The sequence below is a fragment of the Janthinobacterium sp. PLB04 genome (assembly GCF_021165895.1).
Classification (GTDB): domain Bacteria; phylum Pseudomonadota; class Gammaproteobacteria; order Burkholderiales; family Burkholderiaceae_D; genus Janthinobacterium; species Janthinobacterium lividum.
The window spans coordinates 1,025,972-1,080,353 of record NZ_CP088968.1; the positions used below are offsets into that span (position 1 = coordinate 1,025,972).

General features: G+C 56.4%; 58 protein-coding genes, 1 rRNA gene and 3 pseudogenes (1 of these 62 only partly in view). 34 read left to right on the forward strand and 28 right to left on the reverse strand.

The features are described from left to right. The first annotated feature begins 7 nt into the window (after positions 1 to 7). Positions 8 to 120: ribosomal RNA gene (gene rrf / locus LSO07_RS04430) — 5S ribosomal RNA — on the forward strand. 60 nt (positions 121 to 180) lie between these two features. Here the strand turns inward: rrf and LSO07_RS04435 are convergent. From LSO07_RS04435 to LSO07_RS04445, 3 genes and pseudogenes are all read right to left on the reverse strand, one after another. Then, positions 181 to 525 carry a DUF1840 domain-containing protein gene (locus LSO07_RS04435; RefSeq protein ID WP_034749443.1) on the reverse strand — a complete coding sequence of 115 codons (345 nt, stop codon included), beginning with the start codon at positions 523 to 525 and terminating at the stop codon, positions 181 to 183. A gap of 180 nt (positions 526 to 705) precedes the next feature. After that, a complete protein-coding gene (locus LSO07_RS04440; protein ID WP_151092491.1) occupies positions 706 to 1,251 on the reverse strand; it encodes a hypothetical protein in 546 nt (181 codons plus the stop codon). A gap of 64 nt (positions 1,252 to 1,315) precedes the next feature. Further along, positions 1,316 to 1,912: pseudogene (locus tag LSO07_RS04445) on the reverse strand (ATP-binding protein); the annotation flags it as partial. 686 nt (positions 1,913 to 2,598) lie between these two features. Between LSO07_RS04445 and LSO07_RS28450 the strand changes: the two are divergent. From LSO07_RS28450 to LSO07_RS04460, 4 genes are all read left to right on the forward strand, one after another. Beyond that, on the forward strand, positions 2,599 to 3,144 hold the full coding sequence (locus LSO07_RS28450; protein ID WP_423221736.1) for a tyrosine-type recombinase/integrase: 546 nt from the start codon (positions 2,599 to 2,601) through the stop codon (positions 3,142 to 3,144). Further along, the gene (locus tag LSO07_RS04450) at positions 3,141 to 4,838 is read left to right on the forward strand and encodes a hypothetical protein (protein ID WP_151092495.1); all 1,698 of its coding nucleotides are present in this window, start codon (positions 3,141 to 3,143) and stop codon (positions 4,836 to 4,838) included. The genes LSO07_RS28450 and LSO07_RS04450 overlap by 4 nt, the downstream gene beginning before the upstream one ends. A 263-nt stretch (positions 4,839 to 5,101) precedes the next feature. Beyond that, positions 5,102 to 6,658 (forward strand): site-specific integrase, encoded by a 1,557-nt coding sequence (locus LSO07_RS04455; RefSeq protein WP_191909578.1) that lies wholly within the window; start codon positions 5,102 to 5,104, stop codon positions 6,656 to 6,658. Next, entirely contained in the window at positions 6,615 to 7,016 is a 402-nt protein-coding gene (locus LSO07_RS04460) for a hypothetical protein (protein WP_151092499.1), read from the forward strand. The genes LSO07_RS04455 and LSO07_RS04460 overlap by 44 nt, the downstream gene beginning before the upstream one ends. Positions 7,017 to 7,054: 38 nt before the next feature. Here LSO07_RS04460 and LSO07_RS04465 read toward each other — a convergent pair whose 3' ends face one another. The 3 genes and pseudogenes from LSO07_RS04465 to LSO07_RS04480 all read right to left on the reverse strand — a co-directional run bounded on the left by LSO07_RS04465 (position 7,055) and on the right by LSO07_RS04480 (position 8,175). After that, positions 7,055 to 7,297: a helix-turn-helix domain-containing protein gene (locus tag LSO07_RS04465; RefSeq protein WP_151092501.1), complete on the reverse strand. Its 243-nt coding sequence runs from the start codon at positions 7,295 to 7,297 to the stop codon at positions 7,055 to 7,057. A gap of 309 nt (positions 7,298 to 7,606) precedes the next feature. After that, positions 7,607 to 7,782 (reverse strand): annotated as a pseudogene (locus tag LSO07_RS04470) (IS66 family transposase); the annotation flags it as partial. Between the two features lie 171 nt (positions 7,783 to 7,953). Beyond that, positions 7,954 to 8,175 (reverse strand): hypothetical protein, encoded by a 222-nt coding sequence (locus LSO07_RS04480; protein ID WP_151092503.1) that lies wholly within the window; start codon positions 8,173 to 8,175, stop codon positions 7,954 to 7,956. Positions 8,176 to 8,269: 94 nt separating this feature from the next. Between LSO07_RS04480 and LSO07_RS04485 the strand changes: the two genes are divergently transcribed. Further along, entirely contained in the window at positions 8,270 to 8,761 is a 492-nt protein-coding gene (locus tag LSO07_RS04485) for a helix-turn-helix domain-containing protein (RefSeq protein ID WP_151092505.1), read from the forward strand. A 253-nt stretch (positions 8,762 to 9,014) separates the two neighbouring features. Here LSO07_RS04485 and LSO07_RS04490 read toward each other — a convergent pair whose 3' ends face one another. Next, positions 9,015 to 10,139 (reverse strand): hypothetical protein, encoded by a 1,125-nt coding sequence (locus LSO07_RS04490; RefSeq protein WP_151092507.1) that lies wholly within the window; start codon positions 10,137 to 10,139, stop codon positions 9,015 to 9,017. A 176-nt stretch (positions 10,140 to 10,315) separates the two neighbouring features. Continuing rightward, a complete protein-coding gene (locus tag LSO07_RS04495) occupies positions 10,316 to 10,969 on the reverse strand; it encodes a hypothetical protein (protein WP_151092508.1) in 654 nt (217 codons plus the stop codon). A 553-nt stretch (positions 10,970 to 11,522) separates the two neighbouring features. Between LSO07_RS04495 and LSO07_RS04500 the strand changes: the two genes are divergently transcribed. Further along, a complete protein-coding gene (locus LSO07_RS04500; RefSeq protein ID WP_151092510.1) occupies positions 11,523 to 12,206 on the forward strand; it encodes a hypothetical protein in 684 nt (227 codons plus the stop codon). Positions 12,207 to 12,273: 67 nt separating this feature from the next. Here the strand turns inward: LSO07_RS04500 and LSO07_RS04505 are convergent, their stop codons facing one another. Together LSO07_RS04505 and LSO07_RS04510 are read right to left on the reverse strand one after the other, a co-directional pair. Then, entirely contained in the window at positions 12,274 to 12,903 is a 630-nt protein-coding gene (locus tag LSO07_RS04505) for a hypothetical protein (protein ID WP_151092512.1), read from the reverse strand. A gap of 611 nt (positions 12,904 to 13,514) precedes the next feature. Continuing rightward, a complete protein-coding gene (locus tag LSO07_RS04510; RefSeq protein ID WP_151092514.1) occupies positions 13,515 to 14,324 on the reverse strand; it encodes a hypothetical protein in 810 nt (269 codons plus the stop codon). Between the two features lie 806 nt (positions 14,325 to 15,130). On the opposite strand from LSO07_RS04510, the gene LSO07_RS04515 reads away from it, so the two are divergent. Together LSO07_RS04515 and LSO07_RS04520 are read left to right on the forward strand one after the other, a co-directional pair. Then, the gene (locus tag LSO07_RS04515; protein ID WP_151092516.1) at positions 15,131 to 15,538 is read left to right on the forward strand and encodes a hypothetical protein; all 408 of its coding nucleotides are present in this window, start codon (positions 15,131 to 15,133) and stop codon (positions 15,536 to 15,538) included. A gap of 10 nt (positions 15,539 to 15,548) precedes the next feature. After that, the gene (locus tag LSO07_RS04520) at positions 15,549 to 16,160 is read left to right on the forward strand and encodes an alpha/beta hydrolase (RefSeq protein ID WP_208672449.1); all 612 of its coding nucleotides are present in this window, start codon (positions 15,549 to 15,551) and stop codon (positions 16,158 to 16,160) included. 476 nt (positions 16,161 to 16,636) lie between these two features. Here LSO07_RS04520 and LSO07_RS04525 read toward each other — a convergent pair whose 3' ends face one another. From LSO07_RS04525 to LSO07_RS04550, 6 genes are all read right to left on the reverse strand, one after another. After that, positions 16,637 to 17,176: a GNAT family N-acetyltransferase gene (locus LSO07_RS04525; protein WP_151092550.1), complete on the reverse strand. Its 540-nt coding sequence runs from the start codon at positions 17,174 to 17,176 to the stop codon at positions 16,637 to 16,639. Positions 17,177 to 17,188: 12 nt separating this feature from the next. Beyond that, positions 17,189 to 17,749, reverse strand: a complete 561-nt coding sequence (locus tag LSO07_RS04530) for an AAA family ATPase (RefSeq protein WP_151092552.1) — start codon at positions 17,747 to 17,749, stop codon at positions 17,189 to 17,191. Positions 17,750 to 17,791: 42 nt separating this feature from the next. Next, on the reverse strand, positions 17,792 to 19,063 hold the full coding sequence (locus LSO07_RS04535; protein ID WP_099420387.1) for an amidase family protein: 1,272 nt from the start codon (positions 19,061 to 19,063) through the stop codon (positions 17,792 to 17,794). Between the two features lie 153 nt (positions 19,064 to 19,216). Continuing rightward, a complete protein-coding gene (locus LSO07_RS04540) occupies positions 19,217 to 20,563 on the reverse strand; it encodes a flavin monoamine oxidase family protein (RefSeq protein WP_191909584.1) in 1,347 nt (448 codons plus the stop codon). A gap of 288 nt (positions 20,564 to 20,851) precedes the next feature. Continuing rightward, on the reverse strand, positions 20,852 to 21,580 hold the full coding sequence (locus LSO07_RS04545; protein WP_151092556.1) for a hypothetical protein: 729 nt from the start codon (positions 21,578 to 21,580) through the stop codon (positions 20,852 to 20,854). Next, entirely contained in the window at positions 21,577 to 22,275 is a 699-nt protein-coding gene (locus tag LSO07_RS04550; RefSeq protein WP_151092558.1) for an aspartate/glutamate racemase family protein, read from the reverse strand. Before LSO07_RS04550 ends, LSO07_RS04545 begins: the two co-directional genes overlap by 4 nt. Positions 22,276 to 22,403: 128 nt before the next feature. On the opposite strand from LSO07_RS04550, the gene LSO07_RS04555 reads away from it, so the two are divergent. Next, the gene (locus LSO07_RS04555) at positions 22,404 to 23,183 is read left to right on the forward strand and encodes a helix-turn-helix transcriptional regulator (RefSeq protein ID WP_151092560.1); all 780 of its coding nucleotides are present in this window, start codon (positions 22,404 to 22,406) and stop codon (positions 23,181 to 23,183) included. 308 nt (positions 23,184 to 23,491) lie between these two features. Here LSO07_RS04555 and LSO07_RS04560 read toward each other — a convergent pair whose 3' ends face one another. The 3 genes from LSO07_RS04560 to LSO07_RS04570 form a co-directional block, all read right to left on the reverse strand. Continuing rightward, on the reverse strand, positions 23,492 to 23,914 hold the full coding sequence (locus LSO07_RS04560; protein WP_151092562.1) for a hypothetical protein: 423 nt from the start codon (positions 23,912 to 23,914) through the stop codon (positions 23,492 to 23,494). Positions 23,915 to 24,032: 118 nt separating this feature from the next. Next, entirely contained in the window at positions 24,033 to 25,040 is a 1,008-nt protein-coding gene (locus LSO07_RS04565; protein WP_070221768.1) for a 2-hydroxyacid dehydrogenase, read from the reverse strand. A gap of 172 nt (positions 25,041 to 25,212) precedes the next feature. Continuing rightward, positions 25,213 to 25,425: a hypothetical protein gene (locus tag LSO07_RS04570; protein ID WP_139143666.1), complete on the reverse strand. Its 213-nt coding sequence runs from the start codon at positions 25,423 to 25,425 to the stop codon at positions 25,213 to 25,215. A 110-nt stretch (positions 25,426 to 25,535) separates the two neighbouring features. On the opposite strand from LSO07_RS04570, the gene LSO07_RS04575 reads away from it, so the two are divergent. Continuing rightward, positions 25,536 to 27,095 carry a recombinase family protein gene (locus LSO07_RS04575; protein ID WP_151092564.1) on the forward strand — a complete coding sequence of 520 codons (1,560 nt, stop codon included), beginning with the start codon at positions 25,536 to 25,538 and terminating at the stop codon, positions 27,093 to 27,095. A gap of 29 nt (positions 27,096 to 27,124) precedes the next feature. On the opposite strand, the gene LSO07_RS04580 is transcribed toward LSO07_RS04575, so the two are convergent. Both LSO07_RS04580 and LSO07_RS04585 read right to left on the reverse strand, forming a co-directional pair. After that, positions 27,125 to 27,586 (reverse strand): MepB family protein, encoded by a 462-nt coding sequence (locus LSO07_RS04580; protein ID WP_151092566.1) that lies wholly within the window; start codon positions 27,584 to 27,586, stop codon positions 27,125 to 27,127. Continuing rightward, positions 27,583 to 27,816, reverse strand: coding sequence for a hypothetical protein (locus LSO07_RS04585; RefSeq protein WP_070221771.1), 234 nt, complete (start codon positions 27,814 to 27,816; stop codon positions 27,583 to 27,585). Before LSO07_RS04585 ends, LSO07_RS04580 begins: the two co-directional genes overlap by 4 nt. Before the next feature lie 98 nt (positions 27,817 to 27,914). Between LSO07_RS04585 and LSO07_RS04590 the strand changes: the two genes are divergently transcribed. From LSO07_RS04590 to LSO07_RS04605, 4 genes are all read left to right on the forward strand, one after another. Next, positions 27,915 to 28,271: a TfoX/Sxy family protein gene (locus LSO07_RS04590; protein ID WP_151092568.1), complete on the forward strand. Its 357-nt coding sequence runs from the start codon at positions 27,915 to 27,917 to the stop codon at positions 28,269 to 28,271. 835 nt (positions 28,272 to 29,106) lie between these two features. After that, on the forward strand, positions 29,107 to 30,708 hold the full coding sequence (locus tag LSO07_RS04595; RefSeq protein WP_151092570.1) for a hypothetical protein: 1,602 nt from the start codon (positions 29,107 to 29,109) through the stop codon (positions 30,706 to 30,708). A gap of 9 nt (positions 30,709 to 30,717) precedes the next feature. Beyond that, a complete protein-coding gene (locus LSO07_RS04600; RefSeq protein WP_151092572.1) occupies positions 30,718 to 31,317 on the forward strand; it encodes a hypothetical protein in 600 nt (199 codons plus the stop codon). Beyond that, on the forward strand, positions 31,314 to 31,790 hold the full coding sequence (locus LSO07_RS04605; protein WP_151092574.1) for a hypothetical protein: 477 nt from the start codon (positions 31,314 to 31,316) through the stop codon (positions 31,788 to 31,790). Before LSO07_RS04600 ends, LSO07_RS04605 begins: the two co-directional genes overlap by 4 nt. A gap of 459 nt (positions 31,791 to 32,249) precedes the next feature. Here the strand turns inward: LSO07_RS04605 and LSO07_RS04615 are convergent. Next, positions 32,250 to 33,179 (reverse strand): annotated as a pseudogene (locus tag LSO07_RS04615) (YifB family Mg chelatase-like AAA ATPase); the annotation flags it as partial. A gap of 110 nt (positions 33,180 to 33,289) precedes the next feature. Continuing rightward, the gene (locus LSO07_RS04620; protein ID WP_034749434.1) at positions 33,290 to 33,538 is read right to left on the reverse strand and encodes an accessory factor UbiK family protein; all 249 of its coding nucleotides are present in this window, start codon (positions 33,536 to 33,538) and stop codon (positions 33,290 to 33,292) included. A gap of 270 nt (positions 33,539 to 33,808) precedes the next feature. On the opposite strand from LSO07_RS04620, the gene LSO07_RS04625 reads away from it, so the two are divergent. The 13 genes from LSO07_RS04625 (at position 33,809) to LSO07_RS04685 (ending at position 46,588) form a co-directional block, all read left to right on the forward strand. Then, a complete protein-coding gene (locus LSO07_RS04625) occupies positions 33,809 to 34,576 on the forward strand; it encodes a TorF family putative porin (RefSeq protein ID WP_151092576.1) in 768 nt (255 codons plus the stop codon). An 11-nt stretch (positions 34,577 to 34,587) separates the two neighbouring features. Then, positions 34,588 to 34,926, forward strand: coding sequence for a P-II family nitrogen regulator (locus LSO07_RS04630; RefSeq protein ID WP_010393464.1), 339 nt, complete (start codon positions 34,588 to 34,590; stop codon positions 34,924 to 34,926). 11 nt (positions 34,927 to 34,937) lie between these two features. Continuing rightward, a complete protein-coding gene (locus LSO07_RS04635) occupies positions 34,938 to 36,473 on the forward strand; it encodes an ammonium transporter (protein WP_034784678.1) in 1,536 nt (511 codons plus the stop codon). Positions 36,474 to 36,677: 204 nt separating this feature from the next. Beyond that, on the forward strand, positions 36,678 to 37,976 hold the full coding sequence (gene gshA, locus LSO07_RS04640; RefSeq protein WP_070254361.1) for a glutamate--cysteine ligase: 1,299 nt from the start codon (positions 36,678 to 36,680) through the stop codon (positions 37,974 to 37,976). A gap of 98 nt (positions 37,977 to 38,074) precedes the next feature. Further along, positions 38,075 to 39,031, forward strand: coding sequence for a glutathione synthase (gene gshB, locus LSO07_RS04645; protein ID WP_092612705.1), 957 nt, complete (start codon positions 38,075 to 38,077; stop codon positions 39,029 to 39,031). A gap of 14 nt (positions 39,032 to 39,045) precedes the next feature. After that, a complete protein-coding gene (locus LSO07_RS04650) occupies positions 39,046 to 39,450 on the forward strand; it encodes a PTS sugar transporter subunit IIA (RefSeq protein WP_035824452.1) in 405 nt (134 codons plus the stop codon). 92 nt (positions 39,451 to 39,542) lie between these two features. After that, entirely contained in the window at positions 39,543 to 39,812 is a 270-nt protein-coding gene (locus tag LSO07_RS04655) for an HPr family phosphocarrier protein (RefSeq protein WP_070254359.1), read from the forward strand. 44 nt (positions 39,813 to 39,856) lie between these two features. Continuing rightward, positions 39,857 to 41,599 carry a phosphoenolpyruvate--protein phosphotransferase gene (ptsP, locus tag LSO07_RS04660; protein ID WP_034785303.1) on the forward strand — a complete coding sequence of 581 codons (1,743 nt, stop codon included), beginning with the start codon at positions 39,857 to 39,859 and terminating at the stop codon, positions 41,597 to 41,599. Between the two features lie 168 nt (positions 41,600 to 41,767). After that, complete coding sequence (metX, locus tag LSO07_RS04665) at positions 41,768 to 42,934, forward strand: homoserine O-succinyltransferase MetX (RefSeq protein WP_034784682.1); 1,167 nt, start codon at positions 41,768 to 41,770, stop codon at positions 42,932 to 42,934. Next, positions 42,931 to 43,542 (forward strand): methionine biosynthesis protein MetW, encoded by a 612-nt coding sequence (metW, locus tag LSO07_RS04670; RefSeq protein WP_034784683.1) that lies wholly within the window; start codon positions 42,931 to 42,933, stop codon positions 43,540 to 43,542. Before metX ends, metW begins: the two co-directional genes overlap by 4 nt. After that, on the forward strand, positions 43,542 to 44,801 hold the full coding sequence (locus tag LSO07_RS04675; protein ID WP_151092578.1) for an AmpG family muropeptide MFS transporter: 1,260 nt from the start codon (positions 43,542 to 43,544) through the stop codon (positions 44,799 to 44,801). The genes metW and LSO07_RS04675 overlap by 1 nt, the downstream gene beginning before the upstream one ends. Further along, a complete protein-coding gene (locus LSO07_RS04680) occupies positions 44,782 to 45,684 on the forward strand; it encodes a M48 family metallopeptidase (RefSeq protein ID WP_070278329.1) in 903 nt (300 codons plus the stop codon). Before LSO07_RS04675 ends, LSO07_RS04680 begins: the two co-directional genes overlap by 20 nt. A 1-nt stretch (position 45,685) precedes the next feature. Further along, positions 45,686 to 46,588, forward strand: coding sequence for a pseudouridine synthase (locus tag LSO07_RS04685; RefSeq protein ID WP_151092580.1), 903 nt, complete (start codon positions 45,686 to 45,688; stop codon positions 46,586 to 46,588). A gap of 112 nt (positions 46,589 to 46,700) precedes the next feature. Here the strand turns inward: LSO07_RS04685 and LSO07_RS04690 are convergent, their stop codons facing one another. After that, positions 46,701 to 47,477 (reverse strand): exodeoxyribonuclease III, encoded by a 777-nt coding sequence (locus LSO07_RS04690; protein ID WP_151092582.1) that lies wholly within the window; start codon positions 47,475 to 47,477, stop codon positions 46,701 to 46,703. A gap of 109 nt (positions 47,478 to 47,586) precedes the next feature. On the opposite strand from LSO07_RS04690, the gene pyrE reads away from it, so the two are divergent. Beyond that, the gene (gene pyrE / locus LSO07_RS04695) at positions 47,587 to 48,249 is read left to right on the forward strand and encodes an orotate phosphoribosyltransferase (RefSeq protein WP_035824465.1); all 663 of its coding nucleotides are present in this window, start codon (positions 47,587 to 47,589) and stop codon (positions 48,247 to 48,249) included. Here the strand turns inward: pyrE and LSO07_RS04700 are convergent. Together LSO07_RS04700 and LSO07_RS04705 are read right to left on the reverse strand one after the other, a co-directional pair. Beyond that, positions 48,246 to 48,500 carry a GNAT family N-acetyltransferase gene (locus LSO07_RS04700; RefSeq protein WP_070278325.1) on the reverse strand — a complete coding sequence of 85 codons (255 nt, stop codon included), beginning with the start codon at positions 48,498 to 48,500 and terminating at the stop codon, positions 48,246 to 48,248. The two genes, pyrE and LSO07_RS04700, sit on opposite strands and share 4 nt — an antisense overlap. Next, the gene (locus LSO07_RS04705; protein ID WP_151092584.1) at positions 48,488 to 49,231 is read right to left on the reverse strand and encodes a sulfite exporter TauE/SafE family protein; all 744 of its coding nucleotides are present in this window, start codon (positions 49,229 to 49,231) and stop codon (positions 48,488 to 48,490) included. The genes LSO07_RS04700 and LSO07_RS04705 overlap by 13 nt, the downstream gene beginning before the upstream one ends. A gap of 125 nt (positions 49,232 to 49,356) precedes the next feature. Here LSO07_RS04705 and LSO07_RS04710 point away from each other — a divergent pair, with 125 nt between their 5' ends. The 5 genes from LSO07_RS04710 (at position 49,357) to LSO07_RS04730 (ending at position 52,284) form a co-directional block, all read left to right on the forward strand. Beyond that, entirely contained in the window at positions 49,357 to 50,250 is an 894-nt protein-coding gene (locus tag LSO07_RS04710) for a LysR substrate-binding domain-containing protein (protein WP_034749390.1), read from the forward strand. Between the two features lie 21 nt (positions 50,251 to 50,271). Beyond that, positions 50,272 to 51,144 carry an alpha/beta fold hydrolase gene (locus tag LSO07_RS04715; protein WP_151092586.1) on the forward strand — a complete coding sequence of 291 codons (873 nt, stop codon included), beginning with the start codon at positions 50,272 to 50,274 and terminating at the stop codon, positions 51,142 to 51,144. A 95-nt stretch (positions 51,145 to 51,239) separates the two neighbouring features. Further along, positions 51,240 to 51,431, forward strand: a complete 192-nt coding sequence (locus LSO07_RS04720) for a YqaE/Pmp3 family membrane protein (RefSeq protein WP_034749384.1) — start codon at positions 51,240 to 51,242, stop codon at positions 51,429 to 51,431. Positions 51,432 to 51,490: 59 nt separating this feature from the next. Beyond that, positions 51,491 to 51,955: a carboxypeptidase-like regulatory domain-containing protein gene (locus tag LSO07_RS04725; protein WP_151092588.1), complete on the forward strand. Its 465-nt coding sequence runs from the start codon at positions 51,491 to 51,493 to the stop codon at positions 51,953 to 51,955. Continuing rightward, a complete protein-coding gene (locus tag LSO07_RS04730) occupies positions 51,955 to 52,284 on the forward strand; it encodes a hypothetical protein (protein WP_052140357.1) in 330 nt (109 codons plus the stop codon). Before LSO07_RS04725 ends, LSO07_RS04730 begins: the two co-directional genes overlap by 1 nt. A gap of 6 nt (positions 52,285 to 52,290) precedes the next feature. On the opposite strand, the gene LSO07_RS04735 is transcribed toward LSO07_RS04730, so the two are convergent. After that, positions 52,291 to 53,328: an oxidoreductase gene (locus tag LSO07_RS04735; protein WP_151092590.1), complete on the reverse strand. Its 1,038-nt coding sequence runs from the start codon at positions 53,326 to 53,328 to the stop codon at positions 52,291 to 52,293. A gap of 95 nt (positions 53,329 to 53,423) precedes the next feature. Further along, positions 53,424 to 54,382, reverse strand: partial view of a M56 family metallopeptidase gene (locus LSO07_RS04740; RefSeq protein WP_151092592.1) — the 3' portion only. Its footprint extends 289 nt past the window's final position; 959 of the gene's 1,248 nt are visible here — the last part of the coding sequence; the start codon falls outside the window, past its right edge; the stop codon is at positions 53,424 to 53,426.

Here is a 54,382-nt window from a genome sequence, read left to right on the forward strand (position 1 = left end):
AGTTATGCCTGATGACCATAGCAAGTTGGTCCCACCCCTTCCCATCCCGAACAGGACCGTGAAACAACTTTGCGCCGATGATAGTGCTGCAACCAGTGTGAAAGTAGGTTATCGTCAGGCTTGTTATATAAAAAAACCCCGCGTGTGCGGGGTTTTTTTTCGTCTGCAGCATTCATCGGATCAGATGCCCCAGGTGATGCTTTCATTTTCCGCCTTGGCCGAGCGCAGCATTTCCATCAATGGATAGGCGCGCTGCGAAAAATGCACTTTTTGCGCGCGCGCATGAGCGCCCGTTTCGCCATCTTCCAGGGTTTCCGGGGTATGTGCATCGTGTTCGATGTCGTTTTCCGGATGCAATTTGCTTTCCGCGACTTCTTTTTCCAGCAGGGCCAGGGCATCGCCCGCTTCAGCTGGCGTGATGACGCCGCGCGTGGGGTTCTTGTGCAGGATGTCGAGGATGCGTTGGGCATGTTCCTGGTACATCAGCACTTCTGGGGATGATTTGGATTTGAATGAGATCAACATAAGCGCTTTCTGAAACTTGTTGTTAGTGTCGAAACAATATCACGACTTGAAATGTCGCACAGGCCGTCCGATTGCCCGGATTGCACATTTGCAAGCCGGATAGGGCCATCTGTTGGACACCGCACGTATTTACAAGAGCTTGTTTATCGTGAAAACACCCATTTAAGCGATCGTTAAGTCTCAATCCAGTTTCACGGAGTCCATGAAGGTGTCGATGGTGTCACGCGACAGCTTGCTTTCTTCACCGAGAATGATGACCTGGAAGATGCGTTTGTCCTGCGCCACAAAACGGCCGACCAGCAGGACGGGCTTGCCCTGCTGCGTTCCCGTCGCTTCGATGCTCAGCGAACTGCGTTGATGGTTGCCGGCCGCCATGCTGCTGGCCGCCGACGCCGATTTTTCGCTGCGCACGGTACCGTTGATATTTTTCAACAGGGCCGTCTGCATGGCTGGCAGGGCCGCTTGCGCCTGTTCCACACTGTCGAGCACGGCGCTGCCGATGGCGAAGGTATTGCCATCGACCTCGCTGGCCGTCATGGTCAGGCTGACTTTCTTGCCATCGAGATCGATCTCGCGCGTCAGCACGGCCGGCTTGCCTGGAAACAGGGCCGTGAACTGGGCATCGGGGCTGCGATAGTCGCGCCAGTCGAATTTCGGACTACAGGCAGACAGGACGCCGGCGGCCGCGAGCGTCGCCAGAAAGAGGGCAATTGATGTTTTTTTCATCAGCAGATGGTAGCAGCGCCGTCCATCACGTGCAATCGCGCACGCGTGGGGCTCATTGGCCGCCTTATATTTCACGCAGTACGCGCCGGTACTGGATCGCTTCGGCAACATGCGCCTGCGTGATGGCCGGGCTGTCCGCCAGGTCCGCGATGCTGCGCGCCACGCGCAGTACCCGGTGATAGGTGCGCGCGGACCAGTGCAGGCGCGTCATGGCGCCATGCAGCAACTGTTCGCCATGCGTTTCAAGGCGACAATGCTGCTCGATTTCCATGTTGCTCAGCCGCTGGTTTGATTTTCCCTGTCGCGCCAGCTGCAAGGCATAGGCTGCCGCTACCCGCGTGGCGATCCGCTGCGTGCATTCTCCGGCACCGGCCTGCCGGCCCAGCGCGGCCGGCGGCATGGCGGCCACTTCAATCTGCAGGTCGATACGGTCGAGCAGCGGGCCGGACAGGCGATTGTGATAGCGCAGCACGGCGTCTGGCGTACAGCGGCAACGGCCGGAAGCGTGGCCCAGATAGCCGCACGGGCAGGGATTCATGGCGGCGATCAGTTGAAAGCGGGCAGGAAACTCGGCCTGGCGGGCCGCGCGTGAAATGCTGATCACGCCCGATTCCATGGGCTGTCGCAGCACATCGAGTACCCGCCGCTGGAATTCGGCAATTAGGTGTCGCGAATTGTCTGTCTGTTGAATCGCCATAAGAGTTGAGGTACTGTATTCCTAATAATGAAATTGTAGAGGCCAACATGGTAGCTACGGTTCAACTCAGCTATAAACTAGTAGCAACCAATCCTGATGCTCATTCGTTTGAGTCACTGTGCAAATCTGCGGGGATTGCAAACGTAGTCAACGTAGACCTATCTCGTCGCTTCGCAGATCTAAAGGCGGTGGTCACAATCGTCGACGAGTTTGGGCATCCAGTCTACGTGCCGACAATGTTTCTCCTTGAACATGCTGTCAAAAGCAGGGGAATAACTATCTCAACGGCTAGAACTTACGCAGAAAGCCTCCTTGACTGGCTGCGATTTCTCTCGACGCGAAATGTGCCCATGGAGCAGGCCAGTGAAGAAGACCTCATGCTATATCGAGCGCACTTGGTGCATTGTGAATTACGCGGAAGCGGTGAATGCTACGCGACAGCGACTGTGAATTTACGGGTGACCGTCGCCGCACTTTATCATGAATGGGCATGGCGTATGCAAGTTCTACCAACCCCACTCGGAGAATACTTGGTATCAGGTGACCATCGCTGCTCTCCGCTAGTCCGAGTCATTCGGAGAATCCCTCAGGTCTTAACTACAGAGCAAATTGGTTCCGTGTTTTCTTTAGCCCGAGAACCCTATAAACTAATGTTCCAATGGGGGCTATGCAGTGGGGCGCGTCGAGTCGAAGTCTGTGAGCTTAAGCTATCGAGCCTTCCGACCATAGAGCAGCTTTCCCTGTCTAGCGAAGGTCTGGTAACAATTAGAGCGCAGCGCAAAGGGGGGAAAGAATTACCTATCGTAGTTCCCACCCACCTAGTAGAAAAGACGCACTGGTACTGTTTAACTGATAGAGAGAGCGCGCGACCGGGATCGGAACGGTACGTATTTCTAAATCGAAATGGTGACAAGGTAGGGCAATCTAGTCTCTCAACGGAATTTCGACGTTGTGCGGACTTGGTGGGATTGCGGCACTTCGCTTTGCATTCGCTCAGGCACACATACGCCACCAACGTTCTCGCTGTATTACAAAGCTCCGCTGATCCAATTATCGCCCATAACGCTCCTAAAATTTTGCAGGTTCTGATGGGGCATGCACGTCTGGAGACCACTGAGCTCTACGTGCACCTAGCTCAAACTCAAAATTCAGACGTCGTTGAGGCACTTTCTTATCTTTATGGTGCATCGCAATGAGATCGCCAATTGTTCACACATGGGCCGGCCTACGATTGATCCTGGTTAGCGAAACTGAGACTACGCTCTCAAGTTTTGATTTTTTGAACCTCGGGTTGCATCCTTCAATATCAGAATCTCTTGCAAGATGTTTTATTCCTGTTGCTGGGCACACATCGCTTGAATCACAACGCCAGTCCTGGCGGTCACTTAAAAAGTTCGTAAAACATCGCATAGAGGTTGGTAAGGCGAATGACGCCTATTTTGATAAAGCCGCATTGCAAGATTTCGCTTCCTGGCTCGAAGACTCTAATTTGGCGGGTAGCACGTCTCAATCGCACTACAATTTTATCGAAAGAGCTATCAAATGGTGTTTTAGAAATATACCTGAAGAATTTCCGATGGGGCTGTGTTTGAAAAGCGCACGGTTTAAGCGTGAGATGCCGAAAATTCGATCAGTACTCACAGGTGAAGAGCAAAAGAAAGTGTTAAGCATTTGTTATAGTGAGATAAAAAAGATCGAAGAGCTTTTAATGAAAGGGCAGCGAATATTAAATGGTGAGGCGCTGGATGAGAGCGAGAAAATGCAGAAGAAAGTGTTGCACCAGCTGTTGTGTTCGGAAGATGGGTTTTTTATTCGCCAAAGAGATTGGCGTGGACAACGCGCACATATCGGTAGAGCATTGGCTCAAGTTGGTAGTATTGCCGATCTTTGGAGCATGATCTGGCCAACTCCAAAAAGCGTATTTCCATTTTATCTTGCAATTCAGATTCAAACTAGTGGAAACCCAATGTCAATAGCCGAGCTCTCCGTAGACTGCATTCGTGATCACCCGATCAGAGAAGACTTGGAACGTTTGGTTTGGTATAAGCCAAGGTCTCACGCTGAGCAAAAGGTTGATTTTCCTAAAAGATTTGAAAATTCGGCACCAAATCTTGTGCGTCGATATGCAGAACTTTCGGCGGGCATAAGGAACAGAGCTACATCAAGCTACAAAAACGATCTATTTATCTGTAGTTCGCCTAAGACTCGTAAGGTTCGTGTACCAAGTGTGCAGTCTTTTCACAATTTTTTGAAGGAATTCATAGATAAACATGAGCTTCGTGATTTTGATTTCAAGGATAACCGAATTACTGGTGCAAAGTCACATCACCTGATGGCTCGGAAAATGGAGGCTGCCCGAATTCTTTTAAACCATAAGCGGTTGATGACAACCCAAGGAAGTTACACCTCACTAGAGGATAGAGCATCTGAACATGCTGAAGTTATTCGAAAGTTTCAGGGGATGCTTATTGCGGAAAGTCGAGCTTTTGGAACTGCGTTATCGGTGCGTACGCAACTTAAAAAAACCCCTTCTTCGTGCGATAGTTCGAGTTCGGTATTTGGTTTTAAGTGCAAAGATCCATTCGCTGGAATAGCTCCTACAAGTGCTAAAGGGAAGATGTGTTTGAACTTTACTGGTTGTTCCACTTGTCCCGGGGCGATAATCGTACTCGATGACATTGATAATGTGGCGCATCTGCTTGCCGCTAGAAAAGCACTTTTAGAAACAAAAGCCCAATCGGTTCGATCTGGTTGGCTGAATCGATTTGTTTTGTTATATGCTCCGACCCTTGAAATATTGGAAAAAGAAATACTTCCAGCTATACATCCCGATATTTATATTTTGGCAGAGAAAAGGATAAGTCTCTTTGCCATACCCGTATTGGAGTGACAATGTCTCATCCGTTACTGGTTTCCAACGCGTCGGATAAGGTTTGGACGCTACAGTCATCGCAGTTGTATGAAGGAAAGCCCTTTGTGATTCGATGGGCAAAGCTTTTGCCTGTTGGTTTAGGTAGTAAGCATCAGCGAGCGTACCTAACAAAGAGTGTTAAACAATTTATGCTTTGTACAATCGATGACTCGATCCATGGTCGATACGACGCGTCGACATATTCGTTCAGATTCACTATGCTCTCAACGTTAGTGAAGTGGATGACGATAAATAAAATTTGGCGGATTTCGTCGCTGACTCCTGACGATTTACTGGAATTTTTAAAAAGTCGAAAAGGCCGGCTGCCAGGCGAGCCGCCAGCGGAAAGTACCTTGCGGCACTGGTTATGCCTCTTTGAACAAATGTGGAGAAATCGAGGTGAATACATTGCTAGTCTTAATTTTGATCCTGCTCCTTTTCATTCTGAAGTCGTTGTTAAGTGTAAACCTTTGGCGTTTAAGCGGTTCAAGGCAATTCCAGAGAAAGCTGCACTAGCATTAATTCATGACGCATTGAATTGGTTAGAGAACGAAGCCGAATTTATCTATCGAACTATATCTCGATACTGGAAAATTTCTCATGAAGTAGGGCTATCAAGGAGGCAACGCGGTAAGCGTGTTAGGCCTCTTTTTGATGAATTACGAGGTGATCAAGAATTCACAAAAATTTGGAAAAAACTAGGAAAAAATCTAAGAGCGCATGAAGCGCTATCGAGAGCGGTCTCCCATACCATGGCAGCCGTAATGATATTGCTGCTTTTTACTGTTGGCATGCGGAACCGTGAGCTATGCCGCCTAGATGTGAATTGTGTTAGGACGAAGATTTCTGAAGATGGTTCAATAGTACAATATTTGAGCGGCATTGCAGCGAAGAAAGGAGGGGCTTTGCGCGAGTGGGCTATTTCCGAACCTCTATCTGAGGGAGTTCGCTTTATCGAGAAAATGTTTTCTTCTATCCGGCAAAGTGAAAATTCCAGACCGCTCTTCGTAAATGGGGCGCCCCTTCGACTTAAACGCGGAACTTTGCGATTCGTTCCCACCAACCTACCTAACCGCATTCGACAGTTTGCTAACGCTCCGTATCGCCAATGGCAGCCGAAGATACAAAGGCTGCACCCTCATGCGTGTCGGAAGACATTCGCGGTATTCGTAACGAAGCGTGATAAGAGTGCGCTAGAACCGCTCGCTTGGCAGTTTGGGCACGCCTATTCAGAGTTTACTGATGGAGTGTATGTTGGATCTGATATCGAATTGACGGAAATGCTGGCCGAGGCTGATCAGGAAGAATTGGTCCGCGCCCTCGAATGCCTTTTGTCAAGCGATCACCTAGCTGGAAAGGCCGGTGCCGCTTTGATTGAGCGACGTGCAGAGTTGATCGGGGCATCAAAGTTTAAAGGCAAGAATGCGATTAAAGCGCTGGTCGGAAAACTGATCGCCCAAGGAGTCGTCATAGCACCGTGTGATTGGGGTTATTGCGTCTATTCGAAGTCGCATTCGGCCTGTGATGGAACAGATAGTGGTCCCAATCCATTGTTACGAGCCCCAGATGTTTGCGCCCGGTGTTCCAACTTTGCTGTAACCACTGAGTATCGAAGGTGGTGGGATGAGAGGGCAAAGCGTGACCAAGCATTTTTGAAAAATTCGTCGTTACCTGAGCAAACAGTGAGCCTTGTGACCAAAAGATTGAGCGTCACGATGAAAGTGCTTCGAGGTTTGCAAACTGGTGCAACTTCACATGCAGCTCTTGATGGAGGTCAAAGTGACGAACGAAGCGAGTGACCGATTAAGTATTGCGCTGCGCGTAAAGGCGGCATTGCATTTGTTAAGAGCGAGTAACCCTTCGGTTCCTGTAAGCGTGAGTGCAGTTTGTCGCTCAGCCGATGTGAGCAGGGCAAACCTTTACGCGAACTATCCTGGGCTTGTTGCTGAAATTCGTCAAACGAAAGCGACGGATTTACCAGGTGAACGAGCGGAAGGAAATTTGCAAGCAAGACTCTCCGATTCGATTGCCGCCAGGAAGGTTCTACAGTCAAAATATGATTCTCTCGTCATGGTTTGCCTGGAGCTGCAAGCGGAAATCCGGAAACTTAGAGCAGCTAATGACTCCAAGGTGAAGGCACGACGTAAATCGATTTGATCTCGGGCGTTTTGCAATTCCAGAACAGACAAAAAACTCTATAGACCAGCTCGATGCAAGACTGCGGAAGGAGTGCAACCTAAGCCGCGTGCGACTCGAATAAGGTTGAGAATGGAGAGATTGCGTTCGCCACGCTCAATCCGCCCTAAGTGACTGCGGTCCAACATCGAGATATGTGCAAGTTCTTCTTGGGATATGTGTTTCTCAAGCCTCATAGCTCGTATTGCCTGTCCTATGGCACTTAAGCTTTCGGTATCCACCTCTGACGACGCATTTCTCATTGCGCCATCGTGTAATCTTCGTGCAAAATAGGCCACGGCATCTACGGCCCATTTTCACTTCATTCACCTGCTGAGATACGCAAAAAAATTGAGTCTAGTCTAATGAGTAATCAAAATTCGACGCACGAAAAAAAGCCTGTCCTCATCCGTATACCTCAACCAATGTACGAACATCTCTTGAATCTTTCTGCTGCTGCTACGCTACTCAATCGACGAAGTATCAGCGTTCCTGCGATAATTCTTACGCTGCTTGAAGAAACGACTAAGAGTAAATCAGTTGGTATTCCCCTCGTCGAAAAAATGTAAGGTTGTCAGTGGAGTCTCGCGCGCGGCGTGCAGATCGTGAATTTGAGCCGCTCATGCGTCCAACAGGCAGCTTCACAGATCGTACCGTCCTCGAACAAGGAATCGAAGCCAGCATAGGCATCCGCTTGTAGCACGCTCTCAAAGTCAGCAAGGTGGGTCTGCGGATGGATGGACGATTGCGTCGCAGTAGCACGCCAGCTCGGTGCATAGATGGCGGATCACATGGAAGCTGGCCGTTGAATGGATCTTCATCTAGCGCCGTTTGCACTTTGGCAGCCAGGCCGTTGAAGCCGGAGCACATGCCAGTGTTGCCGGCAGCGAGCCAGACACGGGGCCGGCTAGCAGGCCGATCATCTTAGAACCCGATCGAGCACCTGCACCAGTGCGGCTGTGTTGGGCTGGCCTTCGATTCGCCCACGGACGTGGCCCAGCTCAAGCACGATCGTGCCGTCGGCAGCTTTGCGCGCGTCAGCTCCTTCAACCGAGTCGACTGTCTCGGTTCCTGAAAATGCGCAGCGCAGCTCGCTCCAACCTAGGAAATACACTACTTCCCAGCGGGCTAATACCATCATTTAGCGATCCGGCCCCGAGCTCAAGACGGCAGGCCATTTATGCCATTTAATAAATAAATGTAAAATATTATGTACATTCATAGAACGGTAGCTCATGAACATCTACGAAGTCGGCAAAGTAGTTCGCGTCCGCCGTCTGGCAGTCGGTTTGACGCAGCAACGTTTAGCGAAGTTGGCCGGTCTGTCGCGCCAGACCGTACAGCAGCTGGAGGCTGGAACCATTAGTGACTTGAGTTTCGGGCGTTTGGTTAATCTGCTGAGGGTGCTTGGACTCAATTTTTCTCCGCCATCGATCGAGGCCAGAGATACAAAGCGAGGCTTGTGGATGGCTGCAAAGAACGCTAGCGTCAGTTATAGGGGCGAGTTCCATAGTGACCAGTTACAGCATGCTTTGGCTACCGGCCGAGTACCGGCTAACCATAAATCCTATTTACTACACTTCCTAGACGAAACGCCCCTACAGGTGGTCGTGATGGCGGTTGAGGAAACCGCCCATCTAGAAGCCGTCTCACCTGCGCGCATTTGGGCATACGTCGCCCAATTGGCCAGTCACCTCGGAAGTGCGCGCAGCGATCTTTGGCTATAGCCGTAGCTGCGGCGACTCGTATTCTAAAACGGGCCTGCTCGTACCTGGTATGTGCGAGTTGTCATCGCGCGGTCCATAAAAAGTTACAAGAAAGCGATGCAACGTCAGAATCAAGGTAAGCATCTCCCTACCCATTCAAAATACTGACGAATAGTTGTTCCGCTAAAGGTAAGAGGCAGCATGAAGGCAAATCGTGCTGCATTGTTCCCCCCCGGGGGAAACTCCATCCGCCTCTTTGAGTCGAATCAACAGCTTATGATCGGTCAACAGCTCCTCGACGTCGGAGTTCGACGTCGAGCGGATGGCCGATCAACGAGTGAATCGCGTTCTTGTTCCACACAAAACTCGCATCCACGTTGATCTGTGCCGGATCCTTGGCGGTGATGGACTTGTCATCCAAGAAGATCACGCCCGAGAGATGCTTCGTAACGTCTCCGGCGGAGATGTTCGATTTGACCTCCTGATTGAATTTGCGAGCGAGATCGACGGAGCCGATGTAGTTGTTGAAGAATTGCCTTCCGAGTTCAGTCTGGAACGTCTCCTTGCCAAACCCAAGGAAGACGCCTTCTCCCGACCATGGAAACATCACATAAGTGATCACCGTCGGCTCGACGCGCGAGAATTTCTTGATGTGGCCGAAAAGAAGCGTGTGGTGCTTCGTCGCGTGTTCTAAGGGCGAATACGAGCTCGCGCTGACGTAGGCCCCTGCGTCCCAGGCGAACTCGTAAGACAGCCCCGGGATAACTTGGCTCCTTAGCTGCGGCGTCCTTGCCTTAGCGTCTACGCCGCTCACGAGCTCTGCCAACAGCTTGGGACGATTCTCACGATATAGCGTGAAGTCGTCGTCGTGATCGTAAGTCGGCACGATTGCCATGCGCGCGATGCCCTTGGCTTGCAGGAACTCGCGAAAGATGCCGTCGAGAATTTGGCCGGTCTTATCCGAGAGATTTTTCGTATCCATCGACACGCCCAGAGCTTTCAAACGCATATCGTGGTTCGTGTTCTGCTTGCCCATTTCCGAGGCGAGCGTGTCCGATGCCGGCAATGTTCGATCCAGCTCAATGTTGCCGGGTCCAGTCTGTGGGACGGCCAGAAAGTAGTCTAGCGCGCACAGCTCTGCATACGCGCCATCCCACTCGTTCCCGGCGACTAGATTCACGGTATGGAGCACGTCTTTGCGAAGGGTCGGATCAGCTTTAGTGGCCGCTTCGATACGCCGCAGTCGGTCTTCGTAGTTGGCTATGAATGCGGCAAACTGATTCGGATTTGCAAGCGCGCCGATTACGTTGTTCGATTCGGTCTTCGTGACATCGAACGTCGCGGATTCCGCTCCGAAAATTGCATCGACAAACGCGGCGTAATTGGATCTGTGTGTCATATGTCCTCTATTGTGGGTGGCAGGCCGCGTCTTAACGCGGCGCGTCGGGCTTGCCGGGCTACCAGATAGCCGCGGTTCGTGGATGGTGCCTCATGGTTGCGGCCTCTCAGAACTCTAGCTCATCTGACAGCACATGACAGGTTAAGTTTGAACTAGCACAAGTAATTGATGCTTATTTAGTTTTTGAGCAGATGAGGCTTTAGGAAATTTTCAATTACCGATATTTCTGCTTTCACTGCAGCATTGAACTTATCGGGATTACCTTCAGAATAGTTGCGATAAAGAATATCCGACTTCTTATCATACAACTCATTGTTAATTTTCCTCGCCTCCTGGGTCGCATCCGGATCGCAAGCAGCAAGGTAAGCATATACCGTAGAAAAAAGATCATGCTGCAGTTCAAACAATCGCTTGAACTTTGTAAGTATCTCCTCTCCCCAAAGAGCTTCCGCTTCTAGGAGCTCCGTGCGGAGATCGTTACGGACGTCAAAAACTTTCTGCCAGCGATTTTGATATGCTCTAGATCGTCCGTAGTGACGTATTTGCGAATCATTCATTTTACCAGCGTCCTCCTCTGGCGGAAAGGGCATCTCAGTGCTGAACATCGCGGAATTTCGCACGCCATCAAACGCCTCACGCAATCTATACGTGCACTTTAAAATTCGACGTGCAAGGTCGTATTCCGCACCACCTTTAAGCTGACGGTTCCAAGTAGTAAGACCTTTACTCGCAATTCTCGCGGCATAGAAAGCTATCCCCGCCATTGCTAAATCCTTACCAATTGTAAAATAAGGTACAACAGACGATATATTTAGTGTAACCCATTCCATCAGTTTCTCCCCATCACTCTAGCGTACGGTTGGCCAGACGGTATATCTTTGCCACTCCAAGGATCTAGTGTACGCCAGAGACTGCCAACGGTCATATGGAAATTATTAACTCAGCTATTCTGAATATCGTCAGAATCTTTCAACGTCTAGTTGGCAGGCTGCATAGGCTGGTAGGTTAAAATTATTCAATATTGGAAATTATTTTTTTAAGTAATTGATTTTAAAGATGAATTCAGTATTGGGCATTAGGTTTGTGATTCCTGTTGTCGTGGGTTCGAGCCCCATCAGCCACCCCACAGAATGAGTAGGAAAATCAAAGGGTTACATGCTTCGGCTTGTAACCCTTTTTTTGCATTTTCCAACGGTTTTTCTTATTTTCCAACACGATCAAATTTCAGCGCTCCCACTGCGCAGGGCCAGTTCGGTCGGCGGCCGCTTTTTCCAGGTCCGCTTGAGAGGTGATCACTGAAACCTCTGTTTCTCCGTCAAGTGGCACAAGTACTCGTCCAGGACGCTGATCTGCCACAATCTCCGCGCCCCAAGCCATCGCCACATGAGCCTTGGTCATGGGGTTGATTTCAAATCCACGGACCCGCAGGTGGTGCGTTTTTACCTGTGGTCGCTGCGTCAGACCGCCACCTATCGCAACCTGGGCTGCGCTGCCATGTTTACCTACTTGACCGGGTTTCGAGCTGCAGAAGTTCGGCCGTTCCATATCTCCGGCAAGACAAAGGAAGGCGTGCTTGTCACCAGCGCCAAGCGCAAGAAAGGCCAGGCCGAGGTGATGAAGTTGCGGGAATGGTCAACTAGGTTGCGCGTAGTAGTAGCGCGCGCCGAGCAAACACACTCGGTTCCGCGCCAGTACCTATTCGCCAATTCCAAAGGCCAGGCGTACACGCGGTCAGGAATGGGATCGGTGTGGCAGGATGCCATGTTCGAGTGGATCGCTTCGTTCGACGCCGAGGCAGCAGCCGCACTCGCTCGCAAACGGGCTGCCGAACTGGAATACATCCTGGCGTATAAGAAGGGACTGAAAGTAGCGAAGTACGAGGCGGACTACCGGCTGGCAGACCACGCGCAGTATTTTTCACTGCAGGACATCCGGCCAGCTGCGATAACGACCAAACTCAGCAATCGCAATGCCGATGCATACGATTTTGCGGCCCATGCAAATCCAAGCACAACACACAAGCACTACGATCGGAGGAAAATAAAGAAGGCTGGCGCTACCGAGTGAACGTTCTCATCAAGCTCGAGAATCGCCTCCCTCTCCAGCCGCACACCTAATGATCCCAACTCGCTTTTTATCTTAGTTTTCCTTGTTTCAGTTCGGAGCTGGTACAAACAAAGTACAGCCCCTTTAACCCAGAAATAGAGTCGTTAAGTTCGCCTATACCGTAATCGGCTAGACTATCGTAGTAATCCTCATCCGTCGACGGGAAGTGTTTTTCAGGGCCGTGAACAAGAGACTGATACACATTGTCTGCCTCGGATAAGCCATCAAGCGCAATCACGCATTTCGAATAAAGACTCTCATCTAGCCCTGCAATCTCTACTAAGTACTTCAATAAGGTTTCCCTCTGGATACCAAGTAACACTCCCCCCTGGTAAGAACCTTTGAAATCTGTAAGAGTAAACGAGTAACCGCCAGCTTCCCTTTTTGATAGTGAAAGACGAGCAGCGTCCACGGCAACACCAACCTCCTTCATTTCTATCATGGCATCGCGCAACATGTCTATCGCATGGTAATTAAGCTGACAATCCCGTGCCAAAACTTTCTTCAGCGCAAGAACCTTCCGTGCATCGGTTGACTTACGGCGCCTCCCTTCAACATACTCCCTCACTAAAAATATTAGGATCGCGACTAAAGCAGTGGCCGGCAAAAAATTATCGAAGCTGGGAAAGCCAGCAAGAATATTACTTAAAAAATTCATATTGGAAGAAGTGTAAGCTCACAGCAATCTCGCGAGTTGAAGTGTTTCTAGGACTTGGTTCGGCATCGCTCTCCAATGAACAGACTCCGGCGTGGCCATCAGGATGGCATCTTACCAATGTTAGATGTATGCAAAATTTAATGTCTTTGAGATACGTCGCATTTCAATAGACTGGCAGCGATTCACATCAAGCCGCTTGCCGTTTCCTTAATCTTGCATCGACTCATCATTTGGCCTTGTCTGCATTTGTTGTTTCAGATCACGCCTCAACGTCGCAGTACTGAGTTTTGACTGCAGTATGCACGTACCGATAGCTATGCATTGGGCAAAAATGTACATCCCAGCTGTTAGAATCACAAGTGTCCTCGCGACGCCATCAAAAGAGTATGTTTTAAACGGCAGTCCATGCGTTGCTGTCCAGTAAATACTAAGTAAGCTGGTACAGATCCCGACAATTGATCCAAAGGCATCTGCCCGAATCTTCTTCAGTCGTTTGCTGTGCTCCGCATGTAGAGAATCAGTGTGCCCATGTTTTAGGCATCCGTATAGGGTTCTGGCAGTTAGTAGAATCTTGGCTTGAGCTAAATCAACTGCATTCATCGTGGGTACTTTCATGGGGTTCCGCTGGTGCACGGAATGTGAAAAAGGCTTAGTCTAAACACGTTCAGACCATTGCACTTCTGACACTTCCAATGGCTATCCTTTTCAATCTCTCGTCGCTGAACAAACGCGATGTGGCCACATTGTTTATTTGCACAATGTATCTCTTCCTCGTGAGGCTCTATCTGGACTCGACCGTCTGAGAGGCGAGTTAACGTATAGCTTGCTTTACAGTCGAAACAATTACAGTCCAAAGTGTCTATCTTTCCAGGCATCCTCTTGCGGATTGGTTTTTTGCACACCCCGCAATCAAACCTAGCAAAATTACCAAGAGTGATATTAAAAACAGGTGATGCCAGAACTTCGCCCAGAGCGGTTGCGATCACTTCACAACGTTTGCGCATCTTAACGTAATCGATTGGGGAACCCATATGCTTCATCGACGAAACATGTAGAAAGCTGCCTAACGCGTCATAGTGAATTTTAATCGTTCTGAGGTTGAAAACGCTCTCCGAACCCATGCTTGTCATGGTCACCGGTCGTTCTCCAAGCTCCGGCTCCGAACCAAAACTTAGTGTGCTATCTATGTCTGCCGTTGGATCAAGCTCCAAGAGTACTAGCATAATCTTCTTCGGCTGCCATGTTGCATACTCCTGTGGGGGGAATTCATCTTTGTATGCTAATGCTCTGTCGTAAGTTACAGATTCAATGGTCATACGTAATTCAAGTGCCGCATACTTAAGGCGCTGATCATCATTACTCGATAGCTCGGCGAGAGCTGATTTCAACGAAATCCTCGCCATAGATCTGTAAATACTCATGAAATCCTGCTTTGGTAGAGGTGTGACTGCCTAGTTTGTATCGGTAAGTATTGTAAGAAAAAATGGAGCTAAGTCCGGAATACCATAATACTGGAGTTCGCTACCCGACAAGAAGTAATCCGTGGACTGGTGGCTACTCTGCTCTTAGTCCAATTCCGTCAGGAGCTGTAGCGGCTTGCACACGTCCACCTACGTCAAAAAACCAAGAAAATTTCCAACGGCCCGGCTGCAGCCCGCATAGGCTGGTGAGTTAGATTTACAATCCATTGGAAGAATTAATTGTTAAGCATCTGATTTTAAAGGAAAAATCAATGTTAAACGCTAGGTTTGTGATTCCTGTTGTCATGGGTTCGAGCCCCATTAGCCCCCCCCACAGAATAAGCAGAAAAATCAAAGGGTTAGGTGCTTCGGCTTGCAACTTTTTTCTTTTCTATAAGACTCAAGCCTCCTATTAACCGCGGTGTAACCCAATTCGATAAATACTTGCGGCCTTATTGTGCGGTCGCCACGAACGCTGACATGAGCAGGCTACGGCATTCTTGTGGGCCAATGCGGCATTGATTTTCTGCAAGATGTGCGTAGATACACTATCGAGCTGCGTGACTTGCGTATGCGTATGGGCACGTCCAACTCGGCCGCCCTCTATGGGAGAGCGTAGATTTCATCTTCTGTCGAGTGACGAAACGTTAGATGAACGCCAAGTCATTGGAAATTAGCAGTGATGAGCTTGGGGCTATTTGTACCTCCCGACAGGCTGCTATTATTGCAACCTCTCAATTCCGATGCAAATGCTGAGCAAGCCTCCTATGCCTTTCACCTACTCACCAGAGAATCCCGCGCAGATAGACCGACGTGTTCGAATCATTGAAGGCCACGGCCGGGGTAGCGAAGTGCTGATCGGCAGTTTGCGAGAGCGCCAGTGCTACGTCTTGCTTGGCGAACCAGGCAGTGGAAAGTCAACCGTGTTGATGCAGGAAGCGTACGCGACCGCTGGAGTATGCATGACGGTGCGTGATTTTCTTGTTACTCCGCCGACATTTCCCGACACTGCGGTCTACCTGGATGCATTGGACGAATATCGCTCGGACGGCAGCAGCACTGATCGTGTTTGCACTTTGGCAGCAGCTATGGTCAGCGCAAAGATCGCGCGCTGGCGTCTAAGCTGTCGCGCCGAAGATTGGCGTTTACCAGGACGCGACCTTCGTTGGTCATGACTGGGGTGCAATGGTCGTTTGGGGGCTGACCCTGCTCTATCCGGACCGCGTAAACAAAGTGATAAATCTGAGCCTGCCTTACCAGGAGCGTGGCGCAAGACCCTGGATCGAGGTCCTTGAGCAAATCTTGGGCAGCGACTATTACTTTGTCCATTTCAATCGAAAGCCGGGTGTCGCGGACGCCATATTGGACGACAATACCTTCCGGTTCCTGCGCAACCTGTACCGGAAAAACGTGCCACTTAAAGAACCCGAGCCGGGCATGGCAATGATCAATCTGGCCAGAGCAGAAACTCCACTCGGCGAGCCTTTGATGAGCGACAGCGACTTAGCCGTTTTCGTCTCGGCCTTCGAAAAAACTGGGTTCACGGGCAGTATTAACTGGTACAGGAATCTCGACCGCAACTGGCACCTATTGGCGGAAGTGGACCCAGTCATCCATCAACCTACGCTCATGATTTATGGGGACCGTGATGTGGTTCTCAAATCAGAAAGACTGGCAGAGTTCGTGCCCAATGTGGACGTGATAAGTTTGGATTGCGGTCACTGGATCCAGCAGGAAAAGCCGGAAGAAATCAACCAGGCGATATTGAATTGGCTGGCACGGCAGAGTTCAACCTGATCGTAGGGCCGGTTCAAGGGCATGTACGCTCTCCGGCCCGGCCGGAGGGCAGGATGGCACGCCGAAAGCTATCAGTGAGCGGTACGCCTTTAAGCGCACGAATTCTATCTCTGAGGAAATCTACGAACGCAGCACGAGTCAAACTGCCTGCGGCGTAAGCCTCTAGCGAGTTCTCCAGTCGCTCAAGAATCGAAAGATTCGACACGAAATGTCCTTCAATCGCCTGTTGGCGTAAATTACGTTTGACCGTCCGCTTTTGGCCGGTTGCCGTCGTTGGCAGGTACCGCCCCAAAGCAGACACTTTCCAGAGTCAACAGAATAGCTCGGGACATGGGAGCCCTAGCAACCAATTTCATCTGGCCGACGAATTCGAATACGTGTCCCTGCGCAAGCCTGTGGCTGCAGATCTGCGGGATGATTGCATGACAAAGTAATACTAACGACTCTTCAGTTACTCTGAAATACTTCCGGGAAAATCACAGCGCCGGTTTCATTGCCGTAAACAGCTTGACCGTCGCGTTGTAATACGCTGAACTCAATCCTTCGTAGCGCATGCCGATTCGTTCACATACGCCGATAGACGCAATATTTTCAGGATAGGTGACGGCGACCACTCGTTCAAGACCTTCACCGAATGCATGCTGTAGTAGTGCTGCCGCACTTTCGGATGCAAAGCCCTTGCCCCATGCTTTTGGGTGAAGATGCCATCCAATTTCTGTGTCGTCGGGTGAGCATGATGCATTGTTTTCGAATGAAAATGGAATCGGCTTTAAAAATACGGTACCAAGCAAGGCTCCTGATTCTTTGGATGTGATGGCCCAGAAACCGTTGATCTCATGCCGCAGACTTTGCCACTGAAGGATTTTTTCCTCAGCCTCTGCTCGGCGTGCCAGAACTCGAGGGGAGAATCCGATGAAGCGTTGGACCTCCCATCGAGAGTACATGTCGAAAACGAACTCTACATCATCTAGCGTCCATGGACGTAGTATGAGCCGATCGGTGGTATGTGATTTCATAAGGTATTTCTTCTAACTGAAGCGTATCTGATTGTTGGCTGGTAGTGCTGTGCCTGTTGCACAGCCAACAACGGAAAAAACCGTCTCTGCTATTTCATGTGGCGAGCTCCCGGCGCATTCAATCACCGTGTCATCCACATTTGCATCGCGAAGAATTAAATCGAGCTCAAGGCTTCGTTGCAGATGCCATTGAAGCGCTTTCGAGTCGTTCTGATGCCGTACCTGCAAGCGCCGCAGTATCACTTCGGATGGGGCCATGAGCCGACAGATGAAGAGCGACTTGCCTCGCAGGGCTGCACGGTAACGCGCCGCGCTATTTACGCTCTCAATGACCCCGGCTATCACCAGGTATTGCGCCCCTGCACGTTCAAAGTTAGCGGCAAGTGCTGCCAAGTTCAATAGCTCAATTTCCAGGTTGAACGGATCGCGTGCCGACGCGGGCCAGTACTGCCGAATACTGTCTAAATCAATGACTGCATGGGGCGTGCTGCGCGCGGCAAGGCATGCCCCCAAGTGTTCGGCAATGGTTGATTTCCCCACACCAACGGTACCGTTGAGGAAAATTGATTTCATATTTTCTTTTCTAAAAATTAATACGTGACTGATGCCTAACCATTAGGACGCCAAGCGCGCGCCCCATAAGTGCTGACTAGCATCAAGAAGAAACTCATCTTGATAGTGGCCTGCAGTTAAAGATAGACCGATTGGAACTCCATCGACCTGGGCCAGCGGGAGGGTTATTTCTGGCAATCTGGCAATACCCGCGAAGGACGTAACGGCCATGGTCCGGTCGTAATAGTCGAGAACGGCGGGAAGGTTGTCGCCAGTTAATGTGCCCTTCTTCGGTGCCAATACTGGTACGGTGGGGTAACAGAAAACATCGCCCGGCTTAGTGAAAGCAGCGATTCGGGTAAAGAGGTTCTCGCACAGGTTCAAGCCGTCACTCAGGGTACTGCGATCATAGTCTTCGACATTCCGATATCCAGCCTGGAAATTTGGTCCTAGTTCGGGTTGATTTGCACGAATCCAGCCACCTATCGCATTGCCCACCTCTACCGTCTGCAGAACGCGTAGCGCTTTCTTGTTGCATGACATCAAGTCCAGGTCCAGCCCTGTTATGTCGCGCAGCGTAATCGAAGAAACGGTGATGTCAGTGCGGTTGCGTAGGTAAGCAAGATGTTCAGATAGCGCAGCTTGGATAGCAGGATCGGCCAGCTTAAAGGCATCTTCCAATAGATACACATTTTTAACAGTTGGGGATATTGCATTTTGGCTGCGAAGAAGCACGCGCATTGCTTTGCGCAGAATGGGTAGACTTCGAGCCATTACACCGACGGTACTTACACTCGGTGCAAAAGGAAGCACGCCGGCTTCGGAAATGCGGTGTAAACTTGGACGCATCCCAAATACTCCGCAAAGGCTGGCTGGAACTCGAATAGATCCACCGCAGTCAGTACCAAGTGCAAAATCCACCAGCTCGCAGGCGACCGCTGATGCCGAACCACTAGATGAGCCCCCAGGAATTCGATCAGGTGCACGCGGATTCAATGGGGTGCCAAAGAAGTGGCTCTCCCCATCCAGGCTGTAGGTGAATTCATCGGCCACGGTTTTTCCGACGCAGTGAGCGCCGACCGCCAACAACTGTTCAACACAAACCGCGTGAAATGCTGAAGGCGGATGTACATCACGCCACGGTTTACTGCCATATGAGGTCAGGCGGTCACAGATGTCGATGTTATCTTTGACCGCGAATCGCAAGCCGTCCAAAGTGCCAGGCGCATAGGGCTTAAGTTCAAATTCTTCCACAAAGGCGCCGCTGGCTTGAAACTGACTTTTGTCATAGCCGTCCTGAACACACGAAAATGCGGCGGGTACACGTTGATTCATAGGGTGTTTTTAGTCTGAGAAAAGTCTACGAAAACAGGCGCTGTCAATTGGAGCGTGACGACGTCTAGCAAGGGTACTGATCACCGAGAACAAGGTGGTAGTAGGCACCGGATTCCCAACGCTTGTCACCGATAGTCCGTTTTTTGCATTGCACTATCCCTGGGGATCGTAGTTAATTGCTGATAATTGCCCCCGAGGAGCGCTGACCAACCTCTGTGCCTCGCGAAGACCCGAGATGTAGGCCCCGTCAACATAGCCGAAACGTTGCATAGAAGTTGCCTCGCCGGCGAAGAGAACACGACCTACGGGTTCGCTTAGCGACCGCAAATCCTCAATTGTAGAAACGGGAGACAAATGTGTATACGCGCCGCGACTACAAGGATCTCCAGACCAATTGGTCTGATGGACGGCCGTAGGTTTCGGTACTTCACAAGCAAAGGCGGTAGCGAGTGCCGCTAAAGCCATCGCGAGCGTTGCATCGGGGCTGAAGTTAGCTAATGCAAGGGCTGGCGGCCCTGCGATGTGCGCGACCAAGGTCGGTCGACCGGCGGTGGAGGTTACATCAATCCAGTACGGGAAAACTGGGTGATCCCGAATGAATACACCACTGGGACTAGCATTTCCAATTTTCCAAAATGCCTGCTCGAATTGGAGAATAAGTTTTTCGAATGCCCCAAAACCCAGCTGCTCGATAGCTCTCTTTTTTGCCACTGGCAATTCCGGCGAAAAACGGATGCAACCAGCCTTCAGGACTCCCAGCGGCACGCTGATCACCACATGCGATCCCCGTTCTACGCGCCCGTCGGTACAGCGTACTGTAACGCCCTCAGTGGTTTGCTGCACCTCACTTACGAGCGCGTCGCAGTATATTTCCAAACCATCGGCAAGACGGGAAAGCATTTTTCCATAACCGCCCACGATACAGTTATCTTCCCCGCTGAACCCTGCATCCAAGGCGTAATTGGCAATGGAAATATCTTCTGCATGACAAGCTAAATCAGCCTGAAACCCCGTGTATACAACAAAGCGCACCCACGCCTGTAGAGATGGATCGGTGATTGAGCGTAGTCGCAATTCGAGTAGTTCGGCGACGTTTTGTGTGGGCACATATTTAAACGCCAACTGCGTCAGTTCCGTCTCAATCTCATCGGCAAGCTGCATAACACGATCACGCTCCAGCGTATCTAACACTTCCCCGTGCAAGCCTGCCAGCCGCATCTCCGAAAAGATGTCGCTCAGGGCAAACCGGCGTTGTTCGATAGAAAGAAACTTGGCCAGGTCGGTCAAAGGATTACCGATCGGTGCATGAATCCAGGCGCCCCCCGCCTCTACACTTGCACCCAGGGCGGGCAGCGTGCGCGTACGCCCACCGATCTGCGAGCGCCCTTCCAACACCACCACTTCCACACCGCAAGTTTGCAGTGAATTAGCGGCAGCAATACCCGAAAACCCTGCTCCCACGATAATCACCCGAGTGACGGGATCTTGAACTTTCGCCACAAATTCTTGTCCAATTGGCTCAAAAATGCGTCTATTAATGTCTAAATTTAAATAGTTGATAATAGTATTCCCATTTCAAAAGTACCATTAAAATTAATTGCTTTCTTACAGTTCTGCTCCAGTCGTGGCGCACAGTGTCTTTATCGCGTTCCTTGCTGGCGTTGCAGCTGGCCAGGCTGGCAAGTCGATGCGGATGCTGTGCTCCACAGCCAATGCCAATGTTATGGCGCTGGTGTCAGTCACGCCGCTATCCCGCGGCTGATCTGGACTTGACCACACCGAATATTGCTATTGTTTCCATAAAATCAGATAGCTTGCCGCTGCTTGTGCGGCGCTGCTGCGTTGCTCAACGAGTACGTAGCGTGGCGCGCCGTCAACGGACAAGCGGAATGCCTGAAGCCGGGTAGTGATGCCTATTTCCGTCAATCCGTCCCTCCCCAGCATGCGGTCCACTTCGGTGGCAGTGTAGGCAGTTGTCACGCCCGAGCCACCAGGCTGATGCGTGGTGCGCCACAGCAAGTTGCCCGCGCTGTCGAAGCGCAGACTTTCGCTGGCCGTGTCGTCTGCACAGTCGTCGAAACTGCTGCCGAATCGTTGCTCCGCCAAAGCAGCTGCTGTACTCACTACTTCGGCGACGGCGGCCACCAGTATATGAGTGGCTTTGCGGTTATCCTTTCCTCCTAAGCCAGACATGCACAACATGGCTGCATAAGGCAAATGCTTCGCCTGCGGATGGTGGTACGCAGTAACTCCCCCGTTTAGGCCAGCCCCCCAACTTGCCCGGCCATCGGCCGCTATCGTCAGGCTGCCACGCGGCGAAATCGTTGCTGGTGTACCTGTTGGTGCAATGCTAATACTGCCCGTGCCAGGTAGCAGCTTGGGCGCGTCATGTGTGTACACCAGGTAAGGAATGGTGGATGGGGGCATGGTTGCATCGACGCTGCCGCCGCAGGCGGACAACAGGGCGACGAGTGACGCTGGGAGCATGGCCCATGCGGCGCGGCGAGGCGGCATCATGCCTCGCCTTCCAGGATGAAATCGACTGCAGCGAGTGCATGTAGTTGGGTGCTGTCGAGCAGGGGCAGGTCGCTGTGTTCCTGCTGTAGCAGCAAGCTGATTTCCGTGCAGCCGAGGACGACGGCTTGTGCGCCGCGCGCGGCTAGCGCATCGATAGCGCGCAGGAAGACGGCACGTGAGCAAGTTCGCACAATGCCGGCGCACAGTTCGGTATAAATGATGTCGTGCAAGGCAGTTTGCTGTGCCTCGGATGGTACGAGCACTTCCAGGCCATGCCGTTCCAGCCGATCGCGCAGAAAGCGTTCCTGCATGGTGAACGAGGTGCCGAGCAGGCCGACCGTACACAATCCTAGCGCCTGTGCCGCGCTGCCAACGGGATCGGCAATGTGCAGGAATGGCAATGGCGATGCCGAAGCGATTTCGTCGGCGAGCACATGCATTGTGTTGGTGCACAGCACGATGCCGTCGGCGCCCCCCGCATGCAGACATAACGTCGCATCGCGCAGGATGGTACTGGCATCTTGCCAGCGGCCTGCATGCTGTGCTTGCGCGACTGGGCCGAAATCAACGCTGTATAGCAATACGGGCGCAGAGCGAAGCGGCCCCAGGCGGGCGCGTACGCCCTGGTTAATGATGCGGTAATATTCTGCACTGGATTCCCAGCTCATGCCGCCGATCAATCCGATTGTTCGCATATGCTTTCCTGTCGCGTGTGGTAGATGTACTGCTGTGAGCCCGGCTAGTATCTCCATTACCAACATTTTGATCTATCAGGAAATTTCACATGGCACGGCCACTTATCAAGGAGAGTACAGGCGGAGCAATGCCTGTCGTCACACACGCAGCAGGCGGACTGTGCCTGCAGCTTTTGCCGGGCGCACCTTACAGCGCGCGCGACCCCGTGCAGTCACAAAGCATGGGCGTGTCGCTGCAGCGTCAGCGGGGCGTGCATGCGATAGGTTCCGACAGGCGCGTCGATTTCGATACATGGCCTGGCGTGCTCGCTTGCACACCAGCCGGGATTGATGTTTTTTCCGAATCTGCGCAGGGTGGCGAATATTTGGTCCTACGCTGGCGTGGCGCCGTGTTGACCGACGTGCCGGAGGCAGATGCGAAAGGGGGGCGCGTGGAAATGGCCGGGCATCGGCAGGCCCTCACTCTGGCGCTACGCCTGCGGCGGCTAATGCTGGCTACAGAGGCTGATCCACTGGCACTGGAACACGAGGCGTTGGCATTTCTGTCGCTGCGGCAGGTATACCGAGACGCACCCCGACGCACGGCGCGGGCCGACATGACGCGGGTACTGGAGCGGATCGCTTGCCAGTTCGGGCAGGGACTGACCCTAGAACAGCTGGCTGCTGATGAAGGCTTGCCGGTCCTGCGCTTCCTGCGCGACTTTAGTCGGGCGACAGGCATGACGCCGCATGCCTACATTGTGGAAACGCGCATGCAGGCGGTGCGGAGCATGCTACAAGAGGTGGATCGGCCGCTGGCGGACATTGCCTGCGCCAGTGGCTTTGCACATCAGTCGCACATGGGTAGTGCAATGCGCGCCGCCCTGGGCATGACACCAAGCCAGTATCGCCATATGTTAGGGACTTAAATATCTGGAAGTTGTTCGCACACCGCCTATAGCGCGAACTCGTCCCGATACTGTGTAGCCACGACTGACAGAGTGAAGGGATCGCTCGCCATGTCAGACATGGGCAGCGAGATATCAAACTGGTAGACCGCACCCGGAAATGAAGAGCTGGCCGGAGGCCTATTCGCATCAAACCCGTCAGTGATTAGACCTTTGAACCACCACAGCGATCTTCACTCGGTAGCGGTAGGTAAGAACAAGGGCGATGTCAGCTATCGCCCCGAAGCAGACATAGATCTGACGCATTCGACATATGCCACCGCAGCCGATTAAGCGTCGTGATAAACAACGCCGTATGTGTCGAACATAGCTCCAGCTAGCTCGACCATGCTTAAGCCGCTGCGCTCCCAAAAAAACAGAAAGTATTCCAACTTGTCGTAAGGTGCTTCAGCGTCCATGCCGTGCAGCGCACAAATCGTGGTTCTGATACGCAACACCTCAGGGTCATCCGACATATCGCGTCCTCGGATGGTCTCCCAAAGCCTCACCCGGACAGCTAAGGCCTCGCTATCCGTTGCCGCGCCCTCAAGATATCGTTTAGCAGCCAAAACAGAAGACTGCGCGGTAACGGGTAGACATTCGATCACCCGAGCCAGGGCGTTAACCATAAAGCATTGAGCATCACCGTGCTCTACCGGATCATCCAGATCAACGGTGGATGAAATAACATCAAAAGGATCACGGTGAGACATGCTGACTTTCTGAGTAAAGCTTAATTGGTCAATTGCCGACTGTCCGCTTCTGGCAGGTTGCCGTCGTTGGCAGGTTCCGCCCCAAAGCGGACGGAAAACACAGGCCAGGTAACAGCCATTAATGTGTTCCAGGCACGAGATTCGAGCATTCGGCACCAAGCTGATATGCCGACAAGTTTTCAAATGTTGTCGATGCAATCTCACGCATGGCTTCAATGGTAAAGAAACCTTGATGTCCGGTAACAAGAACGTTCGGGAACGTCATTAGGCGCTGAAAAACATCATCCGTAATGATGTCGTCGGAGCGATCTTCGAAGAAGAGATTGCTTTCTTGTTCGTACACGTCAATCGCCAAAGCCCCCAATTGGCGCGACTTTAGCGCATCGATTACTGCCTGCGTATCGATGAGAGCACCACGCGACGTATTGATCAACATGGCCCCCTCTTTCATCAGATCTAGCGTATCTGCATTTATCAAGTGATGGGTATCAAGAGTGAGTGGACAGTGCAGTGAGACCATGTCCGATTCAGCAAGAAGGTCAGATAATGCGACCATCTCACCAATGGCCTCAAACTCTGGAGACGGATAGGGATCAAATCCCAGTAAACGGCAGCCAAAACCATTAAAAATCTTGGCTGTCGCCAAGCCAATTTTTCCTGTACCGATGATGCCAACGGTCTTCCCATGCAGATTGCTCCCAAGGAGACCATCAAGTGCAAAATTGCCTTCGCGTACCCGCGCATATGCGCGGTGAGTTCGGCGATTCAATGTAAGAGTGAGTGCCAAAGCATGCTCAGCCACTGCCTCCGGAGAATATGCCGGTACGCGCGCGACGAAAAAGTCCAAATGCCGTGCGGCTTCCGTGTCGAGATTATTGAAACCTGCACAACGCAGCAATATCGCGCGCACGCCAATGTGAGCAAGAGCATGCAATACTTCCGCGTCAAGCACATCGTTTACAAAAACGCAGATTGCCTTGCAACCTTGAGCAAGAGCCACTGACTGCAGTGACAAGGATTCAGTGTGAAAACGCATCTCCACGGCATCACGAGCATCACGTTGATCTGCTTTCTCATTGAGAAAACGGCGATCATATGGTTGGGAGCTGAATACAGCGATTTTCATCTTAAATATCCTTTGCACGAACGCACTTTGTAAATGGTAAAAATGACTACACAGAAGATTACTCCTTTCCCAACTGTATGACCACGCAATTGGGCACCTTACGGCGAAGACCACCGGCTAGAGAAAAAGGAACCTGCTGCTTGAATCGTGCGACACTACAATAGGTTTTATTTCATTCCGGGTGAATATCGTCACTTTGGAAATATTTCAACTCCAAGGCCGTACCTAAGCAAACCCGTTCATCTTGTAAAGCAGCTCTTGCGACGCCCTCACGAAGCCCCGCATCTATCAGTACAAGAAGTGCGAACTCCAGTCCATGCATTTTTTTCAAATGCACCCCAGCGGCAATTAGTCGTAACGTTTTTTCAGTGGCATTATCGAACATAGCAGCCTCCCCATAGCGCTAGAATGCAATAGGAGAGGGTCCAGGTATTGATCCGTATCAAGCAAGGGCCAAAAGCTCGCTTTACTTGGCACCGCCTATAGAGGAATTACATGCGACGCAAAGCTGCAGTACACGTTCCAAAGGCACTGTTAACTGGTGCAAAGCCAACAGCTGCGGTGTACGTCCGCATGTCTACAGACAATCAAAATCATTCTGTCTCACATCAGCTACATTGCATTTCCGACTACGCGGAGCGCCATGGCATAGATATCATTAGGACATATGCCGACGAGGGCAGGAGTGGGCTCGATTTTTCTTCACGCCCGGGCCTGCGTTGCCTGATCGAGGACGTACAGAGTGGCGTAGCGCCATTTCAATCGATTCTTGCCTATGACATTAGCCGCTGGGGACGGTTCCAAGACCTAGACGAAAGCGCCTACTACGAATACATATGCCGGCGCGCAGGGGTCGCCATCGTCTATTGTGCGGAAGATTTCGAGAATAACGGATCTTCGATTTCGTCCATAATTAAGAGCGTAAAGCGTGCCATGGCTGCCGAGTACAGCAGAGAACTCTCGTCCAAGGTTTTTGCAGCGCAATGTCGGTTTGTAGAAATGGGGTTTAAACAAGGTGGGCGAGCGGGATTTGGATTGCGCCGAATTCCAATCAGCGCAAGCGGCAAAGCCAAGCCGGCACTGGGATTTGGCGAGAGAAAGAGCCATCCTACAGACCGTGTACTCCTCGTCCCTGGCCCAAGCGATGAACTTGAGATTCTTCGAGGGGTCTACGACTGGTACGTACTGGAGAAGCTGAGTGAAAGCGAAATTGCTTTCTTACTGAATGCAATGGAGGCGCCTCGCGAATGTGGGCGCGCTTGGACTCGCGACTGCGTTCGGGACGTGCTTACAAATGAAAAATACATAGGCAACATCATCTACAACAGAGCATCATTTAAGCTCCGAAAGCGACACATCGAAAATCCAACGTCGATGTGGATACAAAGAATCGGTGTCTTCCCTCCCCTCATTCCAGTTACCCTTTTCCGTAAAGCGCAGCAAGAGCGCAAACGTCGTCTCGCTCCGATTCCAAAAGAAGAGCTCTTGGCAATGCTACGCAAGTTATATGAGAAACATGGAAAGGTGACAACCACGCTAATAGATCAGGACGATACACTTCCCGGCGCGCAGATGTTCGCTTATTACTTTGGCACCATGCTAGAGGCCTACACCCTCGCAGGGCTTCCCCCGACCAACATTTGCAAGTTTATAGCTACGCGCGCGGTTGTCAGCAATGTTCGGGCAGCTACGCATGAGCAAATCAAGGCATTGATAATCGGTGCGGGCGTCGGGTTGGAGAAAGGCCCGTCCCGAAATACCTTTTTGCTGAACGGGGAAACATTACTAAAAATAGCTATCGCGCGTTGTCTTTATGAGAAAACGGCCCTCCCCCGCTGGCGCGTGCGCATGGATGAAGAGTCAAGGTGTGACTTCGTGCTCGCAGTACTTCTTGATCTTCAAAACCAGAAGGCAGATTCATACTACCTATTTCCAAAGGCAGACTTCTTGAAGGTGCAAATTACATTGACAGAAGCAAACATGTCCACGTTAAGGCAGTACAAGCATGCCTCCCTTGATGCGATGTTTGGAGCTGGGCATAAAACTACTCGCTGAACAACTGCTAGGAAACTTCGCGTACGGCATTAAGTTTCGAGGATACGAATGAGGCTTAGCTGATCACCAACGTCCACAAACCATACTGCCTGCCAGCGCTGCGTGCGCTGCGCCTGCACCGATTCTGGCACGCACCAGGGTGGATACACGCGCAGCGCGCGCTTGCCGCCCTGGCCGGTACGCGACATCACGCCGCGCTCGATCAGCACGGCGCGAGAAAAGATAAAAAAGCCGTGCCGCGCGCCGTTGCTGACGGCGATGATGACGACATCAACGGGGTCCGCTTCGTCCAGCGGGGCGATCTCGGCGTCGGGATGGGGGCGCTTCCAGACGGTGACGAACTGGCCGGTTTTCGTCGGCGTGGTTTTCGCTACGCGCAAGACTAGGCGCTTGCCCTCCAGTTCGGCGCGGCAGGCACCGTACTCCGCACTTTCAGCTTCCGGCACGGGCGCTTTCGGCAAGCCCAGGAAGGCCCAGGGGCTGACCTTCATTGCGTGCTGAACTCGGCTGCGGCCTTGGCCGCCCAAAGCGCTTCGGCGTGGCTGGCGAACGGGCTGTCGTAGCCGTCGACCTTGCCGTCTTCATCGACAAAATACAGCCACCAGCCGTCGGCCTGTTCGCGGATGGCCGTGTGGCCAGGTGCGCAATGAATTTCGACGGACTGGCCGGCGGCCAGGGTGGCGATGCAGATGCCGCGGTGAATAATATGCTCACGTGTCATGGGAAAATACTTCATACAAAAAAATTAATGACCATAGTTTAGCCGCGCCGGCCGCTCCTGGCCAGTGCGCTACACTGTTCTTTCAAACGGAGGACAACATGGCATCACAACAAGGTACGGTGGATTTTCTGCTTGACCAGATGGCGCGCGCGGGTAGCCTCAGCGCGAAAAAGATGTTTGGCGAGTACGGTGTGTATTGCGATGGCAAAATGTTCGCCATCGTCGCAGACGACCGTCTTTTCATCAAGCCAACGGAGGCTGGCCGGGCTTGGATCAGCAAACTCGGCACCCTACAGGAGGCGCCTCCCTACCCGCAGGCCAAGCCGTACTATTTAATCAGCGGTGAACTATGGGATGAACGAGAATGGCTAGTACAGCTTGCACAGCGCACCACGGCGGAACTGCCACTACCAAAACCCAAATCTCAGCGAAAGCCAAAGTTAGACTCTCGTTAGCGTCAATGTCCGCTTTTGGCCGAAAGCGGAAGTTCATCCCGACTAGTGTAGCGCAGCAAGAATCGGTGGTCTCTGCTACTTACGGCTAGTCGTCGCAGCAATTTCCAAAACGTCGCACCTATTTCGGGAAGTCACAGCAGGACTTGAGCGTAGGACCGAAGGGCAGGTACGTCTTCAATTTTTAGCGGCTAAGGAAAGACGCTAGGCGTTGGCTTGGGCCAGCACCGTTTTCAGCATTTCCATCACAAAGCGCTGTTTCTGCTTGGGCAGCTCGCTGATGCGCTCCAACTGCGACATGGGACCACGCTTGCCGCGAGCGGTGTGGCTGCAAGCCATCGGCCTGTTGCGCGAGTCCGGCCATGAACACTTCAATGGCTCGCTGGTGGTGCCGGTGACCTATACTTAATTGTAAATCCTTTCGTGGTGGCAGCTGCGTGCTGGCTGGCGTCGAGTTCATACACATGATCTGTAAGGATCAATTCACGATCGCGGGATCGGCGATCATGTTGGCTGCCGATCGAATTTACGCTCTCGCGCCATAAGTCCGTCCAATGTAATGGCCGGCTGCCGCTCCTGCGCTCGATCCGTCTCGCTACCGAACCTTCAAACCTTTTACTGTAGTACCTTTCAATATGCCTGAGCCACTGACTCTGGCATTTTTTGTTCTTTTAACTCGTCTGTTGCGTAATTGTCGAAGTGGTAATTTGAGAGAATGTCAGTTTGTCATCAAGGGTATATTGAACAAATGCACTCATAAGTGCAGCGGTGCGGATGGTGCCACTCCAGTCGTGCCAGGTATTTCCTTCTCCTAACCACAAAACTATTGGAGGAATGAATGCGTCTCGCTATTCGAGGAATAGGTTCGATAGTTTTGCTCACTAGTCTTACCGGATGCGCAGCCTTTTATAACGTAAAGGACGATAAAACAGCACAGGGCGCTAGCAAAGCGTTCAATGATGCGGAAATTGGCAAGGCGCTCGTCGCGGAACGGGTGGCCCTGGTAAAGAACCAAGCGGTGAGGCAAGGGATTGTAAGTCGAGCCCAGATTGCCTTACGTGACGCCAGACTTGCTCAGATGATCGACGCGACAACTGCGGACGATTCTTGGGGTTACTTGGCGTCGGAGACGTTAGAGCGGATCGCTTTGATTTCCGGGAAAATCGACTTTAAAAAGCCTGCCGAGTGTTCGCCCGAAGTAAAAGAGGGGGAGTCCAAAGTGAAAAAACCTAAAAAGGCCGACAAGAAACAACTGAACAAATCTGAGATGGTCGTTCAGCTTGGGTTGGCCCGGAGGGTGCTGGAAACGACTTCTGCCAATACGAATGGGGCGCGCAGTACGATTGCCGTAAAGTTTGCGGAGATGACCGATGCGCCTGCCCTTACCTGCATTAAGGGTAAACCCGTTGAAGTACCGGAATTTCTGAAGAACGACGGTGTCACGGGGCCACTGATCGAGCGGTTCAATACGGAGTGTGCGGCTGCTGTGCGTGCCGCTGAATGCGTTGCGAACTGGAGTACAGGCTCTAGCGGTTTGCTATTTGACGTCAATGCCCAACTCGATGCGATTGACAACGCGAAGCTGGTGGTTGCTGCTGACGTAAACAACAAGCGTAGGCAGTACAAAAATTTGCTCGCTTCGGTGCCTGAACCTCTGCCGGGCGCCGCAGAGAAGTGGGCCAATAAGTTGGAGGCCGCGCTGAAGGATCTGGATAAGATACCGTTCTCATCTTCCAACGAAACGGTTAACAACAACCCGGTCCTTGAGCGAATTGCTGAGACCGGTCGTCTGACCGCGCTGCAGGAGAAGCAGGAGCTGCTGGAGGCATATATTGAGGCGCTGAAGGGCCAGACATCAAGTACTCCCTCAATCGGTGAGCACAGGGTGGCGCTTGTCGCGAATCTCGTCAATCGCGCGACCGGGCAGCCAAATCCTCCTACCGCAGGGATTCTCATGGAGGCAGAGTTCACCAGGCAGCAGCTCGCAGCAGCTGAGAAACGCATCGAACGCGCGGCACAGACTGAAGCCATTCTCAGGAACCAGCGGAACCACTACCTCGATGAGTTGGAGTTCCTGCTCGACAGCCAGGCCTCTGTCAAAGCTGCAACTCCCGATTGCACCGAAGCCCCCCTTTTTGCCAGCATTTCCAGCGGCGTGAAAAATCGTTGCAGTACGCATGCCTCAAGTGCAGCGCTTTCCTTTGCCGCTGCAATCACAGCAGGCAGGATCCCAGCTGAACAAAGCGAGTACCTTATCATTGACCAGGTTGAATTGGCCGCGCTGGATGAATCTGAAGCAGCGCTATTGCAAACGGAAGGGGTCATCAAAGCTGCGATCACGCAGATCGTCGCACTGAACGCCAGCGGAATAAAGCTAGAAGATCTGGCCGCATTGTCCCAGGCTCTCAGCCTTCCCATCATCGCTGCGCGCGTGAAGTGAGGAAATGCCATGAAAAATCTGACTTCTGTGGGGTTGCTCTCATCCTTCCTTCTGGGAGGCTGCGGATCGCTTGAAAGGGACATGGACGAAGCCCGTAAGAACACTAAAGAGATCGGCCTGCTCATGCAATCCGTTCAGAAAAGCACGGCTACATTCCAGAAGCAACGTGACGCTCTTGCTGTGGCCACCAAGGTTCAACGGGACAATTTGGAGTCAGTAGCCATGCAACAGGAAAGCGATGCGTACCGGGCAGCAGCGACCTGGAATGTTGCTGGCCAGGCCGACCGCAAGCATTCGTTCGATGCATTGAGGGAGGAATCGAGCAACCTGCTGTCCCGGATCGAAGCGAAGCGCGCGCGTGAGGTCGCGCAGGAAGCAGAAGTGCGTGCAACTAAGAGTGCCGTCTCATTCCAAAGCGCCAAGCTCAACGAAACAGCCATAGCACTTGTTGAACTGGGCGAGGCTCGAAGTGCAAAGGACAAGGCTGGGTTTTACTTTGCTTACATGACAGAGGTTCGTAAATTGATCGAGAAAGATAGCGAAGCGGCAGCACAGAAGCAGGCCGATTCGGCCAAAACCCTCAACGAGACTGTGAAGGATAAAAAATGAGCGATAAAGACAAGGTGGGCGGAGACTTTCTCACGACTCCAGACTTACCCGATGGTACTCCACCGATGCCAACGAGCGAAGGCAGCCTGTACTTAGTTGGGTTGCTCAGCAAGCAGAATGGACTAAACGTGGCACGGGATGCTCTTATTGCGCGGGCGGGCGAGGCTGGCGCCAGTGAGACTGCTTACATAAAAATCCAACTGGGGCAGATCCAATCAGATTACCTAAAGCTCAGTGCGTGGATTAACGCTTACGTGGCCAAGAGCACGCGGTATAAAACCATTACGCCGGACGGACTCGCTGCGATCCGCAAGATCATTGAGCAATTGCAGGCCGTGGTCGCCAAAAAGGAAACCGCGCAAGATATTATCAAGTTGGTGACCAAGCTGCTTAACGAATGGGACGGTAAGCCTGCGGCACCAACTGCGGTGCTAGGTGGAGCGGGAACACCAGCTGCCAAACCGTGCGCATAGTGAGTGCACGAACGGATGGACGTTGGCTAGGTGTGGGGTGTCGGACGGCGCATTAGCGCCAAGGTGCGCGCCATGGGTGTTAACACCGTGCAGGACTTGAAGGACGCTCCGCCCAGCACCATGCGGGCGCACTTCGGCGTCGTGCTGGAGTGCACGTGCAACGAGCTGCGCGGAATTTCTTGCCTGGAGCTGGAAGAGGTGGCGCCTTCACGCAAGGAGATCGTGTCGTCGCGCTCCTTCGGTGCCATGGTCATGACGGTGCACTGCTGGTACCTGTTCTTGAATTACTATTTGACGAGCCTCGAAGTGGTTGAAGAAAGCACTCTCCTAAGCAGTGCTATTTTTTATATGATGTTTCCACATAGAAAAACAAGGTGCTCGTATCGATTTTTGAGTGGGCAACTTCGTGGTCGTTCTGAAATTTTTTGCACAGGACAGGCAGGTGAAATAAGACCTAACAGGCATTTCATCGAGAAACAGCACACCGCAGTGGGCCAGCGAGATTTCTCCCGGGCGCGGCACGTTGCCGCCACCCACCAGTGCCACGCCGGATGCTGTCTGATGCGGGGAGCGATAGGGCCGCCGTTTCCAGTGTTCCACCTTGAAGTGGCCGCCCAGCGAATGCACGGCAGCCGATTCCAGCGCTTCTGCATCGCTCATGGGCGGCAGCACGCCGGGAAAGCGGCTGGCCAGCATGGTCTTGCCTGCGCCTGGCGGCCCCACCATCAAGACGTTGTGACCGCCCGCTGCCGCCACTTCCAGTGCCCGCCGCGCCTGCTGCTGCCCCTGCACATCGGCAAAGTCGGGATACGGAAAAGCGTGCGCTGCCAGCACGGGCTGGTGGCGTTGCAGGGCGGTCTGGCTGGCGTGCGCGGCAAAATGCGCGCAGACCTCGAGCAGGCTGTGGGCGGGATAGATGCAGGCATCGCCGACGAGAGCGGCCTCGTCCGCGTTCGCCTGCGGCAGGATGAAGGCGCGTGGCGCGCCCGACTGGCTGCGTTGCATGGCAAAGGTCATGGCCAGGGCGCCGCGGATGGGACGCAACTGGCCTGAGAGCGACAGTTCGCCCGCGAATTCATAGTGATGTAATTGATCGCCCGGCAACTGGCCGGAGGCGGCCAGGATGCCCAGTGCAATGGGCAAGTCGAAGCGGCCCGATTCCTTGGGCAAGTCTGCTGGCGCCAGATTGGCCGTGATGCGCCGGGCCGGCATTTCAAAGCCGCAGTTTTGCAACGCGGCACGAACACGGTCGCGCGATTCCTTCACTTCCGTATCCGGCAAGCCGACAATCGTAAACGAAGGCAAGCCGTTGGCAAGGTGGACTTCGACACTTACCTCGGGCGCCTCCATGCCGGCCAGGGCGCGGCTTTTCAGGACGGCCAGGCTCATCAGACTCCCCTGTAGCGCGGGCGCGGGCAGGATCAGTCTAGCGTTAGAAACGCCGTCAGGCTTGAGGTATGCCAGCAAGTCCGTCAATAACGGACCCTGCCGGCCGCACTTTACGCCTTGGTGTCGTTCAGGCGCGTTTCCAGTTCGATCAGGCGCAATTCCAGTGCGTCCAGTTTGGCGCGGGTCTTGGCCAGTACTTGCGCCTGGATATCGAATTCCTCGCGCGTGACGAGATCGAGGCGGGCGAAGCCCTGGGTCATCATCGACTTCACGTTTTTCTCGATATCCTTGGCCGGCGAGTTTTCGATGGCTTGATGGATCTTGCCTTGCAAATCGTTAAAGAAGGTATTCATGTCCATGGTCAGTCCTTTTATGGTGCGGCCTGTGCATCGCACCATTGCGGTGCACAGCGGCGTTAATCTGGTGCGAATCTGGGCAAATTCACAATGCTTTAGCAGCCCGTACCCGCATGCCCAGAGGCTTGCAGGGTATGTATGGCCGGAAACGCACCTGTCAAGGTGGCAATGGAGCTGGCACGTATTCTGCTAAAGAAGGTATGAACGCTTTGTGATCTCCAGCCAAGATTTTAAACCTCAACCGCTTTAAAAGTTCAATAAAAGGGAATCGCCATGAAGAATCTGTCCAAGAACATGACTTTAGCTGCAGCGTTGACGCTGGCCATGACCGCCATGTGCGGCAGCGCCATGGCCCAGGATGCAGTGGCGGCGCCTGCTGCGGTCGAAGCCGTGCCTGATAACGTGGTGAGCTATAACGTGGCGCTGACCAGCGACTACCGTTACCGTGGCCTGTCGCAAAGCCGCTTGAAACCGGCCATCAGCGGCGGCGCCGACTATACCCATAACCCGACGGGCCTGTATGTGGGCACCTGGTTGTCGAGTATCAAATGGATCAAGGATGGCGGCGGCGACACCAATCTGGAATGGGATATCTACGGCGGCAAGCGGGGCGAGATCAGCAAGGATTTTACCTATGACGTGGGCGGCCTGTACTATTTCTATCCCTCGAATGGACTGAGCACCAATGCCAACACCTTCGAGCTGTACGGCCAACTCGGCTATGGCCCGATGTATGTCAAATACTCGCATTCGACGACGAATCTGTTCGGTGTCGCCGACAGCAAGAACAGCGGCTACCTCGACGTGGGTGCCAACGTCGAGGTGCACGACGGTTACATCTTGAATTTGCACGCCGGGCGTCAGAAGGTCGAGCACAACGATTCTCTCAGCTACAGCGATTACAAGATTGGCGTGACCAAGGACTTCGGCGTGGCGACCGTTTCCCTGGCAGCCGTCAAGGCCAATAACGTATCGCTGGCTCCGAACGGCAAGAATCTGGCGAAATCCGGTCTCGTGCTGACCGTGTCCAAAACCTTTTAAGCGAGACTGCCATGAAAATGATTACTGCAATCATTAAACCGTTCAAACTGGACGAAGTACGCGAAGCTTTGTCGGCTATCAATGTGCAAGGCATTACCGTCACGGAAGTCAAAGGCTTCGGCCGCCAAAAAGGCCACACGGAACTCTACCGTGGCGCCGAGTATGTCGTTGATTTCTTGCCAAAGACCAAGATCGAAGCGGCCGTCGATGACGCCATTGTCGACCAGGCCATCGAAGCGATCGAAGGTGCCGCGCGTACCGGTAAAATCGGTGATGGCAAGATTTTCGTCTACAACCTGGAACAGGTCATCCGCATCCGTACCGGTGAAACCGGCAACGAAGCGCTCTAAGGGGAATATTGATGCATAAAAATATAACAAAATTGCTAGCTGGGATAGCCTGCCTGTGTGCGTTTGGCATTGCCACGCCAAGCTTTGCCGATGCGCCCGCCAAGACGGAGGCGGCCACAACCACGGCCGTCGCCGCTCCCGCCGTCACGCCGGTTCCTGACGCAGCGCCTGCCGCCGCCGCTCCGGCCCCGGCGGCTGCCGCGCCAGCCGCCGCGCCCGTCGCCAACAAGGGCGACACCAGTTTCATGATGATCAGCACCTTGCTGGTGATCTTGATGACGATCCCCGGCCTGGCCCTGTTCTACGGTGGGCTGGTGCGCTCGAAAAACATGCTGTCGGTGCTGATGCAGGTGTTCATGGTGTTCGCGCTGGTCATCGTGCTGTGGTGTATCTACGGCTACTCGATCGCCTTCACGGAAAAAACCGCCTTCTTCGGTGGCTTCGACCGCCTGTTCCTGAATGGTATCTGGGATCCGGCCAAGGGTACGTTTGCCGCCGCCGCCACCTTCAGCAAGGGCGTGGTCATTCCCGAGTTCGTCTTCGTTGCTTTCCAGGGCACGTTTGCCGCCATCACCTGCGCACTGATCGTCGGCGCCTTTGCCGAGCGTGCCAAGTTTTCCGCCGTGCTGGCCTTCGTCGTGCTGTGGTTCACGTTCGCCTACCTGCCGGCAGCCCACATGGTGTGGTTCTGGACCGGGCCTGACCTGATCACCAGCGCCGCCACCTCGGCCAGCGAAGCCCTGAAAGCGGGCTGGATCTGGCAAAAAGGCGCGCTGGACTTCGCCGGCGGCACCGTGGTGCACATCAATGCCGCTGTCGCCGGCCTGGTGGGCGCCATCATGATCGGCAAACGCGTCGGCTACGGCCGCGAATCGATGGCACCGCACTCGCTGACGATGACCATGATCGGCGCGTCGCTGCTGTGGGTGGGCTGGTTCGGTTTCAATGCCGGCTCCTCGATGGAAGCGGGCGACGTGGCTGCCCTGGCCTTCGTCAACACCTTGCTGGCAACGGCCGCCGCCACCCTGTCGTGGGTGTTTGGCGAGTGGATCAGCAAAGGCAAGCCTTCCATGCTTGGTGGCGCGTCCGGCGCCGTGGCCGGCCTGGTGGCGATCACCCCGGCGGCCGGCTTTGTCGGCCCGATGGGCGGCCTGGTCATCGGCTTGCTGGCCGGTGTCGTCTGCCTGTGGGGCGTGAATGGCCTGAAACGCCTGATCGGCGCGGACGATTCGCTCGACGTGTTCGGCGTGCATGGCGTGGGCGGTATCCTCGGTGCCTTGCTGACGGGTGTGTTTGCTGCGCCACAACTGGGCGGCCAGGGCGTATTCGACTATGTCACCAACAAGATGTCGGCGGATCCGTACTCGATCGGCCACCAGGTGTGGGTGCAGGCGCAAGCGGTCGGCACCACCATCCTCTGGTCGGCCATCGTCTCCGTCATCGCCTATAAACTGGTCGACATCGTCATCGGCCTGCGCGTACCGGAAGAAGAAGAGCGCGAAGGCCTCGATATCACCAGCCACGGCGAGCAAGCGTATCATGGCTAAATAGGCATTATCTGGCATGCCAGCGCCCCGGCGCGGCATGTCCGGCTGGAAAAGGCACCTCATTGAGGTGCCTTTTTTTCGTTGTGGGAATGTAAAAGGTCTTTAAAACAAGGCTTTTGCCCCGATTTGGGGTACTTACACGGTAATATAGTCGGCAGTTCTGTGTGCTTTTTTGAATACTGCACATAATTTAAGGATGTAACTATGGTTCCCCATCTCGTCACGGCCCTGACCGGACCGCTGCTCGACCTCGAAAAAAAGATTCTGGCCGCGACGCCGGCCATTGAGCGCTGGTTTCGCATGGAGTGGCAAGAACACACGCCGCCCTTCTATTGCTCGGTAGACTTGCGTAACGCCGGCTACAAGCTGGCGCCCGTCGATACCAATCTGTTCCCAGGCGGTTTCCATAACCTGGCCACGGAAATGCTGCCCTTGTCCGTGCAGGCGGCCATGGCCGCCATCGACAAGTATTGCCCGGACGCCCGCAACCTGCTGATCGTGCCGGAATTGCACAACACTACGCCGCAGTACCTGCAAAACGTGGCGCGCCTGATGCAAATCTTCCGCCAGACGGGGCTGCACGTGCGTTTCGGCTCCTGGTCGCCCGACATTACCCAGCCGACACCCTTGGCGTTGCCAGATGGCAACATGCTCGTCATCGAGCCGCTCGTGCGCCTGAACAATGGCCGCCGCCTGGGCTTGAAGGATTTCGACCCGTGCACGATTCTGCTGAATAACGACTTGTCGGACGGCATCCCCGATATCTTGCAAAATATTCATGAGCAAAGCCTGCTGCCGCCCTTGCACGCGGGCTGGGCCTTGCGCCGCAAGAGCAACCACTACACGGCTTACGATGAAGTGGTGAAAAAATTCGGCAAGATGATCGATGTCGATCCGTGGATGCTCAACCCCTTCCACGCCAAGTGCAGCGACGTCAACTTCCAGGAAGGCGAGGGCGAAGATGCGCTGGCCGCCAGCGTCGACGTGCTGCTGGCCAAGATCCGCAAGAAATACAAGGAATACGGCATCAAGGAAAAGCCTTTCGTCATCGTCAAGCCCGATGCGGGCACGTATGGCACGGGCATCATGACGGTGCGCGACGCCAGCGAAGTGCGCGACCTGTCGCGCAAGCAGCGTGACAAGATGTCCATCGTCAAGGATGGCAAAGTCGTCACCGACGTGATCATCCAGGAAGGCGTGCCGACCTTTGAAAGCATCAAGGATGCCGTGGCCGAGCCGGTCGTCTACATGATCGACCGCTACGTGGTGGGCGGTTTCTACCGCGTACATGCTGAGCGTGGCGTGGACCAGAACCTGAACGCGCCCGGTTCGCAGTACGTGCCGCTGGCATTTGCCCAGCAGCATGCCGTGCCAGACTTGAAGGCCAAGCCGGGCACGGCCGCGCCGAACCGCTTCTATGTGTATGGCGTGGTGGCGCGCCTGGCCTTGCTGGCCGCATCGCTGGAAATGGAACGCACGGACCCGAATCCCGAGGTGTATTGATCCACCAATGAGGCTTGCCGGGCGCGGCGACTACCGCGCTTGGCGATCTCGGCTAGAATCAAGCATTCCTTATCCAGGCTCCCCCGATTGGACGCACCATGAAAATTGCATTCCTTGCCGACCCGCTGGCAGGCTTCAAGACTTACAAAGATTCCACTTTCGCCATGATGCGCGAGGCGGCCAAACGCGGCCACGCCGTGTACGCCTTCGAACAGAAGGACATGGCGCTGGAAGAGGGCATCGTCACGGCACGGGTACAGCACATCGAGCTGACGGGCGACGAACACGACTGGTACAAGGTGGTCTCCACCGAGGAAGTACGCCTGTCGGCCCTGGATGCCATCATCGAGCGCAAGGATCCGCCGTTCGACATGGAATACGTGTACGGCACGTATCTGCTGGAGCTGGCGGAAAAGCAGGGCGCCTGCGTCTTCAACAAGCCGTCCGCCATCCGCGACAACAATGAAAAACTGGCCATCGCCCAGTTTTCCGAATTCACCTCGCCGACCCTGGTGACGTCGAACGAAGCGCGCCTGCGCGCCTTCCACGCCAAGCACCAGGACGTCATCTTCAAGCCGCTCGACGGCATGGGCGGCACGGGCATCTTCCGCGTCAAGGCCGATGGCCTGAACCTGGGCGCCATCATCGAGACCCTGAGCGAGAACGGCGCGCAAACCATCATGGCGCAGCGGTTTATCCCCGACATCGACAAGGGCGACAAGCGCATCCTCGTCATCGGCGGCAAGCCGGTGCCATTTTCGCTGGCGCGCATCCCGCAGGCGGGCGAAGTGCGGGGCAACCTGGCCGCCGGCGGCACGGGCGTAGCGCAGCCATTGACGGCGCGCGACCTGGAAATCGCTGAAAAGCTGGGTCCGATCCTGGCCGCGCGCGGCCTGATGCTGGTAGGATTGGACGTGATCGGCGACTATCTGACGGAAGTCAATGTCACCAGCCCGACCTGCTTCCAGGAAATCATGCAGCAGACGGGTTTTGACGTGGCTGCCATGTTTGTCGACGCCGTCGAGCATGGCGTTGCGCAAACGCAGCAGCGCTAGAAAGTGGAATGGCTATGGTAGGGATTTTGCTCATGACACATGCACCGCTGGGACAGGCATTCATCGCCGCTTGCGCGCATGTGTTTCGCGGGCCAACGGAACGTTTTGAAGCCATCGACGTCGTCGCCGACCAGGACCTGGCGGAAGTGCAGAAGCTGGCGTCGGACGCCATCTGCCGCCTCGATGACGGCTCCGGCGTGCTGGTGATTACCGACGTGAAGGGCGGCACGCCGTCGAACTGCTGCAACAAGCTGGCCGATGCGGGTCGGGTGGAAGTCATCGCCGGCATCAGCCTGCCGATGCTGCTGCGCGCCATCACGTATCGCCGCGACACGCTCGACGTGGTGGTGGAGATGGCGCTGGCCGGCGCGCAAAGCGGCGCCGTGCGCGTCGATAACCGCATCCGCGTAGGCGAATAAGGAAGTACATGGCCGCCGCCCTGAAGGCGGCGGGTTTTATAGGCCAAGATTGTCATCAGCGTAGTGCATTCAGGGATAGAGACCATACAAAAATGATTCAAAAAGAACTCGAAATCATCAACAAGCTGGGATTGCACGCACGCGCTTCCGCCAAATTTACCCAGCTCGCCGCCAAGTTCAAGAGCGACGTCTGGCTGACCCGCAACGCGCGCCGCATCAACGCCAAGTCCATCATGGGCGTGATGATGCTGGCCGCCGGCAAGGGCGCGAAAGTGACCCTGGAAGCCGAGGGCGATGATGAGCTGGCATGTGTCGATGCGCTCACCGCCCTGATTAATGACAGGTTTGGCGAAGGCGAGTAATGCCCGCCGAACGCAGCCGCAGCCGCATTCCGACAGGTCACCCCATGGCATCTTTCACGCTCCACGGCATCCCGGTCTCCCGCGGCATCGCCATTGGCCGCGCGCATCTGCTGGCGCCGGCCGCCCTTGACGTCAAACATTACCTGGTCGCCCAGGAACAGATCGAAGCCGAAGTCCAGCGCCTGCAAAGCGCCATCGCCACCGTCCACAAGGAACTGCAAACCCTGTGGAACGAGCTGCCCAAGGACGCGCCCACGGAACTGGGCGCCTTCATCGACGTGCACGCGCTGATCCTGTCCGATCCGATGATTTCCGAAGCGCCGCTCGACATCATCCGCAAGCGCCACTACAACGCCGAATGGGCGCTGCTCACGCAGATCGATGAATTGTCGGCCCAGTTCGACGAAATCGAAGACCCGTACCTGCGCGAGCGCAAGGCCGACATCCAGCAGGTTGCCGAACGCGTCTTGAAAGTCTTGCTGGGCACCGAGCAGCTGTTGCCCAAGGCGGCCGCCGAAGATGAATTGATGGCGCAGATGATCGTCGTCGCGCACGACATCTCGCCGGCCGACATGCTGCAGTTCCGCGACCGTTCCTTCATCGGCTTCATCACCGACGTGGGCGGGCAGAACTCGCACACGGCCATCGTCGCGCGCAGCCTGGATATCCCGGCCGCCGTCGGCATGTCGCAGGCGTCGATGCTGATCGAGCAGGACGACTGGCTGATCATCGACGGCGATGCCGGCGTCGTCATCGCCAACCCCAGCGCCCTGGTGCTGGAACAGTACCGCGAGCGCCAGACGGCCATGCAGCGCGCGCGCAAAAAGCTGGGCAAGCTGAAAAAGACGCCGGCCGTGACCAAATGCGGCACGCCCATCACCCTGCTGGCGAATATCGAGTTGCCCGAGGATTGCCCGTTTGCGCTGGAATCGGGCGCCAGCGGCGTGGGCCTGTTCCGCTCCGAATTCCTGTTCATGGGCCGCGCCCACAAGATACCTACCGAGGACGAGCAGTTCGAGGCTTACCGCAACACGGTGCAGTCGATGAAGGGACGCGTGGTGACCATCCGCACCTTGGACATCGGCGCCGACAAGCCGCTCGACCAGGCCGACCATACGGCATTGAATCCCGCCCTGGGCTTGCGCGCCATCCGTTACTGCCTGGCCGAGCCGCAACTGTTCCTGACGCAGCTGCGGGCCATTTTGCGCGCCTCCGCCTTTGGCAAGGTGCGCATCCTGATTCCCATGCTGGCGCATGCGTTCGAGATCGACCAGTCGCTGGCCATGATCGCGCAGGCGAAGGCCAGCCTGCGCGAGGAGGGCGTCAAGTTCGACGACGAGGTCGAAGTGGGCGCCATGATCGAGATCCCGGCCGCGGCGCTGGCCCTGCCCATGTTCGTCAAGCGCATGGATTTCCTGTCGATCGGCACGAATGACTTGATCCAGTACACGCTGGCCATCGACCGCGTCGATTACGAGGTGGCGCATTTGTACAACCCGCTGCACCCGGCCGTGCTGCAACTGATCTCCATGACGATCGCCGCCGGCCACAAGGCGGGCATCGACGTGGCCGTCTGCGGCGAAATGGCGGGCGACGTGAAGCTTACGCGCTTGCTGCTGGGCATGGGGCTGCGCGAGTTTTCCATGCATCCAGCGCAACTATTGGCGGTCAAGCAAGAGATCCTTAACAGCGACCTGGGCCTGATTGCGCCACAAATGCGCAAAATTATGCGTTCCATGGAACCAAATGTGATCGCGGAAGCCGTACAACAGTTGCAGCTCATGTAAACTGTCACCCTATCAGCATCAGGACACATCGCGCGCGGCAAGATGTGTCCTGATGCTAAAGTTGCAGCACCTATCATCGCGGTGCTGCATCGACTATGGCCCGTGGGGCCAACCTCCTTTTATAAACCGACACACATGTCATCCATTGGAATCGTTTCGCCGCAAACCATGTATTTTGCGCAACCCTTGCAGCTGCAAAGCGGAGCATCGCTGCAAGACTATATGTTGATGTATGAAACCTACGGCACCCTGAACGCCGACAAATCGAACGCGGTGCTGGTCTGCCACGCCCTGAACGCCTCGCACCACGTGGCCGGCGTCTACGCGGACGAACCGAAAAGCACGGGCTGGTGGGACAATATGGTTGGTCCCGGCAAGCCGCTCGACACCAACAAATTCTTCGTCATCGGCGTCAACAACCTGGGTTCCTGCTTCGGTTCGACGGGCCCCATGCACACCAATCCCGCCACCGGCAAGCCGTATGGCGCCTCCTTCCCCGTCGTCACGGTGGAAGACTGGGTCAGCGCGCAGGCGCGCCTGGCCGATGAACTGGGCGTCAAGCAGTTTGCCGCCGTGATGGGGGGATCCCTGGGCGGCATGCAGGCGCTGGCGTGGAGCATCATGTTCCCCGAGCGCCTGCGCCACTGCGTGGTAATCGCCTCGACGGCCAAGCTGTCGGCGCAGAATATCGCCTTCAATGACGTGGCGCGCCAGGCCATCCTGTCCGACCCCGATTACCATGGCGGCGATTTCTATGCCCATGGCGTAGTGCCGAAGAACGGCTTGCGCGTGGCGCGCATGGTGGGCCACATCACGTATCTGTCGAACGATGACATGGCCGAGAAATTCGGCCGCAAGCTGCGCGACGCGGCGCAGACGGGCGACTACAAATTCGGCTTCGGCATCGACTTCGAGATCGAATCGTATCTGCGCTACCAGGGCGACAAATTCTCCGAATACTTCGACGCCAACACGTATTTATTGATCACCAAGGCGCTCGATTATTTCGACCCGGCGCGCGCGCATGGCGGCGACCTGGCCAAGGCCCTGTCGGGCACGAAGGCCAAGTTCTTCCTCGCCTCGTTTTCCACCGACTGGCGCTTTTCGCCCGAGCGCAGCCGGGAGATTGTCGAAGCGCTCGTATGCAACCGCCGCCAGGTCACGTATGCGGAAATCGATGCGCCACACGGCCACGACGCCTTCCTGCTGGAAGATGCGCGCTACATGAACATGGTGCGCGCCTATTATGGCCAGGTATGGAACGACATCGGGGCGGGCTTGCCCGCTCCTGCACAGCACACCGCCGTCCGCCAGGGCGCGAAGGAGACCGCATGACTTTTGACGAATTGAGCGCGCTGCGCCCCGACCTGGCCTTCATCGCCCACTGGGTGCCGAACAACGCGCATGTGCTGGACGTGGGCTGCGGCGAAGGCGTGATGCTGCAGTATCTGCAAAGCGACAAGGAGTGCAGCGGCTACGGCATCGAGATCGCCGATGACAAGGTGCTGGCCAGTACCGTGCGCGGCGTGAACGTGATCCAGCAGGACATGGAGAAGGGCCTGGCCATCTTTGGCGACAACAGTTTTGATACGGTGCTGTGCCTGTCGTCCTTGCAGATGATGAAGCAGGTCGAGCCGTTGCTGCGCGACATCGTGCGCGTGGGCGCCGAGGCCATCGTCTCGTTCCCCAACTTCGCCTACTGGCCGCACCGCGTGGCGCTGCTCAAAGGCCGCATGCCCGTGTCGAAATCGCTGCCTTACCAGTGGTATGACACGCCCAACGTACGCTGCGCAACCATCAATGACTTCCGCGAACTGGCCGAGGAATGCGGCCTGGAAGTGATCGAATGCGTGGCCCTGGCCGAAGGCAAGATGGTCTCCGTGCTGCCGAACCTGCGCGGCGACCTGGCCGTCTTTCGCCTGCGTAAAAAAGCGGTGCATTGATGACCACAAGCCCGGCGCCAGGCTGGCGTTCCTATGCCAATGGCCGCATGCTGGCCGTGCTGGTGCTGGGCTTCAGTTCCGGCTTGCCCCTGTTCATCCTGCTGTACCTGCTGCAGGCATGGCTGGCCAAGTCGGGCTTGAACGTCAAGGCGCTGGGGCTGTTCGCCCTGGTGCAGTTCCCGTACATCTGGAAATTCCTGTGGGCGCCCCTGATGGACCGCTACCGCATCCTGGGACTGGGACGCCGGCGCGGCTGGATGGCCCTGACGCAAGTGGCGCTGTTCTTTTCCATCGGCGGCATGGGCATGCTCGATCCGCTCACGCAGATCGGCCTGATCGCGGCCGCCGCCGGCGGCGTGGCCTTCCTGTCGGCCAGCCAGGACATCGTCATCGACGCCTACCGGCGCGAAATCCTCAGCGATAACGAGCAGGGCCTGGGCGCCGCCGTCATCGTCAACGCGTATAAAGTGGCGGGCATGGTGCCGGGTGCGCTGTCGCTGATCCTGGCCGACCGCATGCCGTGGCAGCCCGTGTTCTGGATCACGGCGGCCTTCATGCTGCCAGGCCTCGTGTGCACCTTGCTTGTCAGGGAGCCGACCGTGTATGGCTCGCCGCCGAAGACCATGCGCGAAGCGATCATCCTGCCGTTCCAGGAGTTCATCGCGCGCGATGGTTGGCGTAACGCAATGTGGATCCTCGCCTTCGTATTACTCTACAAAATCGGCGACAGCATGGCCACGGCGCTGGCGACGAAGTTTTATCTCGACCTGGGTTTTTCCATGACGCAGATCGGCCTGGCCGCCAATACCACGGGTTTCTGGGCCAGCCTGGCCGGCGGCGTGGTGGGCGGCATCTGGATGCTCAAGCTGGGCATCAACCGGGGCCTGTGGGTGTTTGGCGCGCTGCAGGCCATCGCCATCCTCGGATTCGCCTGGCTGGCGCAGGTGGGGCCGAACACCATGCTATTGAGCGCCGTGATCGGCTTCGAAGCTTTCGCCAGCCTGGGCCTGGGTGCGGCCGCCTTTGTCGCGTTCCTGTCACGCACGACGGACCCGCGCTACACGGCCACGCAATATGCGCTGTTTTCCAGCCTGAGCGCCGTGCCGCGCACCCTGATCAATGCCTCGGTGGGCTTCCTCGTCGCCGAGCTGGGCTGGTTCTCGTTTTTCATCGTTTGCTTCTTCCTGGCCTTCCCGGCCATGATGATGCTGCCTAAAATCGCTCCATGGAGGTCTGCCAATGGCACCAATATCCCTTAAACGTTACACCGTCCTGGCCAGCCTGTGCGCGGCCACCGCGCTGGCGCCCCTGTCCGTCTCCGCCCAGCAGGCGACAGTGCAGGATGGCATCAAGGTGCGTCCCTTGTCGACCTCGCGCATCTTTGCCGGCGGTGCCGATTTCAATGCACAGTCGAAGCAGCAATATACGCAGCTGGTCAACGAAGCGAAGGAAAAAAATGCGCTGGTGCCGGACAGCGATCCGCAAGTGAAGCGCCTGCGCGCCATCGCCCAGCGCATCATCCCGTTCGCCACGCGCTGGAACGAGGCGGCGGCCAGCTGGAACTGGCAGATCAACCTGCTCAACTCGGACGAGGTCAACGCCTTTTGCATGCCGGGCGGGCAGATCGCCTTTTACAGCGGCATCATCACCAAGCTGAACCTGACCGACGATGAAGTGGCCGTCGTCATGGGCCATGAAATCTCGCACGCCTTGCGCGAACATTCGCAGGCGCAGGCCGGCAAGGGCAACCTGGCCGCCGTCGGCGCCAAGCTGGCCGGCGCCGGCCTGTCGGCCTGGCTCGGCGTCGACCCGAATCTGACCAGTACCGCCACGAATATGGCGGCCAAGGGGGTGATGCTGAAATTCTCGCGCGACGATGAACGCGAAGCGGACCTGATCGGCATGGACCTGGCCGCGCGCGCCGGCTTCGATCCGCGCGCCGGCGTGGTGCTGTGGCAGAAGATGGCGGCCGTGAGCGCGGGCGCGCCGCCGGAATTCCTCTCGACCCACCCGTCGGGCAAGGACCGCATCTCGCAGATGAACAGCCACATGACGCAAGTGCTGCCCCTGTACGCGCGCAGCAAGGGCGTCAGCGTGGACGCCTTGCCGCCATACCGCAGCAACGCCATCGCGCAGCGCTAGGATGTCGAACCGCCACATCGCCGCACCCTTGCCCATGCGCGACGGTGTGGCGCCCAGCTACCTGTGGCTGCCGGAAGGGCAGTGGCCCGACATGCTGGCGTTTCTGCTCGAGCGCTATCCGCAGATCAGCGCCGCGCAATGGCGGGACCGCATGGCGCGCGGCGAAGTGGTCAACGGTGACGGCGCCGTGCTGGCGCCCGACAGCGCATACCGGCGCGGCATGCGCATTTTTTACTACCGCGAGCTGGAGCGCGAAACGCCGATCCCGTTCCAGGAAGAGATCCTGTTCCAGGACGAGCATTTGATCGTGGTCGACAAGCCGCACTTCCTGCCCATGACGCCGGCCGGGCGTTTCGTGCAGGAGACCCTGCTGACGCGCCTGAAGAAAAAGCTGGACTGCGCCGAGCTGACGCCGATCCATCGCCTCGACCGCGAGACGGCCGGCGTGGTGATTTTTTCGCGCCATATCGCCAGCCGCGGCGCGTATCAATCGCTGTTCCAGCGCCGCGAAGTGCGCAAGACCTACGAGGCCCTGGCGCCGCGCCTCGATGGCCGCGATTTTCCATTTGCCTACCGCAGCCGCATGGTCGAAGGCGCGCAGTTTTTCCTCATGCGCGAGGAAGCAGGCGAGCCGAATTCGGAAACCATCATCGACGTGATCGAAGAGCGCGGCGACGTCAACCTGTACCGGCTGCAGCCGCACACGGGGCGCAAGCATCAATTGCGCGTGCACCTGGCCTCGCTGGGCATCCCCATCGTCAACGATGCGTTTTACCCGGTGGCCCTGCCGTGCAAGGAGGACGACATGTCGCAGCCCTTGCAGCTGCTGGCGCGGGCCATCGAATTTGCCGACCCGTTGACGGGCGAAATGCGCCATTTCGAAAGCCGGCGCGTGCTTGCGTAACCCACACCACCAAGGACACAGCCAACAATGTTGTCGGATTACGGTCCTGCGGACCTAATCCGACCTACGGCAGATCAGGCGTAAGCCGACACCACCCGCGACGTGTCAAAGATCAGCTCTTGACCGTGTAATCGATGATCAGCGGCGCATGGTCGGAAAAACGCTCGTCCTTGTAGACGCTGACCGTATGCGCCTGGGCCGCGATGCCGGGCGTGGCGACGTGGTAGTCGATGCGCCAGCCCACGTTCTTCGCGTAGGCTTGTCCGCGGTTGCTCCACCAGGTGTACTGGTCTTCGCGCTTGTCCAGGCCGCGGTGTACGTCGACAAAGCCCACTTCGTCGAAGACGCGCGTCAGCCATGCGCGTTCCTCGGGCAGGAAGCCGGAATTCTTCTTGTTGCCCTTCCAGTTTTTCAGGTCGATTTCATGGTGGGCGATGTTCCAGTCGCCGCAGATGACCACTTCGCGGCCCAGCGCCTTCAATGCCAGCAGGTGCGGCAGGAACAGTTCCATGAAGCGGAACTTGGCTTCCTGGCGTTCCGGGCCGGACGAGCCGGACGGGCAGTACACGGAAATGACGGACAGGTTGCCAAAATCACAGCGCACATAGCGGCCTTCGGCATCGAATTCGGGGCTGCCGAAGCCGATATGCACGGCGTCCGGTTCGACCTTGCTGTACACGCCCGTGCCGGAATAGCCCTTTTTCTCAGCGTAGTGGAAATGGCCATGGTAGCCGTGTGGGTTGAGGAATTCCGGCGTCATGTCGGGCAGTTGCGCCTTCAATTCCTGCACGCAGATGAAATCGGCCGTTTGCGTGCCCATCCAGTTGAAAAAGCCTTTTTTGGCGGCGGAACGGATGCCGTTCAGGTTGGCGGAGATAATTTTTGGCATAGGTCGAGAGTGAAAAGGGCGCTGGACGGGGCCGGCGGGCGCGGCATGGCGATTGTCTCGCCGGTGCGCGCGGATTAAAATACAGGCACTTTTAAAAAATGAGGCTAATGTGAATAATTTACGCCAGCAGTTTATCGCGTTTTCAGTATCCAAGGGAGTCTTGCGGTTTGGCGAGTTCACCACCAAGGCCGGACGCCAGTCGCCGTACTTCTTCAATGCAGGCCTGTTCCACGACGGCGCCACCCTGGCCGAGCTGGCGCAGTTCTACGCGCAGACCCTGCTGGACTCGGGCGTCGAATTCGACATGCTGTTCGGCCCCGCCTACAAGGGCATCACCCTGGCATCGGCCACCGCCGTGGCGCTGGCCGGCAAGGGTCGCAACACTTCGTTCGCCTTCAACCGCAAGGAAGCCAAGGACCATGGCGAAGGCGGCACCATCGTCGGCGCCAAGCTGCATGGCAAGGTTGTCATCATTGACGATGTGATCTCGGCCGGTACCTCGGTGCGCGAATCGGTGGACATGATCCGTGCCGCCGGCGCCGAGCCATGCGCCGTGCTGATCGCCCTGGACCGCATGGAGCGTTCCGGCCCGGACGGCCAGCTGTCGCCAAGTTCGGCGGTGCAGGAAGTGTCGAAACAGTACGGCATCCCCGTCATCTCGATCGGCAATCTGGACGACTTGTTCGGCTACCTGAATGGCGCGGGCGCCGATCCGGAACTGCTGAAACATAAAGAGGCTGTTTCCGCCTACCGCACGCGCTACGGTATTTAAGTCGTCTTGTCCAGCAGCGCCCGCAGCCGCGGGTCGCTGCAGGCGGTGGCAGCTTGCGGATGGCATTGCAGTAGCCGCCGCAGCAGCGCGCCGCCGATGCCGCGCCGCCGGAATGGCGGTTTCACGAACAGCATGTTCACCGTCACCCCGTCCCCGCACTTGCTGATGTCGAGCATGGCCACCTGCTGGCCGTCGATCCACGCGCACAGCGCGCTGTCCCCTTGCCAGTCTATCTGCATCACGCCAGCCATGGCTTGAGCGCCGCATGCAAGCCCAGGGCGAACAGCCCGGCAAAAAAACACCGTTTGAATACCTGCTGCGCGATGCGTCCGCGCAGCCATTGACCGGCCAGCATGCCGGCCAGCGCCGGCAGCAGCGCATATGCGGAGGCGCCCGCCGCGCCCAGGCTGAAGTCGCCGTGCAGGGCCAGGCTGGCCGCCAGCGCCACGGTCGATGCCGTAAACGCCAGGCCCAGCGCCTGCACCAGTGCATCGCGCGCCAGCCCCAGTCCCTGCAGATATGGCACGGCGGGGATGACGAACACGCCCGTGGCGGCCGTCACCAGCCCTGTCGCCGCGCCCGCGACGGGCCCCAGCCACGCTTCGTGCCGGGCCGGCACGCGCAACTGCAGCGAGAACAGGCCGGCCAGCGCGTACAGCATCAGCGCCACGCCCAGCGCGACGACGGCCCAGACCCCGCTGTCGGTCGGCAGCAGGGCGCCGCCCGCCAGGGTGCCCGCCATGACGGCCGCCAGCATGGGCCACAAACGGCGCAGCAGGGCGCGCAGGCCGGGACCCGCCGCCAGTTGCCAGACGTTCGTCACCATCGATGGCACGATCAGCAGGGCAGCCGCCTGCACGGGCGGCATGACAAGGCTGAGCGTGCCCATGGCCACTGTCGGCAAGCCCAGTCCGACTACGCCCTTGACGAAGCCAGCGACGAGGAAGCTGGCGCCGACAGCCAGCAGGAATGACGTCTCCATCTTTTTTATCCAGAGTGATTTTGCGTGGATTCTGCGCTTGCCCGGGGATTTCGCCAAGGTGGATTATTTTGAGTCAGCCTAAGTAAAATACGAAGGCTGATAAGATGGCGAAAAGGAGAGCCGCCATGCGCTTTGATCTGGTCGATTTGCAGCTGTTTGTCAACGTGGTGGAGGCGGGCAGCCTGACGGCGGGCGCCGCGCGCAGCCATCTCGCATTGGCCTCCAGCAGCGCGCGCGTGCGCGGCATGGAAGAGATGCTGGGCATGCCCCTGCTGCTGCGCGGGCGGCGCGGCGTGGAGCCGACGCCCGTGGGCCAGACCTTGCTGCATCATGCGCGCCTGGTGCTGCTGCAAATGGAAAAAATGCGCGGCGAGCTTGGCGAATTTGCGCGTGGCTTGAAAGGGCAGTTGCGGCTGCTGTGCAATACGGCCGCGCTCAGCGAGTTCTTGCCCGAGGCGCTCGGCGCTTTTCTCGACCGCCATCCGAACCTGACCATCGACCTGGAAGAGCGCCTCAGTTACGATATCGTCAAGGCTGTCTCGGAAGGGCTGGCCGACATGGGCATCGTGTCCGACTCGGTCGACATGCGCGGCTTGCAGACGTTCTTGTTCCGCCCCGACCGGCTGGTGGTCATCGCCGCGGCCGACGGCGTGCACCACCGCGCGCTCGGCCAGGATGGCGTCGTCGACTTCGCCAGCGTGCTGGATCACGATTTCATCGGCCTGGCCGACGACAGCGCGATGCAGCAGTACCTGGGCATGCATGCGGCGCGCCTGGGGCGTCCGTTGAAGGTGCGCGTGCGCCTGCGCAGTTTCGATGCCGTCTGCCGCATGGTGGCCAGCGGCGTGGGCATCAGCGTGGTGCCGCTGGCGGCTGCCAGCCGCTGCCAGCAGACGATGGCGCTGCGCTGCCTTGAATTATCCGATCCCTGGTCGGTACGCAATCTGACAATCTGCGTGCGCCAGTTCAGTGAATTACCCCTGTATGCGCGCCAGTTGATCGATCATCTGAAGGCGTGACAGGGCATGACAGGAGCAGCGATGCGTTTTTCAGAAGACAAGATGGCCAGCCTGCGGTGCAGCGACCAGGTCGAGCGGCCGATCCACATCTGGCAGCCGGAGCAAATCCAGCCACGTGCAGTGATCCTGGCGATCCACGGCGGCATGGCGCATGCGGGCGACTACGTCACGCCGGCGCTGTATTTCCGCCAGCACGGTTTCGCCACCGTCAGCTTCGACATGGTGGGCCATGATGGCAAGCGCAAGGTCGATATCCCTTCGTTCGATGCCTTCCTCGACGACGCGGAGCTGTTCCTCGCCTGGGTCAAGCAGGCGTATCCGGGCTTGCCCGTATTCGTCATGGGCCATTCCATGGGCGGCCTGATCGCCACGCACCTGGGGCTGCGGCGCTTCGCGGGCGACCCGGCGATCAAAGGCTTCATCATCTCATCGCCGTATTACGTGAATGCGATTCCCGTGCCGAAGGTGCTGCAGATGCTGTCGGGCTGGCTGGCGCAGCGCTTCGCCATGATGAAGGTGCCGCTAGGAAACTTGACCATGCTGCTGACGCACGATCAAACCATCACCGCGCGCCATTTCCAGGACGAGCGCGACGGCATACGCGCCAGTGCGGCGTCGGTGCGCTTTGCCCATGCGCTGACGTCGGCGCAAAAGGAATTGGCGGGTGGCTTGTCGGACTGGCGCTTCCCCCTGTTCGCCGTGGTGGCGGGCGACGACAAGCTGGCCAACAGCCGCGCCACGGAGAGCATGCTGCGCAGCGTGCCCGATGGCCTGCTCGACTATCACTACTATCCGGCCAATTATCACGAGAACTTCAATGAAGTGAACCGCGACGTCATCTTCGCGGCCATTCTGGCGTGGATGGAGAAACTGCTGGCACCCGTAGCGCCGTGAGGCGCCGGTATCGTTATAATCGGTTCAACTGAATTCACCGCCGGCGCATGCCGGCCCGGTCCCCGCGGTACAGGGGAATACTCAAGGAACCAACGATGCGCTTGCTGATTGCCCTGTTACTCCCGTGGCTGACCTTTTTCACGATCGGCCGTCCGATCGCCGGCATCATTTGCCTGATCCTGCAAATCACCTTGATCGGCTGGCTGCCTGCGACGATCTGGGCCGTATATGCGCTGAGCCAGTACAAGACGGACCAGAAGATCGCCGAGGCCATGCGCCGGCGCTAACCTAAGACTGGCCTAAGCTGCGCTTCCTATCTTGATTCAAACGACATGAGGAGAGTGAGATGGCACCAGACAGACGCGGTACCTTGAACCTGGCGGCGGTAATGCTGGCCGCCGGGCTGTTGCTGGGAAGTGCGGCGCAGGCCCAAACCGACAGCGCACTGCCGCCCGTGCAGAAAAGCGGGGCGGTGGAATACCTGAGCGGCGGCATCGGCCTCGATGAATCGACGGCCATCCAGAGCGCCAGCCGGCATTGGCCCTTGAGTCTCGTGTTTTCCGTGCAGGCGGCGGGCAAGGCGGAATTTGCCTCCGACGTGAAGCTGGAGGTACGCGACGCCAAGGGCGCGCCGGTGCTGGAAACGACGGCCAGCGGACCGTTCCTGCTGGCAAAGCTGCCGCCGGGCAGCTACAGCCTGCGCGCCACGCTGGCCGGCAAGACACTGGAACGCACTGTGCAGGTCAAGGCGGGCAGCTCCGCGCGCGTGGAGCTGGTCTGGCCGGCGGGAACGAACCAGGGCCGGCCTTGATGCCGGGCGACGGCAAGGCGCCCGAGCGAGGCGTGCCGGCGCGCGGTTTGTCTGCCCATATCCTGCCCACGTCGGCGACGATGGTCGGCGTGTGCATGACGGTGCTGTCGATCGGGCACCTGGCACCGCGCGGCGAGGTGCGCGTGGCCATCGACAAGCTGCTGGCCATCGATGCCATCGTCTTTCTCGTCAGCGCCGTGCTCTCGTTCATGTCGCTGCGCCCCGGCCAGTCGCGCTTGCGCCACGAATGGTGGGGCGAACTGCTGTTCCTTTGCGGCCTGGCCCTGCTGGCGCTGGGCGCCGTGGTGCTGGCCTTCGTTATCAACTGACGTCGATCAACTGACCGTGAGCACGCGCCCTTCGGCCGCGCTTTGCAGCGCCAGTTCGATCAGGCGTATCGCCGCCGCCGCATCTTCGGCCGCCACGGGCGCCGCTGCGCCGTGGCGGATGGCGTCGGCCATGCCCTGGTAAAAGTCCTGGTAGCGGCCCGCCTGCATCTCGAGGTGTTCGAAATGTCCGTCTGGTTGCGTGCCCAGATGCAGCGCGCCGCGCACGGGGTCCACGCCCCAGCCGGGCTGTCCCGGCCCGCCGCCCGCCTTCAGGGCATCTTCCTGCGGATCGAGGCCAAACTTCACGAAACTGCCCTTGTCGCCATGCACGGCGAAGCGCGCCGTCGGCGCCTTTACCAGGCAGCCCGCTTGCAGCACCACGCGCAGCCGGTCGTAGTACAGAACGATGTGCATGTAGTCGACGGCTTGCGCGCCATCGCGCTGCAGGACGATATCGGCGTACAGCTTTTCCGGCTGGCCGAACAGCTGCATGGCCTGGTCCAGCATGTGCGGGCCCAGGTCGTACAGCAAACCGCCGCCCGGCGCGCCGGACTCGCGCCAGCGCTGGCGGATCTCGGGGCGGAAGCGGTCGAAATGCGATTCGACGCTGGCGATACGCCCCAGGGTACCCTGGGCCAGCAGCGCTTTCAGGGTCAGGAAGTCGCCATCCCAGCGCCGGTTGTGATACACGCTGAGCACCAGCTTGCGCTCTTTTGCCAGCGCGATCAGGCTCTGTGCTTCGGTGCTGGAAATGGTGAATGGCTTGTCGACCACCACGTGCTTGCCCGCTTGCAGGGCCGCCTGCGCCAAGCTGAAATGCGCCTCGTTGGGTGCGGCGATGACGACCAGTTCGATGGACGGATCGGCAAACAGTTGCGCGGGCTCCGCATACACGGTCGCGTGCGGCCAATCCTTGTGTACGAGCTCCGGCTTGCTGGAAGCGACGGCCGTCAGTTCCAGGGCTTCGATGGCGGAGAGTACAGGCGCGTGGAAGGTGGAGCCGGCAAAGCCGTAGCCCACCAGGCCGGTTTTGATCTTGTTCATGGCGTGTTCACAGGTGCGTGGAAGAATCCATGATCATACCCGCAAGCGGGCGGCGGCAGCGCTGCTGCGATGTTGCAACGCCGCCGCCGCTGCTTTTAGTTCAGGCTCCAGACGTATTGCACCTTGACGCTGGCGCTGACCGGCTTGCCGCCAGCGAGGGCTGGCTTGAACGTGCACTTGGCGATGCCGCTGCGCGCCGCCTCGTCGAGGGCCGGATGGCCGCTGCTTTTGACCACGCTCGATCCCGTTACCTTGCCGGTGGCATTCACGTCGAAGGACATGTTGACCGTGCCCTCTTCCTTCGCCTGCAGCGATGCGGCTGGCCAGACCGGCTTGCCGCAGACGCCAAAGTCGATGACAGGGCGGCGTTCCAGCACGGGTGCGCTGTCGGCGGCCATGGCCTGGCCGTAGATGCCGAGGCAGGCGCCGGCCAGGGCCAGCAGCGGTATGGCCGCTTTCCAGTTCAGGGTTTGTGGTGCGGGGCGCAGCAATCGTTTGATACGTGACATAAGATCTCCTCCGTTGGCCGCCTGGGCCAGGTGGTGGGTTGAGAACTGGAGGCGTTCCAGTTCCGAGAGTGCAAGAGCCAGACGCCGCGGTTCGCCCAGTTGTCTTGCTGCGAAATCATCTGCAATGTGTTCGCGTTCGAGGCGCACGCCGCGTGAAATCCACCAGACGGCCGGGTGGAAGAACAGCAGCGCCTCGATGGCGTTTTGCAGCAGGTTGATCAGATAGTCGTGGCGCCGGATATGCGCCAGTTCGTGCGCCAGCAGCGCGTCGAGCAGGTGCGGCGGCATGCCGGTGACCAGCGAAGCGGGCACCAGCACCATGGGGCGCCAGATGCCGGCCGCCAGCGGGCTGGCGATGCCGTTTAGCACGCGCAGCCGCACGGGCCGCGTCACGCCGGCATCCTGGGCCATGCGCGACAGCCTTGTCTGCAGTTGTCCATGCGTGGCGCCGGTGTTCCTGGCGCTGCGCTCTATCCACAGCATGCCCAGCGCCATGCGTACGGCCAGCACGGCGGCGCACAGCGCCCACACGCCGACGATGGCGC

Coding starts and splice junctions, on each gene's coding strand:
- LSO07_RS04435 (WP_034749443.1), bottom strand. CDS start 525: ATGTTGATCTCATTCAAATCCAAATCATCCCCAGAAGTGCTGATGTAC.
- LSO07_RS04440 (WP_151092491.1), bottom strand. CDS start 1,251: ATGAAAAAAACATCAATTGCCCTCTTTCTGGCGACGCTCGCGGCCGCC.
- LSO07_RS28450 (WP_423221736.1), top strand. CDS start 2,599: ATGTTCCAATGGGGGCTATGCAGTGGGGCGCGTCGAGTCGAAGTCTGT.
- LSO07_RS04450 (WP_151092495.1), top strand. CDS start 3,141: ATGAGATCGCCAATTGTTCACACATGGGCCGGCCTACGATTGATCCTG.
- LSO07_RS04455 (WP_191909578.1), top strand. CDS start 5,102: ATGACGATAAATAAAATTTGGCGGATTTCGTCGCTGACTCCTGACGAT.
- LSO07_RS04460 (WP_151092499.1), top strand. CDS start 6,615: ATGCAGCTCTTGATGGAGGTCAAAGTGACGAACGAAGCGAGTGACCGA.
- LSO07_RS04465 (WP_151092501.1), bottom strand. CDS start 7,297: ATGAGAAATGCGTCGTCAGAGGTGGATACCGAAAGCTTAAGTGCCATA.
- LSO07_RS04480 (WP_151092503.1), bottom strand. CDS start 8,175: ATGATGGTATTAGCCCGCTGGGAAGTAGTGTATTTCCTAGGTTGGAGC.
- LSO07_RS04485 (WP_151092505.1), top strand. CDS start 8,270: ATGAACATCTACGAAGTCGGCAAAGTAGTTCGCGTCCGCCGTCTGGCA.
- LSO07_RS04490 (WP_151092507.1), bottom strand. CDS start 10,139: ATGACACACAGATCCAATTACGCCGCGTTTGTCGATGCAATTTTCGGA.
- LSO07_RS04495 (WP_151092508.1), bottom strand. CDS start 10,969: ATGGAATGGGTTACACTAAATATATCGTCTGTTGTACCTTATTTTACA.
- LSO07_RS04500 (WP_151092510.1), top strand. CDS start 11,523: ATGAGCCTTGGTCATGGGGTTGATTTCAAATCCACGGACCCGCAGGTG.
- LSO07_RS04505 (WP_151092512.1), bottom strand. CDS start 12,903: ATGAATTTTTTAAGTAATATTCTTGCTGGCTTTCCCAGCTTCGATAAT.
- LSO07_RS04510 (WP_151092514.1), bottom strand. CDS start 14,324: ATGAGTATTTACAGATCTATGGCGAGGATTTCGTTGAAATCAGCTCTC.
- LSO07_RS04515 (WP_151092516.1), top strand. CDS start 15,131: ATGCCTTTCACCTACTCACCAGAGAATCCCGCGCAGATAGACCGACGT.
- LSO07_RS04520 (WP_208672449.1), top strand. CDS start 15,549: ATGGTCGTTTGGGGGCTGACCCTGCTCTATCCGGACCGCGTAAACAAA.
- LSO07_RS04525 (WP_151092550.1), bottom strand. CDS start 17,176: ATGAAATCACATACCACCGATCGGCTCATACTACGTCCATGGACGCTA.
- LSO07_RS04530 (WP_151092552.1), bottom strand. CDS start 17,749: ATGAAATCAATTTTCCTCAACGGTACCGTTGGTGTGGGGAAATCAACC.
- LSO07_RS04535 (WP_099420387.1), bottom strand. CDS start 19,063: ATGAATCAACGTGTACCCGCCGCATTTTCGTGTGTTCAGGACGGCTAT.
- LSO07_RS04545 (WP_151092556.1), bottom strand. CDS start 21,580: ATGATGCCGCCTCGCCGCGCCGCATGGGCCATGCTCCCAGCGTCACTC.
- LSO07_RS04550 (WP_151092558.1), bottom strand. CDS start 22,275: ATGCGAACAATCGGATTGATCGGCGGCATGAGCTGGGAATCCAGTGCA.
- LSO07_RS04555 (WP_151092560.1), top strand. CDS start 22,404: ATGCCTGTCGTCACACACGCAGCAGGCGGACTGTGCCTGCAGCTTTTG.
- LSO07_RS04560 (WP_151092562.1), bottom strand. CDS start 23,914: ATGTCTCACCGTGATCCTTTTGATGTTATTTCATCCACCGTTGATCTG.
- LSO07_RS04565 (WP_070221768.1), bottom strand. CDS start 25,040: ATGAAAATCGCTGTATTCAGCTCCCAACCATATGATCGCCGTTTTCTC.
- LSO07_RS04570 (WP_139143666.1), bottom strand. CDS start 25,425: ATGTTCGATAATGCCACTGAAAAAACGTTACGACTAATTGCCGCTGGG.
- LSO07_RS04575 (WP_151092564.1), top strand. CDS start 25,536: ATGCGACGCAAAGCTGCAGTACACGTTCCAAAGGCACTGTTAACTGGT.
- LSO07_RS04580 (WP_151092566.1), bottom strand. CDS start 27,586: ATGAAGGTCAGCCCCTGGGCCTTCCTGGGCTTGCCGAAAGCGCCCGTG.
- LSO07_RS04585 (WP_070221771.1), bottom strand. CDS start 27,816: ATGACACGTGAGCATATTATTCACCGCGGCATCTGCATCGCCACCCTG.
- LSO07_RS04590 (WP_151092568.1), top strand. CDS start 27,915: ATGGCATCACAACAAGGTACGGTGGATTTTCTGCTTGACCAGATGGCG.
- LSO07_RS04595 (WP_151092570.1), top strand. CDS start 29,107: ATGCGTCTCGCTATTCGAGGAATAGGTTCGATAGTTTTGCTCACTAGT.
- LSO07_RS04600 (WP_151092572.1), top strand. CDS start 30,718: ATGAAAAATCTGACTTCTGTGGGGTTGCTCTCATCCTTCCTTCTGGGA.
- LSO07_RS04605 (WP_151092574.1), top strand. CDS start 31,314: ATGAGCGATAAAGACAAGGTGGGCGGAGACTTTCTCACGACTCCAGAC.
- LSO07_RS04620 (WP_034749434.1), bottom strand. CDS start 33,538: ATGGACATGAATACCTTCTTTAACGATTTGCAAGGCAAGATCCATCAA.
- LSO07_RS04625 (WP_151092576.1), top strand. CDS start 33,809: ATGAAGAATCTGTCCAAGAACATGACTTTAGCTGCAGCGTTGACGCTG.
- LSO07_RS04630 (WP_010393464.1), top strand. CDS start 34,588: ATGAAAATGATTACTGCAATCATTAAACCGTTCAAACTGGACGAAGTA.
- LSO07_RS04635 (WP_034784678.1), top strand. CDS start 34,938: ATGCATAAAAATATAACAAAATTGCTAGCTGGGATAGCCTGCCTGTGT.
- gshA (WP_070254361.1), top strand. CDS start 36,678: ATGGTTCCCCATCTCGTCACGGCCCTGACCGGACCGCTGCTCGACCTC.
- gshB (WP_092612705.1), top strand. CDS start 38,075: ATGAAAATTGCATTCCTTGCCGACCCGCTGGCAGGCTTCAAGACTTAC.
- LSO07_RS04650 (WP_035824452.1), top strand. CDS start 39,046: ATGGTAGGGATTTTGCTCATGACACATGCACCGCTGGGACAGGCATTC.
- LSO07_RS04655 (WP_070254359.1), top strand. CDS start 39,543: ATGATTCAAAAAGAACTCGAAATCATCAACAAGCTGGGATTGCACGCA.
- ptsP (WP_034785303.1), top strand. CDS start 39,857: ATGGCATCTTTCACGCTCCACGGCATCCCGGTCTCCCGCGGCATCGCC.
- metX (WP_034784682.1), top strand. CDS start 41,768: ATGTATTTTGCGCAACCCTTGCAGCTGCAAAGCGGAGCATCGCTGCAA.
- metW (WP_034784683.1), top strand. CDS start 42,931: ATGACTTTTGACGAATTGAGCGCGCTGCGCCCCGACCTGGCCTTCATC.
- LSO07_RS04675 (WP_151092578.1), top strand. CDS start 43,542: ATGACCACAAGCCCGGCGCCAGGCTGGCGTTCCTATGCCAATGGCCGC.
- LSO07_RS04680 (WP_070278329.1), top strand. CDS start 44,782: ATGGCACCAATATCCCTTAAACGTTACACCGTCCTGGCCAGCCTGTGC.
- LSO07_RS04685 (WP_151092580.1), top strand. CDS start 45,686: ATGTCGAACCGCCACATCGCCGCACCCTTGCCCATGCGCGACGGTGTG.
- LSO07_RS04690 (WP_151092582.1), bottom strand. CDS start 47,477: ATGCCAAAAATTATCTCCGCCAACCTGAACGGCATCCGTTCCGCCGCC.
- LSO07_RS04700 (WP_070278325.1), bottom strand. CDS start 48,500: ATGGCTGGCGTGATGCAGATAGACTGGCAAGGGGACAGCGCGCTGTGC.
- LSO07_RS04705 (WP_151092584.1), bottom strand. CDS start 49,231: ATGGAGACGTCATTCCTGCTGGCTGTCGGCGCCAGCTTCCTCGTCGCT.
- LSO07_RS04710 (WP_034749390.1), top strand. CDS start 49,357: ATGCGCTTTGATCTGGTCGATTTGCAGCTGTTTGTCAACGTGGTGGAG.
- LSO07_RS04715 (WP_151092586.1), top strand. CDS start 50,272: ATGCGTTTTTCAGAAGACAAGATGGCCAGCCTGCGGTGCAGCGACCAG.
- LSO07_RS04720 (WP_034749384.1), top strand. CDS start 51,240: ATGCGCTTGCTGATTGCCCTGTTACTCCCGTGGCTGACCTTTTTCACG.
- LSO07_RS04725 (WP_151092588.1), top strand. CDS start 51,491: ATGGCACCAGACAGACGCGGTACCTTGAACCTGGCGGCGGTAATGCTG.
- LSO07_RS04730 (WP_052140357.1), top strand. CDS start 51,955: ATGCCGGGCGACGGCAAGGCGCCCGAGCGAGGCGTGCCGGCGCGCGGT.
- LSO07_RS04735 (WP_151092590.1), bottom strand. CDS start 53,328: ATGAACAAGATCAAAACCGGCCTGGTGGGCTACGGCTTTGCCGGCTCC.